We start from the raw sequence: 57,671 nt of genomic DNA, 5'->3' as shown, positions 1-57,671 counted from the left end.
TCAATATAAGCGAAATGATTTCTAAATAATCCATCGAAAGTAGGCACAAAAAATCTCACGGTATCAGAATTTATTTGCTCTGTTTTGGGGCAAAATTTTTTTAAACAGTTGACGCAGAACCTTAATGATATATCGAACTGAGAGCTTGCACTAATTTTATCAAACATGATAATCCTCTTTAATTTTTGACATATAACTGTTGGAACAGCATTACATTACAAAAACCAAATGTCAATGAGAATGATTATCAATTGCATTTAATGGGTTTTACATATCAACATCAGATAAATCTCCTTTAATCAATCTCACTTGCCCATGTATTTTAAGTAATTGGTGTTCTTTGAATTGAAAATAGGCAATCACTTCAGCTTCAATTGCTAAATCATTCAGATTGATTCCTTTAGGATAATATAGGGCAAATACTTCATTGCCTGCTTCAACAATGTGTTTGTATTCAATGTCGTATATTCTCATGTTCTGCTTTTGCTCTATGACATGAGCAATATAGTCATCATAGTTCATTAGTACCCCATTAATGCATTGCTCATATCCAGGATGAAAATAGTGTTTTACTGTTGAAGTAACATCTAAATTGGGATCGTAAACAGACTCCCAAATACGTTTCAATAGAGCAGTATAAGACATATCGGATCCCCTTTATTTAATAATGAGTTGTTACGCTTTAGACTTCAACTTTATAGCCTACATCAACATCACATCCTGCATGGCCGCCGAGAATGCCCCAGTTTTCTCGGCTGCTCTCTCTTAAAAGGATTTTTATATGATCTTGAGGTATACCGCATTGCTCTAAGTGTTCTGTTATACGGCGGTAGAGATGGCGTTTGGTTTCAATCGTTCGACCAGCAAAGCAATCGATGGTAATCAGTGTATAGAGTTCAGGATGGCTGTAAGTTTCTGATTTATTTTTTGTAGGGGGTATGGAAAATCGATGTGGTTCATGGGCAAAAAGGCGAATATTGATTGCATCATCAGAAAGTTGAAATGCTTCTTTCAAGGCAGAATAAACGGCGCTCATCAGCGCTATTTCTTTTTCTTTGGTCAATACATTGATTACCTCTATCGAGACCATTGGCATTAAATGCTCCTATTCACATTGAGTGTTAAAACTTAAAATTATTACTAATAACGTTAATTGATTTATCTTACTATTGGATAAATTCTAAGGAAATGCTGGTGGTGAGCAACTAGACTGTGGCTTAAATTTTTAAATTAAATCTATTGTTTCGTTCGATATTTTTTTGAGATTTCTCTCTAGGGCACGTTGTCTGCCATACCCACAGGAGCATATTCAATCACTTACGAAACAACCGTGTTAAACCTCTTAATAGCAATGATACCGCTATGCCGCTTGCCGCAATGATGGGAGCGTAAGTCAATGGATCACGTATGGCCTTAAAATTAGTCTTCCCATCTTTTATTTCAATATATCCAACAGGCTTTGCAAAAAAACCGCCGCCTCCGCCCTCACTATCATCATCTCTGCCACCACCAAGTCCATAAGCGACCTTAGCAACAAGTATCACAATGACGCCATCTTTTTCTATTGGGTCGGAATAAATAATTTTATCATTAAATGTGCTGGTTATTGTGTTTGCAATTTGATCTACAGCCGTTAAATTATCTTTATTTGGCATATAAGAACCTTAGCAAATTGAAGTTTATTTTATTATAGTTGTGTTTCTCAGACATCTCGTCGAATATATTAATTTATTTTATCTTGTTATCAGTAAAATTCATTAATCATATGATTTATCTACAATTAATTTTTTATAAATTATAAATAAACAAGATAATCCTTAATAGCAAATAAGCCCTTATTGGGCATTTAATTATTAATCAGAGTGCTTTTTAGATTAATAGGGTCGGGCTCCTTGCTTCGAACTGATAATATAATAACTTTAATGGAAACAGGATGATGAAAGATATACAAGAAGAACTTAAAGACTTACTCAACCATTTAGGTTTCATTCCAGAAGATTTTAAAATAAATGATACTAATTTAATACAATGGGGCACCCTATCTGTTACACCACTAAAAGATGTAACTACGATCACAAGGCTGGCAACACAGAAAAGTAAAACCTATAAATCAGACTATTCATCGGCTTGGTTAGTTGATTTTGAAAATGATTTAAAAAGTGGCTTTTTCAACTAATCAAAGACTCATAGCTGTTTATAATGAGTGATATAATTAAAGTAACCTGTCATAACGACCATTATCATAGGAGTTTGTGGTGAGTAAGGCTTTTACTAAAGAAGATGATGAGTATGTTGAACCAGAGCGTCCGGACTCAAAGTTACCAAGCATCAAAAATTATATGACCCCAACTGGTTTTGCCATGTTGCAAACTGAATTACGTCATTTAGTCAGTAATGAAAGGCCTGAAATTGTGAAAGTAGTCAGTTGGGCAGCGAGTAATGGTGATCGCTCGGAAAATGGGGACTACATTTATGGAAAAAAACGTTTACGTGAAATTGACCGACGCATTCGCTATCTGACAAAACGTTTAGAAAGCGCGCAAATAGTCGATCCGAAACTGCAAGTGGGTCTGACTCAAGTATTTTTTGGCGCCACGGTCCAATACATCAATGAAAAAGGCGAATCCCATTCTGTCAAAATTGTAGGTCTGGATGAAGCAGACATTAATGCAGGAAAAATAAGCTGGATCTCCCCCTTGGCGAAAACATTATTGAAAGCTCGCGTTGGAGACAGTAGGACCTTACGAGTTGGTGATGGGGAATCTAATTTAACGGTGACACATATTTCTTACGTCGTATAATTTTATATTTAGCCCTACTTCGCGACAACCCGACCCGCAGAATCGAAAATCTGTTTATTGAATTTATAGTTGAGATAAACTAAGATGAATGCGCACAATTTGATCACAAACAAAAACAAAGGTTGTAAAAATGAAAAAAATTTTGTGTCTTACCACCCTTTCAATTTTAATTAGCAGCTGTGCTTCTATTCCTGCTGATCCGCAAGCAGCGCGTATTATTGCTTCACCCAATCCAGTGCCCAAAGGATGCAAATACCTAGGCCAAGTTGTTGGAAATCAAGGTAACTTCTTTACCGGAGGCTTTACTTCTAACCGTAACCTAGAAGAAGGGGCAATGAATGATCTTAAGAATAAAGCAGCAAAATTAGGTGCAAACTACATTCAGCTAGTCACCAATCGTGCCGGAGTGACTGGTTCCATGAGTGGCTCTTTTAATAAGCATGGTGGTTTTATGAGTGGTGGCTCTGAACAAACTAACGTTACGAACTTAGGAAATGCATATTCCTGCCCACCAAAATCAATAGGATTAGAATAACTCCTCATACTAGGTGCCGCTAATAATTCACGGCACCTGGTGTCAATTAGAGTAGGTGGGGCATTCTGACCCACCCTGCTATTAATTGCTTTTATCAGATTGCCCCTCGCCTTGCTGAATGCCTTTCTCTAAATTATCCTTCTCAACTTGAGCAGCTTTATCAAGTTTTTGTTTTGTTTGATCGAGGATATTATTGGTTTGAGGCTTATTAGGTACACTCGAAGTATCATCACTGAAAGCGGAATTGAATATTGAAATTAAAACTAGTAAACATGCTAGTGGCAAACGTTTCATTGCCCTACTCCAAAATTAAAAACCTATTGAAAGTATAGAATTTGAACCTGGGTTTGCAACAAACGATAATGGAAACACAACCACCCTTTTCAACAGGCCGTTTCTATTCACCAGGCAAGTCTCTATAATGCCTATTTTTTTCATGGATTGATGATCATGATCGAGAATTATGAATTAACACCATACGACAAAAGTAAAATAAAAGAGATAGATGATCAGGATATCGGTTGCTTATTCAATAATTCAAAGGTGCGTGAAACACTGTTACAAAAACGTTTGTTGGGACCTTTTACTAGCACCTAAGAAAAATAGTTCGCCTAAATTAATTGAGAAACAATGGGCACACAATTTTAGTCACTGATAACGGACATGAGGTACTTACCTTAAGATCAGATGAATATTGATGATACCTATCATATTGATTACTCACGTTTAGGAAATCCTTAAATTTAATCCATTAACTCATTCAATTTTTATTATTTTAAGATTTAGCGCACCTTGTCGGGCCAAAATCTGACCTGCGCTTGCTATAATTAACCTATAAAATATGCACTATTAGGTGACAAAATGAGTAGAGCTAGGGTAGAACCAAGGGCACCTCATACGCTTATGAGAGCAATTGAAACAAATGAAAGTTTTGTTACATTTAATCCAAGTCTGGCTGTATCTGACTTAGAAAAAGGTGGTGGTAAAAATTATTCGCTGCTGGTGGAGGGGGTTCCTATGAATCCTTTTTCGCAACGAAATGTAGGGTTTTTATTTGATGGAACGCGCTCTCGACCTGTCAAAATATTCAATAAAGATGCGCAAACACTTCAAGGAGCTTTGGAGGGTCTTTCATTAATAGACCCTGACGGCAAACCTGTGATTACTCTGTCACAAGATAAATTTTTAAAAGAATTTAGTACATTAGATGAGCTGGAAGCTTGGTTATTAAAAGCAAAAGATGATCCAGACTATCCCAGGATGAATAATGATATTGTCGCCTCTGATATTGGCTCGGGTGATGTTGTAGGTATTTTTTATTCTAATACCGTTGCGGTGTCCAATGAAGAATTTTTTAGTGATACACCCGTGACAAAATCTGAGCCTGAAGATTTTCTACTTAAAGCGTTGCAACTTCAAAAGGAAGTAGCGAAGCAATATGGAAAAATGGTTCCAGTTTATGAGTGGGACTGTGAGTCCGGTTTATTAATTAATAGAACTCCCACAATTAAACTCCCTACCTCAGGAGCTGGAGCAGGGATTACTGCACCACGTATTTCTTCCGAGCCTTCAGTTACATCGTCACATTCTCTTAAAAAAGCATTGACAGAGATGAAGGAGGAGAGAAAAGATAAAGACGATAGAATTGAACCTGAAGTAATCACCCCCCCCTCCTCCTCCTGAACCTTAATGTGCGGGTCTATTGTTTTCTGCTATTTGGGTTCTAAGCAAATCCTGGTTGCAAGCTTCGTTTCAAGAACCCGGCTTTGTTACAATTGATTTCGAATAATCGGCAACTGCAATGCGGTTGCAATTAACTCACCTCGGTTATGACAGTTGAGCTTATTCTTCGCTGCATTGAGGTGATCTTCGACTGTTCTTGGTGATAGATTTAATTGTTGCGCAATTTGTTTTATTGTCATTCCTTTAACCAAATAATATAAACATCTAATTTGTTTTGGTGTGAGCTGACTATTTGAATTTTGAGTAGGATTAACGTTATCAATAGTGCTTGGAATCGCAACTGGATTCGTTTCTTGTATTGTCGTAAACAATGAAATATCACAATCAATCAAAATAGATATTCCAACGACACCAATAACCTTTCCTTGCCGCGTATGCAATGGTGCTTTACGACTAATGTAATACTGCAAAGGGCCAACATCCAACTGCACTGCTTCAATAAAAGTTTTTGCTTTATCCCGTTGTATAATCTCTGCATCATTTTTCATGAGGATGGAGGCTTGTTCTTTCCATAACAAGTCAGAATCCGTTTTTCCTTTTATATCTTCTGTAGGTATCTTGTTAACACATAACATGTTGTGATTGCAGTCTAAATAGCGCCCTTTATTATCTTTCAAATAAACGTTCGCCAAAGTAGTATCCAAAATATTGTCTACACCTGTGGTTTTAGCAAATTCCGTGTACATATAGTGGGCAAGTTTACGTGTTATCATAATACATCGATAATAAGTTATTAGCACCATTATACAATAGTGTTCAACTTATGTACAGAAATCCTTGTCCTCTAATGCCCCGTCGTAAACTCTATAAACGAACAATAAAGCCAAAAACGTTCGAATAATTGAATCCTGTAACTAAAGAACTAAGGGCTTAATCTCCTGAATTAGAAACATTAACCATGACTGACAAGGTACGTCCCATACCCCACATACAAACAAGAGAGATAAATAGAAACAGCATATGTGCAATTGAAGTATTACTGAAATAAAAAACGTGGAAAAAGATAGAAAAACACATTAAGAGTAATCCAAACAAAAAGCTATGTAATGATTTTAAACTTGCAACTGGTCTACCTGCAAAAAAGGACAATAAAAAAACATATATTAAAATAGCGAATAAGATAGGATCAAATTTCTCTTTGAGATCATACAGATATAGATGCCCAAAAAACAAAGTGCCTATGCCTAATAGCCCGAATAAAATGGCAAATCTCACTAGAGCTTTACCTTGTACTTTTTTAGGAAAAATTTGCGTCAATTCATTCATTGGGCCAACTTTAAATTTTTTATACTGTATCTTTTTATTGTGCTATTAATTTAAAATTTTGAATACCGTGTTGATCACGGTGTTTACGGGTAAGTCGGACCTTAATGATTTTCAAATGGATTAGGAAGAGCTGTTTTCTTTTCAGCTGATGGCTTAGATGAACTCATCGATGAACTACTGAGATACTCTTCAGTCTTAAAAAAAACAAAATTATCAGAATTGGTTTTTCCGGGTTCCTTTTGCTCATATTGAGACAGCAAATTGCTTATTTCAGTATACCCCAGAGCGGTTGCCAGCTCGTGCAGTGAAAAAGAAATTACTGTAGTGGAATCAATGGTTTTTTCTCGGCCAATTTTTTTCTTAACTAATTCGTCTATGGAGTGTTCATATATCTGTGCCTCACGAGCAAACTTATACAGAGAATCGACTTGTACGTTCAATGACATGGTTATTTTTTTGGGGCATGCAAGCAATTCTGCCATAACCTCGATATGGTTACAGCAAACAGCGATTAAAAACGGGGTATTTCCATTTTCATCCGCTACAAGATTGGGATTCATCCCTTCTTTTATAAGTTTTTTCACGATGATCGGATCGTTTTCCATGGCAGCAAGGAGAAGTAAATGTGAACCTGACTGTTTGACTTTTTTTGCATCGATTCGATGTATCTCTTGAAATTTTGGTTGCTTTTCCCATGCAACAATGCGTTTTTTAAATTCTTCTTCATTCGATTTATTACAATAAATATTGGTTACAAAGGAGCACTGATTGCCCATCGCAAATACATCCATAATATTTTGGGCAACTTTTTGTAAATTATCTCCTGGGATATGTTCCGGTTTACGACTGCCATTAACGAATAGCCATTCATTCTTGGTCGGATCATATCCAACGGTAATGGCGTGATCCCCACTGCCAAGAATCAGGACAATGGGTTCTTTAATTCCATCTAATTCTTTTTTGAGCGTAGAAAAATATTGAAATAATTCATCAGAATTATAGCCTCCGATGAAACTGCCTATTCTGCAGATTCCTCCACTTTGTTCCAGTTTTTTGGAAAGAGCAAGAGGAGCACTGAGCAGCGTGTCTTGTTTTATTTGCTTTCCCTTTTCAAGCAAATAACTGTGCAACCAAAGTCGTTGATATATTTCTGTTCCTTCAAAAAAAGCCAGGTAATCGCTTTCTGGGTTGGTAAGCTCCGTTTTGAGTTTTCCTAATTCATTTTTGCACTGCTCTAATTCTTGCTCTATAAAAATAGGGTATAAAAATTCATTTTCTTTCTTGTTCAGTTCTTCTTTTAACTGGCTGAAATCAATCTTTTCTACGCGTAACAGATGAGCCGTCCATGTTTTCCTCAGCTCTCGAAGTTTTTCTTCAAGTTTTAAAGTGTTTATAAGCGTTTTTTTGGGGTCATCCCGTAATTGCTTCGTCGGATTGATCGCCTCCTCTTTCAATATCTCGATAACCTTATGAATCTCATCACGCTCATCATAAATGTCGATAAGTTCTAGAAAACGTTCTTCAAATAGATTGAATTCTTCTGCGAGAATAGCCTGCATACCCATATTGGCGATGCCGAAGCACATTCCTCCAGGATCAGGATGATATTTTGCTTCGTACATCAACTCAATGAGCCAATCTTTATACTCTTCATCGCTTACTGGCACATCTGCCTCCTTATTTACATCTAAAGGCACATCTGCCTACTTTATTATTATACTCGAAGTCTAAGCATGGTCGATCCTTCTTAAAAAGGCCTATGGATAATATCGTAGTTCAATTTTATTATGTTCTGGATCCAAAATATAAATCGAAATACCATTTCCATGTGCCCCCCAACGTTCTACTGGACCCTCCTCAATTGAGATACCGCAAGATTTAATTCTTTGATATACCGTGTCCCATTCAGTTTTATTAAAGGAAAGACAAAAATGATTTAAATGATTCGACTGTTCATCATCCATGTGTGTCGATGCTTTTTTGGGAAAAAGATCAATAATCGTATCTGGGTTAATACGAACTGATGGGAACGATATTTTGCCAGCACGAAATTCTTCTACTCGCTCTGGATGTAATCCCAAAATCTCCTCATAAAATTCCAATATAATATCAATATCTTTTACATTGAGTACAAAATGATCCATTCCTACTTTAGGCATATTTCCCTCTACATTAAAAATCATCTTCTTTTATTATAGAGCCCAATAAATTTCTTATTGGTCTAATTTTTAATTTATTGCTGTAATCGTAACAACTGTCTTGGATGAACAACTCATTTCAAGACAGTTGTTGTACTAGCCGGTGCTCTTCATTAAGTTAGAATCATGTCGTTTCGCGGCATTGCGCTCGGTGCTTCTTGAGATGCTTTTTTAGGTCTAAAAAACCTACTTAAAGGATTCGTTTGTGCAGAATCTGCAGGAGATTGACTCTCTTCTTCTTTCTCTCCCGCTTCAGACTCCAAAGAGCGCTCAAATAACGATAGATCCATTGGATCGTTGCGCTTCTCGGGTTCAGAATCCTTACCGAATATTAGTAAGGAATCCAAGCTCATTAGGCTATCCAAAACAGAAATTTCATCCCCTTCTTCCCACAATCTGTTAAACTTGTCCTGTTTTAAATCTTTTACTGGCGCTTCAATATGAAGAGAATCAACGTGTTCCATTGTTTGTGTGACTTCAGGAAGTTCTATGAAAGATTCCTCTGAGCGCTGCTTAGCATCTGTACTTTCTTCTGCGCTAAAAAGATCAGTATCCTCATCATCTGAATCTTCAAATATAAGAGGCTCTATGATTTTATCTAAAGCTTCACCCTTTGAAAAACCCACAACGGATATACGGTGCCAACTGGAATCTGTTACTCCATTTATAGGAATTAATTTCGTGTTGCAATGAAAATACTTATCGAAGTTCCATAACAATAAGTCCCCTTCATTCAGATCAAAATAAATGCCTTCGAAATAAGATTGAGGATCGTTCGAGGAAAAAACACATACACCTGGGAAGAAGGTATATGCGCCCTCATAAGTTCTTTGAACATCACGTTGCCTTGACCCAGATGGATAGAGAACAAATAAGGGATTTAAACCATGAATAGGAAACTTATTGCTGTCAACATGAGTATTAGTTTGTTTATCAAAATTTGCTTCAGCAGCCAAAAGATAATGCGAACCATTTATAGTAAAACTGGATGCATACCCTATTACTCGACAACGCTTAGCATATTCAAGAGGAGCACAATCCGCATAGATTTTTTCAGCCGTATCAAATAGTGGCGCAAGTCCCTCTTCGATCCCAAATTTGGCCTCTGAAAATTTGGTGGGTCTAATCCGATTCAGTTTTTTTCCAAGTACCCCGAATGGAGCTGAGCGGATATTTCGGGGACCTGTTTCATCAGTTCGTTTTTTTTTAGAGGATTCTTCTGCAGATACAGCACCCATTCTATTCAATTGTTTTTGGGTTATTGAAGACAACCCCTTACGCAATTCATCCGATATCATATCGGGTTTCATTGCACCAATACGGTATACGCCAACCAATTTGCCTTTGGTATCATAAAAATTAGTATCCTGCTCAATTTTTAACGATCTAGGAAATGGGGTATCAAAGGTATCATTTATATTAATTTTTTTATTACGGTTTTCATGCAAGACCATTTTGGCAATAGTATCCCCATCCGACATATCTTGGGGAATCTCAACAGGAGTTTCAATCTGAGCCATAGGAGAGCGCATGACAATATCCTTAAAAGGCTTTTTCCGTTTAATGAGGTCGTAACTTGTATTAATCGCTGATCTTAATCTTTTTATTTCTGCTGAATCTAAGGCAAAACCTAATTTGTTGATATGATAAACAAGTATTTCACCGAGTTGCTCTCCTGATTTGCGTTGTAGAAAGAGACTATACATCAAATGATGTTGGTATAAATAAATTAAATTCTGAGCAGCTAAAGCAGGATTTATATTTATGTTAGGAATGACGTCTTTGGCAATGAATTCACGTCGAGATACTTCATTTTGGTAGAAAGCCGATCGTTGCAAGCTATTACTATTTTTTTTTACAGTGAATGGAAAAGTAACATGATGTGAATAGATAAATTTATTTCTAAGACTGTCAGGAAATGTGTCTTTTATTTCCTTTTTTAAATCGGCACGTTGTCCTATAGCAGATACGTGGTGCATGGAAACGTGGCTATTATAATGCTCATTCCTTTGTATCATTTCCCGTTGCACTTGGGCATATTCTTTAGGATCACCTTGAGCTTTTTGCTTAATCAATTCATTTAAATAAGGAGAAATTAATTTTCTTATAATTGGAGCTGGTGCTGAGCTTACACTCTTTGGATCTTTTGATAGAGAAGATTTCTCTAAAGGAGAATTGTTCGATTTGAGTTTTTTTGCTGGAGGAGGGGTCGCTTGTGGAGCAGAGTCGATTTGCTGTGAGAGAGGCGCATGTGTTCTTTTTTTAGTTGTATTAGTTGCACTATTTTGGACTTGGGCAACCATATCAAATTTTTGTTCCATAGGAAAACCTCATTTTATTTTTATTATTAAAAGAAAAGGCGTAATTTTAACCACGTTAGAGTATCCTCAATATGGATAAAAATGTCGACCTAATTTTGCCCTATCTGCTATAAAAATAAAAAAGGATGGGGATCGCTCAGGTATGCATACCCATGAGCTGACGAATCGCCACAAAACTACAATTTCAGTCATAGCTGAATGCCTATCGTCCTCGCACATTCTGTCATCCCTGCGCAGGGATAACAGGTGTATGAGGAGGGCAATAAGCGCAGGTTAGGTGATTACTTCTATGGGGTGTAATTGCTTGGTTGTGACTCTAATGTGGACATCAGATTATTATTATAAGCTCCAATAAGCATTGATAGACGTTGCTTTTCTTCCTGCGCAGTCTTTTGCAATATAGAGCCTTCTTTCAATTGACGTTCTACCAACTCACGTTGTGCATTTAGATTTTGAATGACTTGCTGTAAATCTTGAGGTGTAATACTGGGCTTTTCTTGTTTAAAAAACATAATAAACTCTTATCTTAGCATCATGCGCACATGTTACCTTCTGCTCTGACCGAGATCAATTTATATTTGATCGATACAACCCGATCTTAAATTGATATCACTCAGGTTTATTAAACCAGGAATAAGTCGGGCCACGGCCCGACGTCTGCTCATCAGAACGGGTTTAATGAAGCCTCAGGTCTATAAACACTAAGGGGTAAATTTAGCCGCATTATCCTCAATCACTTTTGCAGAGTCATTGATGTCTTTTAGGAATTTATCTTTACTCTGTACCACCATAATTTCATCTGGTTTTACTGAGTACACTTCATAGTCTTTCGCTGCTAACTCTTGTTTTAATTTTGATAGCTTTTCAAGATCATTTTCTTTTGAAGTGATGACACCAATTCGCTCACCATCTTTTTCCATTAAACGAACTCGAAATGCAGGGTTACTGTATGCCCGACTCCAAAACGATGAAGTCTGAAAAAACATAGGACTTCTCGATGCAAATGATTGCGTAAACTTCATCATCATAGATATATACTCCTTTGAATTAAAAAATGATAAATAAATGATCAAAAACCATCTTAATAAAATTTGACCACTTTATCAAATTAATTTTCATCACCATATCTTATCCTATTGATATTTTTGATGATTTTGAGTATAAATCCATCTATTAGATTACCTTTTTTTGAGGCCAGTATCATCTTCTTCGACATCCCTTTCTTTTTCCTGTAACTCTCTTGCTTCCTCATCAGTAATCTCTTCTATCCTTGGTGTACTTTTAGACTGTGTTTCCAATCCTTGTTCTTTTTCTTGTTCCTCAACTTCAATATGAGTATGATGCACTGGTTTTTTTTGTCCGCGCAAACTATAAAGAATTTCGAAATAGAGATTCTGCTGTTCGGTGCTCATAGCCTCCACCTCAATCATCACTTCAATATTTGCACTAATTGCTTTTTTTTGCATTTGATTCGCCTGTTCCAATGTGATATAGGGACGACCTGGTACCTCTCTTCCCGTTCTTCGTATGGCATTGGCTATCATATAACCTTGAATCGCTTGTTGTGCTAAACCTCTTACTTCTTCTGGCAACAACTTATTTTGCAGATCAATAAAATAAGGGTTAGCAGAAAATGTCAGCTTAAAACCTTGCCTATGAAATCTTCCTGGTATTGAGATTAAGGGTACATCTTGCAAGGTTACCTCATGTTCGTAAGTATGTACTTCTGGGATACCTGATGGGTCATATTTCACTACTTCATCATCAGCACCATGCGTATATTCATGATCATTCGGAAGTCCTGTTGAGTCAGCCAAAACAACACTTGATTTTCCAGAAATAAGAGCAAGAAAGTGATAGAGAGTCCATTGATGCGAAAAAGACAATGCAGAGCCTTCGAAGTCTTTACCCGTTTGCTTATGATGTCCCATAAAAGCACGTACTGACTTCTCTATATCCACGCTTCCATCTGGTGAATATTTCACTAATTGGGAAAGACCACATAATCCGGAAGGTATTTTTTTAGTTGATGTCCCAGCAATGATAAGCGGAGGGCTGTGTGCAAACTCATTAAGACTCATTGTTCTTGCATAACACTTACTTTGTGCAAGTGTTCCTAATTTCCTTATAACATTTTCTTCTGTTATGAGGGAACCACCAAACGATATGGGCAAACAAACCTTATGTTTGTGGGATTCGAATGCCCACATATTCGAGTCAAGTTTAAAAAACTGTTCAATAGACGTACCCTTTTTAAAAATACCTAAACCTTGTTTCCACATTATCGCCTCCAACAATTAGATTATATTTGCTCATATTATAGCAAATATAATCTATTTGATTTATTGTTGACCACTCGAAATGTGTCTGTAGTTCTTCGGTTATCGAGATAGAAAAGACTTTTGTCTCTCAAAATTTTATGTTTGGTTATCTGCCTCAAAAATGAGACAGATACATCAGGTATATGAAGTAGATAAATCAGAAGCAGAATAATGAGAATCTTCTCTTACTTCTTGGAGTTGTTTTTTATAATTGTGCGTCACTGTCTCTGTTGATTCAGTTTTTTCTCTAAATTGAGATTTAGGTAAAAACGTGGCCAGTTCATCATGAAGCATAATTTTTTTATCATGCATGTTTTTTCGATCAATAATCGCTATTTTTGAATCCTGTACTCGTTTGGCGTCATCCTTGTTTTCAGGCAAAATAACAGGGAATTTACTTACCGTATCCAGATAACTTTTAAGTGCTGTGGGTGGTTGTCCGTGATTAATGTACTCATCTGCGATTAAAGCATAAGCCCAGAAATCTCTAAGACTAAAACTGAGTTGGTGTTTATTCGCCTGGAGTATTTCATCCATTTTAGCAAAATCACCATGTCTGGCATAAGCAAGCATTCGCTCGGGAACTGATAATGCTTGGGAGATTTTATATAAATCGCTAGTATCGATCAGTACATCATGAATAACAGGCTCTAAGCCAAGTTTCATCGCACATGCATTGACAGCTCTAATATTTGCCGGTGAAAAATACGCATGGGTAAAATTATAAAAATCATTCAAATTAACTTCTTTTCCATTATGAAGCCTATCAAACAATTCGTTGGTGTATTTCCCAGTATCATGCTTAATCGCACTGCCTACTTTAAATTGCCAATCACCCGATTCGTCTTTATAAAATAGAATGTTTTCAAATCCCATAGCATCTAGGATGATATTGGTTTTTTGATAAAAATCGCGATAGTGATTTATAAATTCAATCATGATTTCTTTGAGTTTAGGATCACTGTCTAAACGTTGTAAAATGGCACCTATTCGTTCATCAATGAGCGCATAATCCTTAAGATCAAAAGTCGATTCAGTACTCTCTTTATGTACAAGCATTTTATTGGCTTTATCGAACATCACCTTGTTGTGTTCCATTAAGTAAGGATCGAGTTCGGCCGGTTCTATTTTAAAATCAAACTTTACCTTTGATTTGAAGCATTTTTCGTAAGGAACGATTGACAAGGCTGCAGCTTGAGGCTCCTCTTTCTCAGGAAGTTTCACGTGCATTGTAATATGCTGTTCCCGTATGCATCGATGTTTCCCATCTCGATCAAAGCACTCATATAAAACGGCATATTTCTTCTCTAATTCTTCAAGTTCTGTAGGATTGGGATTTTGTTTCATGAGCTTAATAACAAAAGGAGCATCAGGAAATCGATAAAGCACATGAGTGCCCCCTTCACCGATACGCTCAGCTTTACTTAAATCAATCGCCCCCGACTCGGTTTTGGGTGCGGAATCAAGCTGGCTATCTATCCAGGACGTTAGTTTTGGATGCGCGGCGTTTTCTCTGGTTACCGCTAATTCAATCGATTGTAGCATTTTATTTGTTCACTTAATCAGGTAAGTTTCTATTATATTTCGGCCAAAAATGAATCGCGTTAATGATCAATAAATTTACACATTATTTTCAATTGCTATCTATAAAGTAGCCTGGGTGCAGCGAAGCGGAACCCGGGGATGCTTGTGCCAACAAATCCAGGGTTCCGCTTCGCTGCACCCAGGCTACAAAAGGTTAGAATGCTTAAGTTGACTCATTACCTGAACTATAGATTGCAAATAGTGAGTAAATTTGGGTTTGTCGGGCAAAAAACGATCGTTAAATGTACAATCTTTTATCTAGGCCCTTAACCATTCGCAAAATTGCACCACAATAGTGTGGTTTTAGAGCATCGAAACGCAGTCGTCATCCCGACGTCCATCGTTACACTGTGCCACAGTGTGGAGATCCCTCGCTATGATCGGGACGAGGGGTTGAACTTCGGGATACATAAAATCACGCCATTTAGGTCAAGATAGTAGAATGGTGAACAACCTCTAAAGCTTGATGCTTAATACGTCCGTTGGGTTTTCAAGATATTGCCCTTCACAAATAACCTTTGCTCCGAGTTTTATGTACATGTTATTTAACTTGGGATTTAAAGTATCTAGATAAATTAAATCAGCGTCCAATTCAATAGCCAAAGCTTTTGCTTTTTCCAAAAGTTGTCGCGCAAAACCCAAGCCTCTTAATCTCTCTTCCACAAAAACATAATCAAAATAAACGGCTTTTAATTCTGCATCACCAAGAGATCCTATTTCATCATCAGCGGGAGGTAGAGCATCGTCATCCCCAATACGAAAAGGATCAAAACCTTTTTCGAATAAACCAAACATAGCAACAGGTTGTCCATAAAACGTTGCAACGTAAATCTGTTCCTGTTTTTTATGAATGTCTTTTTGATAAAATTTTTTATCGTCTTGATGCAAATAACCCCATGCTTTCTTTGCCCATGATGCTACAAGCTTTATAAGCTCCTCTTTATCTTCGTTATATTCAGAGAGTTTTTTAAATTGAAGCGTGTGTTTTTTTCCTGCAGCAGTAAAAAATATCATTTTAACTCCTTTTAATGTTTTTTATCTTAGTATTCGGGTCTGTTTCATTGTAAACAGACCCTATTTTTTCAAAGTATTCTCGGTGTTATTTGATGTGATATGACTCAGATGTTCTCGAGTCCAATCAAATAGTTTTTGACCAGCAGCCATTCCAACTGCAACTCGCGCAGTCCCCCAGCCAATTCTGAATTTTTGTTGAAAAAAACTCAATTGACCTAAGAGGGGTTTCTCTAGTTTTCTGGATTCACTCCATAAGTGAGCTAACACTTCATACGCAGATGGTGATTTTCGATTTGCTGGGGTTGCATATTGCATGTTGCGAACGTAATTAAATGGGCTTGATGCAATCGTAGCCAGTCCAGCAGCACTCGCATTATAAAAAAATTCTTGATAAGACGGCTTTGAGCTGGGTGCTTTACTCTCTGCTTTTTTGGCTTTAGCCCTCATCAAACTTCGCAACATTTCATACGTACTGCCAAAGACCATATCACGTGTCACGGTAGCGGTGGTTCCTTTTATAAAAGGTTTAAAACCTCCTTGAGCCCACATCTCCTGGGCACTTTTGCGAAAAGAAGCATCTTCTTTTCCCCAAGTATGGTATTTAACCGCAGAAATACTATTGGTTGATATCCCGCCAATACTTCCTGCAACCATACCTACATAAAATTGGGACAATGTTTGACTAAATCCTAAATGATTATGGAGGTAAGGAAATAGATAGGTGTTGAGCTCTCCCTGAGCAATATAGTAAATACTTCCAAGAAATGTGCGTTGTACTAATGCTTGTGAGAATCCTTGATATGGATCTTTAAAGTTTTCAATCGAAAGGAAAGGACGATTGTATTTCACAGATAAATATAAAGCCCGATCCCATGGATTAAAAATTCCAGCAGTAGATACACCAACAATTAATCCACTGGCAACATCAATATTAAACTTTTGCATAAAATTTAACTTTGGATCACCTTCACCTGCTTGCTCATTCGAGCTTTCACTACCCATATCTAACTCTCCATGCATTCTATGAAGAGTGCATTGAAATTTAAAATAGCGATTAGTGCAAGTGGATTTTTTTCGCTACTTGACTTGTTTCGAATAGAGCATTGAATCTTGATGTTTTGATTCATCCCATATTTCATCTTCAGATAAGCTCGTTTCTATGAACTCAATTACAGCACCGTGTTCTTCAATCATAGCGACTCTAAAATTTTTTAAAGGAAAATAAGGCTCGAGAAGAACATGTTTTCCTTTTATGGCTTCGTCAATACACGCCACTTTATAGGCTATGTGTGGATGAGTTTGTATCAACCGATGGAGCGGGCAATTAGGACCAAATCGATGATATTGAATGCGGCCAGGTAATTCCCCTCCAGAGGTATACATATCCATAACAGCGCTATAACGCTCACCAGTGCGAGGTTCTGTTACTGGGATTCCAACATGATGATATTGATAGTTCATAATAAACCTCAGAATACGTTGATTTATTTACATTTTACCTCATGACTGTTCCGAGATTAATCAATATTATTTTCTGGGTTATCAACTTTTGGTTTATAATTAAAGATGTTTTTGATGAATAAAATTTTATTATGCTGAATTTTTCTCAATTAAGATGTTTTATAAAAGTTGCCGAACTTCTCAATTACAATCGTGCTGCAGAAGAACTAAGTATTACGGCAACTGCCGTGAGCAAACAAATTAAAAATCTGGAACATCAATTGGGTGAACAACTCTTTGTTCGAGACACACGCAAGGTTCAACTGACTGCATTTGGTTTCATGCTGCTCGAAAAATGTCAGCAATTATTCCATGAGACACAACGCATCGAGCAATTTATTGAGTCAAGACAAACCCATCCTCAAGGTCAAATCACTATTTTGGTTTCAAACATTCTTGCTCGAGAATTAATTTTGAATAGGCTTGCTGATTTTGTTGATCAATATCCATTGATTGATTGTGAGTTCCTATTCTCAGAACACGATAATGATTTAGCGCGAAAAGACATTGATGTGATGGTGGGCTTTCCTGAAATTCCCCCGTTTACCGATCAACTAAAATATCGAAAGATGCCCGCTGTGACCAACATTCTTTGTGGGGCACCTGGCTTAATAAAACACTATGGGATGCCAACACAAGCATCCGATCTCATGTCATTTCCTTTTATTTCCCATAGCCTAAGAAAGCCTGCTACAGAACTCCCGTTAGAAAATGGAACCTATCTACCCTGCCCTAAGCCCATACTTTTTATGGATGATTTTAATGCGTTAAATCAAGCGTGTAAAAATGGAATAGGTCTCTTTTTAACGGGTGACAGCCTGGTTAAACAGGCGCTTAAGGACAAAACATTAATACAAGTGCTTCCAGAAATACAATTTAAGCGATATGAAATTTTTACTTTTTATCAGCCTTATGGCTCTAAGCTACCAAAAATCAGGGCATTTCTAGATTTTTATGCGCCAAACCCACTAGTGAAATGAAAACAGAACCTATAACCCTGTAAGCAATTTCACTTCAAATTTTTATCTATGATTCATTTAATTAGAGCATTATATTTTGCAACGAAACTGGAAATGAGCAGGTTGCATCTTACTGATGATTTGTATGAGGGAATGACGAGTAAATCACCTGACGATAAATACGAAGTCCAACCAGGATTTAATATAGGACTTGGTTACGGCTCCGATAACAAACTATAAAAAGATGAGAAAACATAACCCATATGAGGGTATAACTTGGGTTATGCTCGCCTGTTGTCTCAATCTGCATCCCTATTAATAATACATTAAGGTTATCAGATTATAATATAAACTCTCTTATTCCGTTTTATCTTTTTATGCTATCCAAAATATTTGACATAAACTACAAAAGAACAAACATTCCTATGTGTGGTACAGTTAAGAAAATCACTAACCCATCTCCACTTATAGTACCACCTGATAAAATACTTCAATTATTGCAAGACAAAGAATGTACAAAAGTAAAAATTGACGATGAAACTTATAAAGTTCTTCGATTTTTAGTAAGAACAAACGGTGAACTTGTTTTTGCCCGCGAGGGATATCCTGGTGGTTCTATTCCAGCCCACTGGCAGATGGCCGGGGAAGACTCAATATTAGCAGCATTTTGTCTCACTGCAGGCAATGTTTTTTTTGATGAAAAGAATAATACATTAAAATTCATTAATAATAAAAGTGGTGATTTTCGTCCCCCATTTGACTCGCTGCAATTTGTTTTCCCTGAGTTAATTAAGGCTAAGATTCAACTGGCCGATACACTGAATATTCAGAAATTAAACGACTCGGGCTACTTAGAACAAAGTTATACAGTTACAAAGGAAAAAGTACTAGCCCATTTTAGTTCAGCTAAGTACACCCCTATTCCAAGTAACAAATATCTGGGTGAAGATCTAAACAGGTTAAAGCAATTCCGTGACGAAAAATTAGCGCTTAATAAAGAGAATAAGTTTGGTTTAGAGTACAATCAGTCTATCAGGCGTTTTTATATTTCGGCTGTCGCTCTTCGTAATTCTGAGTTATCGATTAAAGAGATATCCCAACGGTTGAAAAAACTAGCACATAATGAATTTCATCATCGTCACAGCACGAGACGTTTTATTGCAGATATAGTACTTATTATAAGTTGTTTTGGTGGTATAGGGCTATTCGTGGGATTTGGTCGAATGGCTATGGGCACTACATTCTTGTTTAGTGATGCAAAAACAGCTCGAGAAAAAGATCTTACTAAAAATTGGATGAATGAAAATGCTGAAAGCAATGGACAGGAAGCTCGAGTATTTAACAGTTGTCAACCAAGATAAATGGAGTTTTAATCCCGTTATCCTTGATAACGGCATGAAAACTTCTTTGTTTTCAAAAATATACCCTCTTCACCTGGGCAGTGGGGAAATTTGTGTAAAATGACGGTATTCAAACAAGATACTCAATCAACTTGTGCACTAAGAATATTTTTTACTCCTTGAATCTTTTTTTCTAAAGGGCCCGAAATAGTTTGATGCTCTGTATGTAACGCAATTTGTCTTAAATCCAATCGAGAAATAATTTTCATCATGGTCGTATTGTTAATTTTTCTTGCTTTCCTCAACGTGCGCAATTCCTGATGGGCTCCCTCTAAAGCGGCATATCGAAGCTGTCGTTCAAATGTTAAAGCTAATATACTCTCTAATTTTTCATTTTCAGTACCATGGTTTGATACGATAAATTGATTAAAGGAGTCCATTAATTTATTGGCAACCTCAATGCACAAGGCTTTCTCTCGCTCATTGACTTCTTCACATAAGCTCTGCATCTTTATTTTGATTGCTTCAATAGCAGCTTTAGATAATGCAAGCACCGCTTCATTTTCTTCATCTTGGTTAGGCTTATGCAGTAAGTTTTTCAAACCCGGTGTAATTAAAGGTAAAAGTAGACTGCTAATCAATAGCGAACAGAGGACAACCCCAATAACAAGGATAATTAAAAGCTTACGCTCAGGAAAAGGGCCACCATCGGCCATATGCGGTAAAGATAAAATCGCAGCCAGTGCAATTGCCCCACGTACGCCTCCGAGAGAAAAGGTACTGATTATTTTAAAATTAGGAAACCGCCAGGAACTTTTATTACGTCGGGATATCAATGCCTCAAAAGGCAAGGTTAAATAAATCCATACGGTACGCAGGAGAATTAGGGTCACCGTAATCAGAACAACAATCATTGCATATTCGGATAAACTATAGCCTGTTGCATTAAGAAATTTAATCGAATGGGGCAAATATAATCCTAAAAGGATAAAGATAATTCCATTTAAAGTAATATCGAGAACCTCCCAAACAAAATGACCTTCCAAACGCATTTTGGCCATTGTTCTATCTAAAAATCCAGCACGATCTACAGTAAACCCTGCTGCAACAGTAGCCAATATGCCTGAAAAGCCTAATTTTTCAGCAACAAGATATACGGTAAAAGGTAAAAGCAGCAATAATAAATTTTCAGTGGTAGTCTCATGAACATTATGCTTGGTTAACTTTCCTAAAAGTGAAATAAAAATATAGGTAAGAACAACCCCAACCCCAATCCCACCGAGACTGATAAATAATAGACTCCATAATGCACCCGTCAATGAAAACATACCCGTTAACATTGCAGCAACAGCTAATTTAAATGAAACCAAGCCAGATGCATCATTTAACAGTGCTTCTCCTTGTAAGATATGCATAATCCGATCGGGTATTCGCGCTCCAGCAGTCATGGACCTGAGTGATACAGCATCTGTCGGCGAAAGCGCTGCCGCTAATGCAAAAGCAGCAGGCAAAGGAATAACTGGGATTAGCCAATGCACTAAATAACCAATTCCTGCCACAGTAAAAAATACCAAACCAATTGATAACATAATAATGGGTCTGGTGTAGAGTAGAAACTCACGTTTAGGAAAATGCCAGCTGTCATTAAATAATAAGGGGGGAACAAACAACAGCATAAAAAGTTCCGGATTAAACCCTACTTCAAAAAAAGCGGGAAATAGATCGGCCAAAAGTGTTCCTATGGCAATTTGTATTAATGGTGTTGGCAGGAACGGAACAAAGCGTGTAATCACTCCAGAAATTACCATTAAAAAAAGAAGAATCAAACAAATTAACACGCCTTCCATTGTTTTTATTACTCCTAAACTTATTTGAGATGAATCAATCGATGCCTATAGAAATTTATTTCCCCTGCATGACTTTAGCTTGAAAACTCATCAAATTTGCTGCGTTAAAATGAGCTCTCATTGAGTGTTACTTCTGTTGATTGTAAATCACTTCCATGTACAAGAATAGAGCTAATTCAGCTCTCGAACACAATTCGACTTTATTAAGCTTCTAGTAATAAATCTTTAGTACTTGTAGCCTGGGTGAAACGAAGTGAAACCCGGGTTTCGGTCCTTCAGACCTTCACCCAGGCTACCTTTAAATTGACGCCATTACGTGAATTCTTATTCAAAAAAAGCCGCGACAGAATCATGTACTGCCATCGTATCGTCAAAACCTAGTTTTATTAATTCGCGGGTGAATTTTTTCTCAAACAAAAGAAAACTGAGTAAATCACCGGAATGACGTTTCGCACCAAGAAAATTAAGCATCATACGTAGTAACATGGGCATGTTGTTATACTGAGATTGAGCCAAAGTAGCTATATCCGTACTTGGACGTAAATGTAAGGTTTGAATGGGTCGCCAAGGGGCATGATCTTTTTTCTCCATGGGTAACATATGAGCCATGGTGTTCATGTGGTCAACCATTTCAAGATCACGTTCGAGATTATCTAAAAATAATCCGTTGACCATATTACCCAAAACACGTGTGAAATCCATATCGCTTCCCTGTAATTTCACTGGGTTTTCTACATCGGGTAGTTTCCGAGTGCCAATCACTAAAATTTTATCCACTTGGCAACGAATGGCGCCACGTAGAGGGGCTGCTAAACCTACATGGCCATCTCCATAATGAAACCCATCTATTTTTGCAGGTGGAAAGAACAAGGGTAAGGAAGTTGAGGCGAGGAAATATTCCATTTGCAGATTCACTCTTTGGCTACTATGCAGCGGATCATTCCAATCCTCAAAATCGTCTGCATGATGCTGATAAAACGAGATGGTTTTCTGAGTTTCATAACAACTGCTGATCACCTCCATCATTTCTAAGTGTTTATTCTTGATGACACGTTCTAAGACCTCAAAATTAATAATGTTATTAATAAATTTTTGTAACGGTGATGTATCAAGAACATGCCCCAATAGACGCTGCCTCATCAACATACTGCTCATGTTATACATGGCAGATTTGCTTAGAGCGTAATTACTGGCCTTAAAAATGTGATTACAGGTAATATTACGCCATAACTCATCTAACTTGTTCGCTCCAGCAGAAAAATCCAGTGCATTCTCAGCTAACACCCCTGCATTAATACTGCCAACACTGGCACCAGTGAGCATGTCAAAAGGAATTTGTTTTGAGTCAAGAATTGTACTGATCGCTTTGAGCACCCCAGCCTGATACGCTCCGCGTGCTCCGCCACCAGCCAGGTAAAGCGCTATTTTGGCCATTTCTTACTCTTTTGGAAAGTGAGTTAAAAATATAGCTTTGTTATAAGTCGCTGGCAAGAGCATCAACATAGTAACGTAGCCGTATTCGCGTAAGTGTAATAAGAACCGCACAACGGCTTGCTATTTTAATTTACACTCATTTTGAGCAAAATATATTCTAAGTGATTGACATTTAGCCCATGAAATTATATCATGAGAAATGTTCATTTTTTATACAGATCATGCAAGAACCTATAGAAATTAAACATCCTTTTCTTAGACGAGTTAAAGAAAGCGATTATCAACGAGTTTGGGAAATATGGATGCAAGATCATATTATCCAATGGATGTCATTTACCAAAAAAGATTTAGAATCTTTTAAAGCAACATTTGATCGCCTCAATAAACAAAGTGATGTCTATGTCCTGGTCGATTTAATCGATGATAAAGAAACCATTGTTGGCGTTCGCCGTATTAAATATCTCTCTGGCCCTTATGAACATGTTGCTGAATTTTGTTCGATGGGAGTGGATGGTCAGTACCTCAATAAGGGCTATGGTAAAGTTTTTTGGAAAGAATTTGAAGACATTGTAAAACAAAATCCCAAAGTTAAATGCATTCGTTTCACCCAAAGTGGAGGAAACAACAAAGCGTTCCACCTTTCCGATTCAATAGGTTATAAAACAGAGGCAGTATTCCCAGATTGGTTGCAGCGCTCTGGAGAAGCTCAAAAAAGTCTTTATTATCTTATTGAACGTTTTAGTTATAAGATAATTGATTCTGCATTGCTTGAGCAGTCAAAATCTCTTGCCTCCAAAAAATATGAACCGAAACTTCCACCACTAGTAGATCAAACACCAAGTCATCTAACCGTACAACGTGTAAACAATAAGATTCAAGTGTTGCATGATAAGAATCTAGTCCTTGATTTTGATTATTATCCTGATGAAAGTGTGATTCAACATATTGGATTTCTTGAGGATCTTAAAATTTATCAAAATGATAAAAAACTTTGTACTGCCGCATTAAGACTTGCTTTAAACTCCATATTGACAGAGAACAGGGTAAAAAAACTTGAACTATTTACTCATGATGACAAAGCAATTGAACTGTGTGCCGAATTAGGATTTTGGATTCGCGGTGAAAGACCTGCGTCTTACTGTCAAGACGGTAAGTACTTCAACGAATTAGGTGTTGAATACAGCTTTTTTGGTATCGAAGAGGCGCTCTCTTTATTTAATAGTTTTAAAGAAAGTCAATTGATTACCGCAAAATTAAATGAGTTGCAGCAAATTATCAATCATCTTGAAGAAAAAGGTGTTTGTGATTCATTAGGCAAAAATTATCTGGCGAATATCGTCTATCAAATTGTTCGTGACGAGCTTTTAGAGCAAAAATTATTTGTGTCTTTAGAGGACAAGCCTTGGGAAAAAGTACTGCCTCAATGCCCTGAGGTCTTTGCACAAGCAGCAAAACAATTACAGTCTGCTTTATGTGCTTTACACAAACCCCAAAAGGAAGAAACTAAAGCCAGCCAAATAGGCATATTCAGTGGATTTCAGTCTCCCTCTTCCGCTCACCCGCCTGATGCTCAAAAAACTTATGACCTCAAATAAAGCACATTACTCAAGATGATACGCTTACGCAAACAGATCAACTGTCTTGAATTTTATTTCAAGACAGTTGCTACTCTTCAAACTTAAGGCCTGACCCATTGTTTTAAATTTTCGATTTTGCGCTAGATATTTAATGAGGACCGCTGATTAAATCTTTTGGAAAATGTCGTCCTTTATAACTAATCATCCCATGGCCTTATCTGCTGTTCTTTGGCAGGCATTATAACGTGGACCAACTGTATTCGACAAAACCCAACAGAGCATGGTTTATATTAGTGGAGTCCATAGCTCCTAACCTCTTGTTTTTCATCCGATTTTTTTTGTCCGAGTTGACTTAACTCTTTCAAAATAGATGCATCTTTGTCAAAAGAAAGGTATGTACCTTCTCGTTTATAGTCTTTCTTCATCTGTGACTCGAGTTTTCTACCCAGTTCTTCTGAGCCCGTCTTTCTGCTAAGGTTAGTTTGCATCTGCTCTATAAACATTTTAGGTGTAGTGTCTTTACTATTGCTATTGAGCTTTTGGTATGCAGTGGGGCCAGTGCACATTAATGCGTCATTTTCTACTATCCAGCGGGTTTGAATTGATTTCCCATCCTTCATATAAGGGGGCGAAATAGAATTTAAAAAAATAGCAGTCCTTTCAAGCTCTGATAAGGCCTTGCTATTCTTGATACCAGTTAGACTCACTAAAACTCGAAACTTGCCTGCCTCTTTTGACGCCACAACACTATATGCTGCTTTATTCTCCTCCCGCTCTTTCTCCAACAGTTGGTTTAATGCTTTTTGCGCATCTGCCTTCGAACTAAATGTCGGAGACACCAATTGTTCAACTGCAACTGTCAGAGTTTTGGTATCGACTCGGCCTCGGGGTTCCCATTTTATATTGTTATGAGTTCCGGATACGTAATCGCGTTGTGCAGCAGAATTGTTTTTTGATTTTTCTCTCATGATGGCCCTTAATAATCTAAAAATAAACGTTACTAGAGTAAAACTTTACAAACTCATAAACTCTTACAACATTAAAAAATAAATAACTTTCATGCTCTGGTTATTGTTTTCTCTAATTTAAGTTATAGACCTAGAACAGGGAATTGTCGAAAATGAAAACCTTGATTACGCTACGATTTATCAAGGCTTGCTAAGCGTGTAGTTGATATATCAAAGGTTAACCCAATATTTATTTATCATTTGTGGTCTTTGGTGTTCATTGAAATAAGTTTTTAAAAACTATTTCTAAGCGGGTTCGTAACCCTCAGCTGGGACGATCTGCCGCATCTCTTTGCTGTCAAATCGCTTCAAAATGACTACAGGTATTGACATGAGCGTCACAAAACTGTATAGTAATAATACAAATATTTTTTACAGAATTTTTATGTCTCTTTCTACCGTACACCACAAGTTAAATAAAGAAGCAGGTTTCACAAAAGCCTTTGCTTGCTTTTATTTTAGCTTTTTTAGCCAGGAGCTGGGTGGTCGGTAGAATTAACTAACACTCCAACCCCCAGCATAGTCTGGGGGTTTTTGGTACCCGAATTCCCAGACGATAAAAAGCATGGGGGTTGGACAAACCAAAAGAGGAGTGTCCATCATGCACCATCAAACGCGAACACCTTGTTCCCCGGATCTATCCAAAATACTTACTGCGTGTAGGAGGGGATGATGAGCTATTCAATCTTAAAAAAACTACCTCCTGTAGAAGAAATTATTCGAGAAATCCCATTATCTCCTTCGGCACGTCAGCAAATTGCCCGTGACCGGAGAGAAGTCAAAGCAATTTTAGAAGGTCGTGATAATCGTCTTTTAATGATCGTAGGACCTTGCTCTGCTTGGCCGAAAAAAGCGGTTCTAGAATATGCGCGTCGTTTAGTGCAATTAAACGAGAAAGTAAAACATGAATTAAAACTCATCATGCGGGTTTACATTCAAAAACCTCGAACAACTAAGGGATGGACTGGTCCTGTAAACCAACCCGATTTATTTTCTGCTCCAGATATTGCATCAGGAATAAAATACACCAGAGATATGATGGTGAAAGTCATCGAAATGGGACTGCCTATTGCTGATGAAGCTTTGTTTACCCATAATGCCAAAGGATTTCTTGAGCTTCTGTCTTGGGTTGCGATTGGTGCCCGCAGTTCCGAAGATCAGGAACATCGAATTTTTGCCTCCTCCCTAGATTGTGCCGTAGGATTAAAAAACCCCACTCATGGATCATTGGCTATTGGGGTCAATAGTATTGTTGCATCGCAACATGATCACGTTGCGGTATTCGATGGCTACGAAGTACAAACACATGGCAACCCACATGCACATATGGTTTTACGCGGCTCCAATCATGCCCCTAATTATTCCATTGCCCATCTTCAAGAAGTAAAACACCATATGGACATGCATCAGATCATCAACCCGTCCATCATTGTTGATGTCAGCCATGATAATTGCCTGGTCGATGGCAAAAAAAATCATCACCTGCAACCCTCCATCGCTTTAAACGTTTTAGAAAGTATTCGAAATCACGCGGATTTAAAACAATTGGTCAAAGGATTTATGGTTGAAAGTTTTATCAAAGAAGGAAATCAAAAAGTTGATGCGATGAATCCAGAAGACCTTGATTTAAGTGGGCTATCGATTACCGATCCATGCCTTAGTTGGGAAAAAACAGAGGCTTTTCTATTAGAGCTCGCTGAGTTGCGCTCTTTAGAAAAAAATGAGTTGGAAATGGAGGTGGCGATATGAGTACTTTATTTGGTATTTCTGGTGATGCAGGTTCATTTTCCGAAGAAGCGGCCTTGGTTTATGCCAAACAAAATGGAATCGAACCGACTCTTGTTCACTTACTGGATATGGAAGGTGTTCTGCATGCGATTGAAAATGAAACCATAGCTCTGGGTATAGTGCCGGTAGTAAATCTTATAGGTGGATTGGTCAAACCCGCATTTCAAGCAATGGGCAGACATTTATTTACCCCCATTGATGAACTATGGCATGAAATCAATCAATGTCTCCTTGTAAAACCAGGCATTCAGCCTCATCAAATTACGCACATCGTGTCACATCCGCAAGGGTTTGCCCAATGCCGTCAATTTCTACAACAATTCAAAAACACGGAACACATCGAATGGATTGATACTGCAAAAGCAGCCAAGGATTTAGCGGAAGGAATATTGCCACCTCATTCAGCAATCATTGCATCGGCACGTTGTGCAGAACTGTATGGTTTAGAAATAAAAGCGGCAAAGATCCAAGACAGTCAGCCGAATCGAACCGCTTTTATCTTGGTAAAAAAGCATCACAATACAAATCTTCTCAGGTAAGGAGAATATCATGACTACACTCGAAGAATTGAGAACACAAATTGAACAGACTGATGCATGCATCATTGAAATATTAGCAAAGCGCCAAGAACTATCGAAACAAATCGGTGCTTTAAAATCGAAAGAAGGAAAAAAAATACTGGACCGCTCGCGCGAAAAACAATTATTTGAGTATTATGATCATTTGTCCAAGCAGTACCACTTGCAAGAGGAATTTATTAATCGTTTGTTCAAAATAATCCTATCCAACTCTAGAAAGGTACAAAAATAATGAATCATTTTATAAAAAAGACGTTACCTGGAGATTCTGCGACTGTTGTGATTAATTCATTAGCTCAGCAAAAAATAAATGAAGGGATTAAAATTTATAATCTCAGCGCCGGTGAGCCCAAACTACTCCCTCATCCCTCAATTGTTAATGCGACCACACGTGCTCTGGAGCAAGGGCAAACTCTTTATCCTCCAGTAGCAGGTATTCCAGAACTACGACATCTGGCAAGTGCTTGGATGAACAAAACTTATGGTTGTTCGTTTAAAAAAGAAAGCTGCCTCGTCGTTAATGGCGGAAAATTTGGAATCTATTTGCTGATGCAGTTATTAGTACAACAAAACGATGAAGTGATTATCCCCGCCCCCTACTGGGTATCTTATCCAGCCATGGCTAAGTTGTTTGGCGGGAATCCTGTCATCGTTGACACTAAAGAAACAGAAGGATGGAAATTAACACCCCAATCACTTAAAAAAGCATGTACTTCGCAAAGTAAACTTCTAATTTTGAATAACGCCACCAATCCAACAGGGGCCTTATATACTGAAGACGAGCTTCTCGAACTAATGCAAGTAGCTCACGAACATGATCTACTCGTTATTGCGGATGAAGTATACAGTGCCCTCACCTACGATGGGCATCCCTATATATCGTGTGGTTCTTTTCCCCAATTTCAGGATAGGGTTATTGTTATTCAAAGTTGTTCCAAAAATTTTGCCATGACGGGTTGGCGAATTGGCTTTGTTTTCGCACCCCAATCCATTATCCAACCATTAACCACGTTAGTGAGCCAAAGCACCAGTGGCGTGACTACCTTAAGTCAATGGGCAGCCATAGCGGCCTTAAACGAATTAAATCATATAAGTATCTGGGTGCAACAATGCATGCAAAAAAGAAGGGATACGATGATTCATGCCTTACAGACCGCTTTTGGCATAACCATAGAGCTTCCGCGTTCGTCTCTCTATGCATTTCTTTCCTTAAAAAGTTTAGGTTTTGAAAAAGAAAACTCCGAAGAGTTTTGTAAACAAGCTTTGGAAAAAGCGCATGTTGCCCTAGTGCCAGGAATTGCATTTGGCAAGGAAGGTTATGTGCGTATGTCGTTTGGAGGAAATGAAGAGGATTTAAAAGCTGGAATCCAAGCATTAGCCCAATGGCTGCATTCACAAAAGTAGACTTACACTTGCTGATTCCATTCTGCGATCATCTTGTCTACTGCCGCTTCAGGTGATAGGCTAACAATGACTGGAGAATAATCAATCTTACCCAGATTCAGTTTCTCTCGCATCAGTCAAAACAAAATAACCTACTGCGAATAACTCCTGAAGATAAGCAGTTTATAAAACAACAACACGTGCAGTTAAATAATAAAAATGAGCCTTAAAGTAGCAATCATTGGCGCTGGTGCATCCGGCCTTACTTCCGCTGCTGCAGCCCTTGCAGAAGAAATTATCCCCTGCATTTTTGAAATGTCAAACCGAATTGGCGGGGTCTGGGGCCCCGATCTTCGTGAGCCATCAGACCAAGGTTCTGCTTGGCCAAATATGAAAGTAAATATCTCACGCCATACCGGAACTTTTTCTAACTTTAACTGGCCACCAAAAACACCAGACTTTCCCACAACACAACAGGTATATGATTATTTACATGACTATGCAAAGCATTTTGAACTGTTCCCCTATATCCGATTTGGCTGTCGCGTTATTGAAGTCTTAGAACGGGATGGAAAATGGCTCATTCGTTGGCAAGAAAACAAGACAACACTTAAAGAGGAATTGTTTGACGCGATTCTTATTGCAACCAGTAAATTCACGAATCCTTATATCCCTAATTTTAGCGGATTGGAACAATTTAAAGGCAAGATGCTTCATAGTGCACAATATAAATCTGCCGAAGATTTTATTAACAAGAGGGTCTTAATCGTAGGGGGTTCATTAAGTGGTACATCAATTGCTGAAGAGGTTGCCAAAAAGACTGAGGTCATCCATTTATTTAGAAAGGAGCGTTGGGTAATCAAAAGATATCGCTCCTCTGATCCCCCAAATAATGGCCCTTTTTTGCCAAGAGATCTATTAAAAACCTATGAAAGCGCTCAAATTTCTCTTTCTAAAGAAGAGCAATATCAATTTATGCTGCAGCACTGCTCTGAGCAAAATGAATTTCCTGAATGGTACATGTCCCCTTCTTCCTCTGTAGGCTTTGTTGTCGCAGATGAGTACTTTCAAGCGGTTCGCAGTGGTAAATTAAAACTCGCTCGCGGAGAAATTGATCATTTCCTCGAATCCAGCGTTGTTTTAACAAATGGCCATTCTATTGATAATTTCGATGTAATAATATTTTGTACCGGCTATGAAAGAGATTTATCATTTCTTCCCGAACACTTACGTTTAAAACCCAACACCTCTCTTTATGAAGATACTTTTCCAATTGATGCTAAGAACCTAGCATATATTGGTATGTATCCTGGAGCACGTGGCGCGGTATTTCCTCTTGTCGAATTACAAGCACGGTATGCTTGCGGCGTATTCAAAGGCAGGCTGAAGCTCCCTTCTCTAGAAACAATGAAAGAAGAAATCGCAAATACTCCCAAAGACCGCGATGAAATCAAATTCTCCACCTCTCTAGCCCAGAAATTAGAAGTAATTCCCCAGTTAGGTTCATATCATTGGGGCTTACGTCGCATGCTATTAGGTGCATACACTCCAGCGCGATTCCGACTTGAAGGATTCCATAGTGATGTAAATGCAGCCGTAAAATCAATCGAAGAAACAGAATGCTATAGACGTATGTTACTTAGAGCAAACGATAAAATCCCCTCTCTTGCAGCTATGTGTCTGTTTAAGACTCATCAGCACCAACAAAAACAAGAAGCACCCCTTGAAAATAAAGATAAATTTTCTTTACTGTAGATACTGTCTTTAAAAGTAACTAAATATGTTAAACGCTTGCCTCACCTTTCCCTCGACGTCCCGCGGACAAGCCGGGGACGTCAACAAAGGGTGCCCATTCTTTAACTGAATTATTACATTCACTTTTTCATCACCGTAAGAAACAATTCCGAATGCAAAAACAACTGCAGCCATGCATGCAAGTATGGATATCCGCTGTGTTCAAACCATTGTGGATCAACCATGTAAAACTGTCTGATAAAGGGAAATAAAGCAACATCGGCTAGAGTGATTCGATCTGCTAAAAGAAAGCGTTGTTTCGTTAATAATGAATTTAATTTATCGAGGTAATCGCCCGCCTCTTCTCTATAATAAAGCGGATCTTTTTTCTCTGTGCGTTGTGGGTATTTATAGTTATCCAGAATAGGTTTGAATTTTTTATCATTCAAGTGAATTAATTCATTACATTGCTCTTTGAGTTTGCTACATAACCATCCATCTGGATCAGATTGTGTTAAAGCCCATATCATAATATCAATGCTTTCATCAATCACACGACCATCTTCTAAAATTAGCACCGGCACAGTACCTTTGGGTGAGGCTAAAAGCATCTCCTGAGGTTTATTTTTAAGCTCAACCTCACGTTGTTCGACTTTAATTTTGGAATACGCAAGTGCCATTCTTGCTCTAATCGCAAAAGGGCAGCGCCTAAAGGTATAGAGTATCGGATATTTCACTGTATTTAGACCATTTTATTTGTTCGTAAGAAAACGCGCAATTCATGAATCAATTGAAGCAGATCATAAATAAAAGACTGGTAATAAACAACTCATTCCCCCTTGTCTCAAATAAGTTCCTTAGTCTAGTTATTAATTCACCATAAATTCATATTTTTGCCACTATGACTGTTTATTTTACAAATAAAACACCCAATGTGTATAATAAAGTATCAATCAGTTAAAAAGGCAAATATCATGGTAAAAATAGTTGCGACTGAACAAGATAAGGAAATAGTTCTTCTGGATACAGAAAACATCAAGTTAGGTGGAACATCAGAATATTATAAAAAACTTTCATCCTACGACAAATTGGATGAGGCTTTGCAAACCATGTCGAGCATGGACCTGACCGACAAAGAAAATTGGCGAATCGCAATACTGCTCCAAAACTTAAAGAAGAAAAAAGCAGATTCTGAAGAACCAGAAATCAACTCACTCATACAACAATGTAAAGATTTTTCACTAATTAATACCCCCAATTCAGAGCAACTTGCCAGCATGAAAAAGCTGAGCTGTTATCGGGTTGGAGCAGATGCAGGAGCAGGATTTAAAGAAGGCGATTTAGATGTGCTCGGTACTGAAGGTTTTTTACACTGCACCGGTGTTTTAATCGCTACAGAAGATGAAAACGGAACGCCTTGTTATTATATCGCCCATGTATTCGGTGACCGAACAACAAAAAGTACAGTTGAAGAGGAATTGAATCGAATTCTTTCTGACGTAAAAAAACTTACGGGTAGAAAACTCTCTTGGTCCGACTTGAAAGATCAAGTAACCCTGGTAGGTCCTGGAAGCGACGTAGAAGAACCGAGTCTAGGCTATAAGCAAATATTCAAAATATTAACTCAAGCAAAAGCAAACCCGCTGCCTTTATTCGCTGATAGTGTTGCATTTAACTTAACAGGGCTAGGCGACGATTTAATCATATTAGATCCTAAAGGACAATTAAATGAGGGGACTCAATCTCAAATCCCAAGGGTAGGGCATGGAGTTTATTCTCCTGTTGATAATATAAGTGATGCAGAATCAATAACAACTATTGAAAAACAAATTTCAGATGCAATTTTAGCTGGTGAGTTTCCTTATAAAAGTTCTTCTGTGGTTAGTAAACTATAAATTGGCATCCTTTGTAGGTTGGTCATTTTGACCCAACACGACACAGCTCTCCCAATGTCGTGCAAATTGAGGCGAGAAATTGTAAATTTCTGAATAATTTATTTGATTTTTAACGGCAGCTTGTTCTCATATTGGGCCATTCTGCGGGAATAACACAATTTTAAAACAAAATGTATTATTTCCTTAGGGGTCCGTCCCGGACCGTCCCCTGCCACTTCACTAAAAAGGTGCAATGTCCCAAAGGCAAATGCAGGGTGGAGATTAATGGCATCCCTGTATTTCGTGATTCTGGACCTATCAGGGATTATGCTTCGTATCACTTGGTAACTCGTTATTTACACCGTTATAAAAATCCTTTGATATAAAAGATGACAACCTAAGCTCTTCATTTCATTCAGTTAGTTGACGACAACAGTCCGTATAAGCCTAGTATATATCAGCCCATGTAAGATGATGTTGAGCTCCTAATGAATTGTAAAGAAATCGCAATGAATTGCAGTTTAATTGATGTCACCTTTTATTATTGAGTTATATTATTACAAGTTGCATTAATTTTTTTATAAATACAGTATTTTGGAGATACATTATGTCAATGTCTAAAGAAGAGCGAGAAAAAAAGAAACAGCAAGAATTAGAAATTGAAGAGCAAAATAGAAAAAAAACAACAATCAAACCGACAAACATAAATAAGGATTGGTCAAAAATAGTTGATGACTACAAAAAACAGTATGGCAGAGAACCTGATGAAAAAAATGGCGCGTTGGTTTTTGATTCACCCGAAGAAGTAACCAAATTTTTCATGGCGCAAGCAACTGCGAAACCACCTCGCGAATTCCATTGCGTTTACTTAGGTGAGGATGGCAAGCCCATGGATAAACACGTATTTTCCTGCGGCAGTGGTCATCTTTTTCAGGGCAGCTTAAAAGAAATTCAAGATCAGATAAAAAATGCTTTAAAGGATGACCCTGAAAATCAAAATCTCAAAAATGGCAAGGCTTATATTAAAAGTTTGATAAATCCTACTAAAGATATGCGCCAAAGCTTAAGTGACATGCAATCAACATCTGATGAAACCCACTCAGAATCGCACAGAAATTCTATGGGAAGTTTTTGATCCGAAAATGTAGCCTATCGATTAGCTCAGCTTAATAAGGTTACTTCTTATATGCATTTAGCACTTATCGTTCCAGTCTAAAGAATTTTTTAATACTTCTTATTAAAGTCACTTCAGCACATTGAAGTGACTTGAGACACACTCTATAATTTCATTTAATTAAAAAATCACAGGACAGAGCATGAAAATAGATGAAAACACGCAGCCAGTCGAAAATTTAACCCATGAAGACTATTCCAAAGCGATGAATTTTATCGGACAAAATTTATTGTCTTCTCTAATTCAATCCGTGGAAAAATTACCACCACATTGTCGCAACAACAATATCATATCCCAGGCTCTCTCTGCATTTTTGGCGAATATTATTTACAAACAATCTCCAGGAAATCCTGAATCACACCAACAAATGCTTGAGTCAATTACCAACCTTGTAAGAATGCAACTTAACAACATCCCACAACCATCAAAATAAGAGTAGCAAATAATGCAGTGATCCCGTATTACGCTACGCTAATACGGGATCAAATATATTCCGCCGTAAATTCTGCTTCACTCATAAACAATCGTTTTTCTTTAAAATTGCCTCGATGAATGTTTTTTTCACGGTACTTGTTAAAAAACTCTGGTGGCTTGTAAATTACTTGCGGTGGCTGGTACGTATTATTTGCACGATATTCATTATAGTTTGGATTTAGTTTACGAAGACTGTCATCTAAAAGTTGAATTGCATTTTCTACATTGGATATAGGCGTCGATAAGATAAAAAAGAGTCTATTGCCTGTTTTACAATCAAGATAAACAGCAAAATCGTTAATAGGTTGAATTGTGGAGTTGGCAAGGCACTCCACTACCTGTTTTATTTCAGAAACAAGAATTTTTTCAGAAATTAGGGAAATTTGCTCTTTAGCCCGTGCAAAAAATTTGAATGTAAGTGGTTTCACTGAAGTGATTTCAATAATATCTTCCATTTCATAATTGATTAACCCTGCAAGGGTTGTGACATAAATGAGGTAACGTTCCCCTTCTTCAAGCTCATGCAATTGCACGAATTCGGCATCATTTCGATTTTTTTTAAATTGATAAAATACATCAAAGGGATTAAAAACAAGACCAGGCCAATCACGATGCAAGGTATGCCCAAAAAAACCTTCTGCCGCAGAATAATGCTCTAAAAATAGGAGCGTTTTCTTTGTGTTTACCTCACCTAGCCAACTTTTTTTAAGGTAATCAATTTGCGAAAGGGATAAAAAATTTCCCCCATAAACACAAACAGACAAATTACTCCATAGCTGTTGCAGATGATTCACATTAAAATAGGACAACGCTTTTGTCGTAACTAATTGAATAATCGCAGGGAAACCTAAAATGGTGCGAATATCTTGATCTTTGGTTTCTTCGAAGATGCATGTCATTCGTGTTTGTGCATCAGTAATAGACAATGTTTCTTTTGAAGGATAAATCAAGTCTTTATAAAGCCAATGCCGATTTGAATTCATATAACCGGATATAAATCCTACTGGCAATGCAGTAGGAGAATCATAGATGTGGGGTTGCGCACTCAAATACAGCGCCTTGCCATCAAATAGCTCATAAGGATTGTTTAATTCATTGGACAAACCAGCAAATAAACTAAACCCAATTCTCATAAGATTGTTGATTAAATTTCGGGTTATTGGAATGTACTTGGGACCACCAGTAGTCCCTGAGGTTAAAGAAATTGCTTTGATAGGTTCCCAGCTAAAGAATCCTTTTTTACCCTCCCTATAGATTTTTTCAAACTCTGGTCTGAGCATTTCATAATTGAAGGAAGGAAGTTTTCGTGCATTATCCATCGTCTTTAATTGAGATAATCCGCATTGGATCCCCAACTCTGTTCTTCTGCATGTGCTGATAATTTTTTTAAGTGCTGCGTTCTGATAAGGATAAGGATCATAAGCACTTTTTTCGATTTTTTTGGCGTAATTGCGAATAATGGGTACACCACAATTTTTTAGAATCAAATGATGAAGCATATTCTCGCCTGCTATTAAGATAAAAATGTCTCACTCAATTAAGTTTAGATTATAGAGAATGAACTGTCTTATAGAGATTCGACTAGCAGGTAAATACAGTATTTTTCTTCGACTACTTGGGAGATGGCTCCCTTTTTTGTTATGCTGATTTTTAAAAGGATTTCAATTATAAATCGGAATTAAAGATGATTATTTCTTCTATTGCAGATTACCGTGAAGCCGCCCGACGGAAACTTCCTCGATTTTTATTTGATTATATTGATGGCGGCGCTTTTGCGGAACAAACTCTAAAAGCCAACATCGAAGATCTTGCCAAAGTAACATTACGGCAACGTATTTTAAAAAATGTAGGACAGCTCCATTTTGAGACGGAACTCTTGGGACAAAAACTGGCAATGCCCGTCATCTTAAGTCCTATAGGCCTTACCGGCATGTATGCTCGACGTGGTGAGATCCAAGTCGCCAAAGCGGCTGCAGCAAAAGGGATACCCTTTGCCTTATCTACCGTTTCAGTATGCTCCTTGGAAGAAGTATCCGCTCACAGTTCCCAGCCTGTGTGGTTTCAACTGTACGTACTTAAAGATCGTGGTTTTATGCAGAATATGCTTGAACGAGCTCAAAATTGTGGTGTGACTCATCTCGTATTCACAGTAGATATGTCCACACCAAGTGCCCGCTATCGAGATGCACGATCAGGAATGTCTGGTCCATTTGCCCGTGAACGTCGATTTCTCCAAGCCATAATGAAGCCCTCCTGGGCTTATCAGGTTGGGATTATGGGACGTCCGCATGAGTTAGGAAATATTTCCACCTATTTAAAAAAAACAATAGGGCTGGAAGATTACGTGGGATGGTTAAATAACAATTTTGATCCCTCAATCAGTTGGAAAGACCTCGAGTGGATACGTCATTTTTGGAAAGGACCTTTGCTCATTAAAGGAATACTTGATCCAGAAGATGCAAAAGATGCAGTCGCCTTCGGCGCCGATGGAATTATCGTCTCGAATCACGGCGGACGGCAACTTGATGGCGTATTATCTACCGCCAAAGCCCTGCCTATGATTGCGGATAAGGTCCATTCTGACCTCGCAATTCTAGTTGATTCGGGAATTCGTTCAGGACTCGATGTGGTTCGAATGCTTGCTCTTGGTGCTCAAGCAGTGCTCCTAGGGAGGCCTACTGTATATGCTTTAGCAGCAAGGGGACAAGCAGGAGTAGAGCATATGCTCGATCTTATTCATAACGAAATAGGAATTGCCATGACTTTGATGGGAGTTCATACATCTACAGAAATTAATCGAACTCATCTTTGCACTTTGTCCTGAAAAAAATGAGCCCTCACCCCCGCCCCTCTCCCACAAGTGGGAGAGGGGATTTCTCAAAGCTCCCTTCTCCCCTCAGGGGAGAAGGTGCCCGATAGGGCGGATGAGGGCAACATCTAATTAACTCAATAATTTGGGGGACCAAAATTTCTATAGAAAATAAAAAACACGAAGATCACATCCATTTTTTTCTTTTAAAAAGAATATAAAGAAAAAAAGCACAGAAAACGATTAAACCCAGCGCGCCAAAATATCCGTATTTCCAGTGTAATTCGGGAATCCATACAAAATTCATTCCGTAGATTCCTGTAATTAAATTGAGTGGCAGAAAAATGGAGGCAAATGCAGTGAGTATGGCCATTGTTTCGCTCATTTTTTGCATCAATTCATTATTAATTTGCCCTAATAAACTATTTAATAACTCGCGGATTGAATCAACCTCATTAATAATGAGATGACTATGATTCGATAAGTTATACAAAGAAGAACGGCATTTTTCTGAGATGACAGATATATTTCGGGTGGTAATCCGCATTAAAATTTCTCTTATTGCCATCATATAGCGTTTGATTTGCAAGGTCTGGTGCTTGACTTCAGCAACATCCTTATAGATATTCTCATGTGCAGTTTGTAATGTAGACTCAAACTGTTCTGCTAGCTCTTCATAATTAAAGAGAACCCTCGCATAATCATTAATAATCCCTTCAAGAAATAAAAATAACATAAAACAAGAGGTTTTTGCATAATGAATCGATTTTGAGCAGTTATTGAGAAACTCAGATAATACAGGCAGCGGTTTTGTCGATGCGGTAAAACAGTAATTCGCAGTAAGATGAAGAACTAAGTTATCTAAATTAATTTCATTATTATCATTTAACTCAAGTGAAGCCAGACATTTAATTTGCAATGTTAGGGCATTATCATTATCTATAAGATTGGTTAAGCTATTTTCCTCACATAATTTAATTACTTCTTCAGGTAATTTGAGCTTGTCTGCTATTTGATTAAAAGCATCTGCTTGAGTTAAGTTACTGTGAACCCAATAAACTTTGCTTTTCTCTTGGGTATTGATCTGCAACTCCTCAAGAGCAACTTGTTGAATGCGGTGATGGGTTAAATCAAATTCAATTGCAATGGTATCAAAAGTATTCATTTTAACTTACATCCATGTGGTGCCTTTAATTAATTATGACGCGTTTTTCCTGATAATCAATTTCAGTCACACAGCCTTGAAAATTCAGTTTAATAAACTATTTAGCCTGAGGGTCAATCACATAATCCCAAAGATTATTAAATATTTGCACGATTTGAAAAGGGCTAAGGACTACCGAAACATTCGCCAATGCAACAGATAAGTCACTGCTGTCACCCACTAAAATATTGGCGACAATGGGGGCAATTGCACCACTTTGTTTTATATAATCAATAATTCGCTTATCCAGGTCTTCGATACTATTGAGATAGGGAATTAACATCAGCGGGTGCACCGTCGTATTCATTAAAATTTTCAAAAACTGTTCCCAAGATGCAATGATTGAATCGGGGGACATTGTTTTACTGGCAAACTCTTTCCATATTTCCAGCCTCAGTCTTTTAGCAAATGTATCTTTAAAAACACTGGATTTATCATCATCAAAAATGACAATCGATGTTTCGCTATCATGGGTAAAAGAACGTTGGTTCACATTAGCAGAACCTATAATGGCTATATCATCATCCGCAATAATTATTTTAGAATGCATTGCAGGATGATAATTTCCATTAGGCGCATTTTTTCGATCGATTAAAACAAGCGCTACCTTATCCTTTACCTCTTGGGTCACCCCGTTAAGTAAAGCATCCCAAAATTCACCTCTTTTTCTATCGGGAATCAGGATGTCTGTAGTTTCTTGTGAATCCTGAATGGCTAAAATGAGACAGGCAAAGTTGGACTCTTGAATTTTCTTATTGAGTTCCTTTGCTACGTCAACATTTACTAAGTATTGATCTTCAATATAAATATACTTTTGTGAATTAGCGATGATTGCAAAATAGGCATCCCTGAAACTTCGATCTTTATCATTGCTGTTGGGATCATTATACGTACCTACTACTTTTCCGTAATAAAAATTACCCATAGTGATTTCATTGGGTTTGGTTTCATTTTCTCCTTTGAGCTGTATGTTTTTAGTGCTTGGATGATTATGCCATCTTTTTTTAAATTTTTGCAGGATTTGATAGGCAGCCGGCCCTTGTACTTTGCAATGGACATCATGAACATTGGAATAGTCTTTATGATAGGCATCAAAACGATTTTTATTAATATCCATTCCCCCACAAAAAGAAATAAGTCCCTCTTCCCCTTTAACAATAATCACTTTTTCATGCTGACTGCCTACATTCTTGCTTATACAGTATCGAAGAAGTGCGTAAAATGGATCCAATTCTTTGAAAATCGATTGATATTGATTAAATTTTTGCATAATAAAAGGGACAAATTGAGCAACGAATTGCTTCGACTCCGCGGTGGAATAAGTATTATCGTCTAACGCAGCGTATGCAGTGGAAAGCTTGTTTAATCTTGGAATATTATTCAAACTCATACGTTGTATCTCTTGGCTTGGATTATTCCAAATTAAGATTCGCAACTCGACCCCATTTGTCGAAGCAGTATTTAATAAATTAAATAAAGTCGATTTTGGATCCGTCTCAATGAGAGGGAAATCAATATCCAGCATCCACCCAAGAATATAAATATAATGATCCTGGGTTTTTGCCGTCTTTAGGGCATTCACAATTTCTTTAAACGCATTTGCCCCATCGACCATATATTCAATTTGGTTCCGTGTTGCATCAGGAAATATTTTTAACCATTTATTCGCCATGGTTAAATCTGCCTACCCGTTTTGGGATCGTATTTTACCTCTACCGGAACAATCTGATCAGTTGGCAGAATTTCTATCCATTGATCAAAAATTTCATAATTTTTCCCTACATTTGCTCTAAAACCGCCTTGTAAGGGGAAAAATCCATGCTCGTAAACGCGATCAATTGGTGTTGCTGTTACCGTATTGGTGTCATCAACCAATGCGGGATCAGATACTTCACTGGGTTTAGGATATTTTCCAGTCTTGATGCCTTCTTCATATTTCTGTTGTATTTTTTTAGCTAAATCCATAATGACATCAATCATCTTTTGGCCATCTAATGGATGGCCATTAATGTCTTTTTCATCCGGATTATTGGTGTGATAAATGACATCGTCGGTAATCCCATTCATGCCTTCAACGCCTTTTAACCAATTAATGGCAGCCTCTTCTTTCCCGGGCCGGATAGGAATTACGGCTTTAACCCAGGGAGCATTTAAAAACGCATTGCGCATGTTGTCGCCATCCAATTGTAACAACCAGCCTAAACTGCTCCCCAACTTGGCTGGATCTGAATCTTCGGTAATATAGTAGTTATCTCTTTGTTGCTCATTAATGCCTCCCCATCCTACGGTACTGGAACTCATGATGTTATTTTCAGAATTTAAGTCAGCGATGCTTATTTTATTCATCAAGCCCTTTTGTAAGACTTTATTGACACCACTCACTACCGGTCCTGATGGATTAAAAACGGGCGTGGGTGATTCTTGCAGCTGCTGTTTGCTACGATGCAATCTTGGCCTCCACCATTCAGGGGAAACAAAATAAAGCATTTTATCAATATCAAAAATAGAATTTATGAGTTCTGCGACCACATGTCTGGTTCGATCATCTGGCAAGGGAACATTGTTTAAAAGCATACCCTGAACCAGCTGACGGTATACGACAATCCGTTCTTCCTCCCTTAAGTCATCACTATCGCGCGTTTGAATTTTACTCGCTTTGGTTACTCTATCTTTAACCGTTTCTACATATGCTTTTTCATATTCTGCTTTTTCTTTCGCTTTAAAATTGGCAAGATTTGCATTATTTTGTTGAATAATTGCATCATTGGCACCCGCTTTGGGAGTCCAATGCAAAATAAGCGCTATATCCAGACTATTTTCTCCTTGAAAATCAGCGTAGTCCAAATGTAAGGTGAACGTTGCTTTATCCGATAAATTTTGAATGGAATCTTTTCTTGACACCTTTACGGGTTTACCCTGAGGGTCGAACTCCACATCAGTCAGATCATAATTCGCTTTGGAGCATACAAATTCCTGCGCAAAATCCACTTGAATTTTTTCCACATCATCAAACACAACCCATTCCGTACCTGAATAAACACCATCGACATAAACCTTTTTATTATCGGCGTCCGTACCATCTATAGAAACAAAAGGAATGGTAATGTTTTTTTCTTCTTGAAAGGGTTGAAAGGTAGGAATTTCTTCCGGATGCGGAATACTATCCAAATCAGCGGGTATGGCAATATGAACCAGCTCCGCTATCCCTAGTTCTTTGCCTGGATCATCCACATAGGTTTGCCAACACAAATAAGAGCCTACATCTTGAACTTGCACCCCAACTTGACGCATTTTTCGGCGTAATTCGTAGTTTATGAGTTCTTCCGTTGTGTTCGTTAAAGTATGTTTTATGCTCGAAACATCTGTTGTTTCGGTTACCGTTTTAAACGTTGATTTATAATTCTTCCTTATTTCAGAAGATAACTGTTCTGTTTGTTGACGCATTTGTTTGTGTGTTGTTTCGCGTGCTGTTTGCTGCGAAGTTTTGTCATCAAAACTGGAAGTTGCCTCAACTGACGCATAAGATGCTTTAACACTCGCACCGAAATTGACATCTTGTTGATTGTCATCTTTAACTGCATCGGACAGCTCATCTTGAGTTGTTGTCGTTGTTGAAGACTTGGTGATCATATCCAGTGTGGTTTCTAATGTACGTTCAATCGTTGTGCTGCGCGTATGGACTTCGATGAGCTCAACGGTAGAGCCTGGGCTAAGCCAAACATGATCGACCGGCGTTCCAAGAAAGGTATCTAATTCAAAGAAATATTGTCGAAATAAATGAACAATACTGATTGGTGATAAAGCAACACAATCAAGATACTCTTTATTGGTTGGGTCTAGATCATTAATATTGAGAAATGCATCGGCACTGTTATCGGCTGAAAGCATCTTAATTAAGTTAGTCGCTTCTTCAGTCTGATTTACCGTAACATAAAAAATTTCGGATAAGATATCGTAGGCACGTTGTTTCACGAGGAACAACAAGGAACCTGCTACGGATGATTCATATTCCAATTGATGTTCATACACACCAATATCGATTCTTTTTGTATTAATTGCCGATCCAATAATATTCCCTGCACGCATAAGCATACCTGAACTGGGATTTAAAGTGCTTCTGTTATTAAGTTGCGAATAGGCATCGGTATATATTTTAATTATATTTTTATTAAGAATTGCATTCAGGGTATCATTTGTAATCACTTTACCCCATATATCGGGTTGATAATTTTGATAGTTAGGCAGTTGTAATGAAATCTGTTGTAATACAACACTATCAAAGGTTCGTATTTTCCCTCCTTCCAAAACACCAGGCTTAATTTGGATATTAATTTGGCCATCCTGGTTGTAGTTAATATCAACCAAACCCGCAAATTCTTTTTTCAATTTCTCTAAAATCGAGGCTTTGTCATTTTGAAACCCCGTCTGAAAGCGTTCTTGAATTCGCTTTGATTTCCATCCAAGTAAAGGCTGGTATATACCAAACAACTCACTATCATAAGGAAGTACGGTGGTATAATTCGAAAGATCGGTTATTCGTTTCACTATCGTCATTTTCACAACCTCCTGTATTCATCCATGAATTCCTTGAGTTTGTTTTTTTTGATAGTAATTAAATCTTTTTTAAGAATAAGGAATCCAACAACCTTGTTAATCCCCAATTGTGTAAATTTAGCACAAATAATCCATAAAAAAAATAACTTAATATTTCCTTAATAATTCAACTATAAAATACCGTCATTGTTAAAACTATTCATGCAGAAAAAAGACAATCAAAATCTGGATGAGCGGAGGACTGATACAACTTAGGCAATCTTAATCAATAAGCTCGATTTTGTTGAAATAGATTTTTTAAGTTTTATCAGTGATGTTTAACAAATGAAACCCAATCAAAAAGAAAAATAAGGGTTAGTACTATTCCATATTTTTGTTTGCACCCTACCTTAAATCATCTAATCACTCAATATCTAACGCAAATTGACACGATTTCTTAGGACTAAAAATTAATTCGCACTTAACTATTCTTTTTCATTTTAAAAAACGAATTAACTGTATAAGGTTCAAAAATGACAATACGCTATTTATCTTTTGATTTTGATGGGTGTTTATTTAACAGTGCTTATGTTGCATTACCCCATAACAATTTTACCAAGGATCAAACCGACGCTGTTCTTGTTAAAAATAGAGAATTCCTGGAAAAACTGAAGACACAAAACGCTGGCTTTTCAGCAGCTTACGGTCTCATTGGTTCAACACGACAAGATTATATTACAGACCTAATGAACTGTGGTATTCAAACACGATTCAAAGGGTCTTGTTGCCCAGCAATTGCGACTGTGTGTGATTATCTAGGAATAACTTTTGAACCACTCATGCTCGCAGACATTGAAGGAGAGTTAGAAAGCGGTACCTCATACCAACGCATCATGGATGAGATAAAAAATGGAACATGGTCTGAGCCAGGTAAAACGATTCATGAGCATGCAGGCTTGGTAAACGTGGATGAGTGTAAAAGAACGATTCTATTTGCGCAAATGCAAAAAGCCGCTGCGGACCATCCAGGAGAAGAAATAATATTTGATTTTTTTGATGATCGGCCGGAAATATTGGGGGCTCTAGAAGAATATTTTACCAAATATCCACACATGATTCCTAAAAATGTAGGATTGCGCTTGCATAGTTATGCTGGAGAAACAGCGTTATTAGTGGCAGCTATACCTGGTACAGGAAACCCTATATCTAATTATCAACTCTGTGTACGCACGATGCACAAAAATCTCAATGCCATGAATGAAGTTGCAGAGGCGCTTAAAGATTTTGCTTTAACAACTCGTCCCGAAGAGAAAATATTTTCTATTGTGAAGGAGCTTGCTGAAAAAGGGCTTTTTCTCGAAAGCTCTGAAGAAGCAAAAGCCTTTTTTGTTCAAAATCCTAATGCACCCTTTGTTGCACACCCGAGCAGACGTAAGGTTGACGATCTATTTCTGTTCACTGTTTCCTATCCAACTTCCAAGGGTATTGTTGCATCAAGATATGGTCTGGATTTTGCGGGCAAATTATTTCTAGTTGATGATGAGACTAAACGATTTGAAATAGAAATGGATCCCCAAGGATTAGCTGCCACACTCGCAATCTATGTGGAACACGCAAAAAATATCGTAGAAACCACTGAAGATTGGGATAAACCTGTTATGCAAACTCCTGAGTCAAAACCTGAGGAAGTGTCAAAAGGCGAGGCTCTTTACCAGGAACTCACGATGAGTCCTTATTTTGTCGCCGATGCAAATAAGGCTAAAGCAGTTCTGGCAGCCAATCCTGAGTTCCCCTTTGTGATACGTAAAAGCGGCACCCCAAAGGAAGGGATGATTACTTTTACTACCGTCTTTGATACATCAAAAGGGCTTGTTTCTACACGCTTTGGGCTCAATAACCAGGGAGATCTTTTTGTTCTGGATAACAAGGGCGCACATAAGATTACGGACGTTTCTGAAGATTTGCTAGGTATTTTGACAAAACAAACTCTTACTACGAAAGTACGGGTCAATCGAGCCGAGAATCTTGGGGATGTCACCTTTAGAGATCAAAACACCACTGATTCTAAGGAAGAAACGAATCAAACAGGCGGAGTTTTGGCTGCAGAAAAGGGATTCTTTGCCCCTAAACTGAAACAACCTACAGGAGAACATCCTCTTGGTCATGATATGCAACCCTAAATGATACATAGTAGCAAGCATAAGCTCTAATTTATGCTTGCTTTTAACTCTCAAAAATACTCGTGCTTCTATTTAAAAACGAATTAACTTTTTAAGGTTCAAAATGGCAATACGTTATATATCTTTAGATTTTGATGGATGTTTATTCAATAAGACGTTCATGGAATTATGGGATAATGAATATAAAGGACGGCAGGCTAATGCCCTTATTCTTGCGAATCAAGATCTTCTATTCCAACTGAAAAGAGAAAATAATCAATTTTCAGCAACCTATGCATTCATTGGCTCTACCAGACAGGACCTTAGTATTGACGAATTGAATGGGAAAGGATCATGTTGCCCAGCCATACTCACTGTTTGTAATGCTCTGGGCATGGTACATGACCCCTTACTGCTGGCCGATATAGAGGGAGATTTGGAAAACGGCACTTCGTTCAATTTAATCATGAGCGAAATCACTAAGAACACATGGGGTATGTTCCATAGGAATACTCATCATCATGTTGATTGCAAACAAACTGATGAATATAAGAGGCCGCTGCTTTTTGCACAAATGCAAAAAGCAGCGGCGGATCATCCCGGAGAAGAAATAGTTTTTGATTTTTTTGATGATCGAATGGATATATTGAACGCGCTGAATCACTATTTTAGCGAATATCCCTACATGATTCCTCAAAATGTAACCCTGCGTTTACATCGTTACGACGGAGAAAAAGAGCAATTAATAGAGTCTCTTCAGGGTGAAGGAAAACCCATATCAAACTATCCATTCTGGGTACGTGCGATGCATCAAAATATCGATGATCTGGGTAAAGTTGCAGAGACACTGATGGATAGTGTAATGAGCCGCAAAGAGAAAATATTTTATATTATGGGTGATGTGTTTAAATATGGCCGATTTATCAAAAGTATTGATGAGGTTAAGGATTACTTCGCTAAAGATCCTAAGGCTCCCTATGTTGTGCATCCCAGCAGGCAACATGGTGATGAACGTGCGCTGTTCTCTATTTCCTTTAAAACGGCTAAGGGTATCATTTCATTTCCCTTTGACTTTGATTTTAATGATAAAAAAATCTTTCTGATTGATGAAGATGAGCGATTCGAGGTAGAAATGCATCCGCGAGGAATAGTGACCACACTGTTTTTGCTTACTGAACAAGCAAAGTTCATAATAAATTACGATGACACATGGAAGCCTGGCACTCATAAGGCTCAATCAAACCTTAAAGGCGAAATTCTTTATCAAGAGCTTGTAGAAGGTCCTTATTTTGTTGCAGATGCACAACAAGGTAAAACCGTTCTGGCAGATAATCCCGAACTCCCCTTTGTAATACGTAAAAGCAGCTCCTCAAGGAAAGGGATGATCACTTTTGCTACTGACTTTAATACTGCTAAGGGAATTTTTTCTATACGTTATGGCCTGAATAATCAAGGAGATCTTTTTGTTCTGGATAACAAGGGCGCATGTAAGCTCAAAAACGTTTCAAAAAACTTATTGGATATTTTGAACGAACAAACCCTTGTTGCAGAAATACTTGTAAATCAAACCAAGAATATTGAAGACATCCGCTTTGCTAATAATCAAAATAAAGCGGGTTCTAACACTCAAACGGCAGGAGTTTTGGCTTCACAAAAAGGACTCTTTGCCCACACAGCCCCACAACCTGCAGGAGCTCATGTTCTTCCTCATGATATGCGACTTTAAATAATACTGAGTAGCAAACATAGGTCTGGCCTGTGTTTGCTTTTACCTATCAAAAACCATTTCAAAGCCATTTTATAATTATTTTTTATCAAATCCTCTTGAACCTTTAATGGAGATAAGTTAATTATCAAGATGGGCCCTAAATATCCAATGGGATTATTGGCATGCAAAAAGGATTTAGACATGAAGACAAAAATACCTACTTCCCCAAAATCGCAAAACAAAAATCCTAAAAACAGCAGAGCCTTACCCCTTCAATTGATACAACACGCCGAACCCGATAGAACATACTATTTAAAAAGTACCGCAGCACAAATAAACAATTTTTTTTCCTTGCGCGTCAAAGAGCTGTACCACACTCTGGCATGGACCTTTTCTTTAGACTCTGTGGATTGGAGTACTTTCAATAGATACATCTGGCCTACAATTTCTTCTGGGGCAGCATTACTTCTTGGTCATTATCTAACACCGCTTCTAAGTGAATACCTAATGGGGAGTTCCGAATATGATTTTGTTGTCAAATTTCTTTTTGGCGCCATCATATTAGGCTGTTGTGCTTTAAATCGGATTACAGACAATAAACTAGAGTCCGGAGTAGCGCTCTCTGCTGCTGTAGCCAGTGAGGTTATGGCAATAACTTACATGTACAGTTCAGTTTTTAAAGGCACTACCTTTTTACTCCCTATAGCTGATGAATATTCATTAATTGCCGGACTGGGAACCAGTGCCTTGGTTGTTCCAAGCGGAATTTCTTATCTCACGCAAAAAGCACAAGAATTACTCGTCCGCTTCCAATACAGTCGAGGCGCGCAGCGTTCAGATACTGCAGTGATTTCGAGTGGGTTGACGCCAATATCCAATTTGTATTTCCAAATCAATCACTTTATCGCCAGTGAGCTTATGGTAAGTTCCCGTGCCTTTCAATTGGGACTTATTTCTCACAATATTCGTTATGCGGACCGAATCGTACAAAAATTCCGTAACTTACCCGCATTAATTGCTGATTTAGCACCATCGACTATAAAAAAAATGCGTGTGCAGCAGGAAAAACTGGACCATGATTTTGAGTACAATCATCAATTACATCGTGTTTTAAAATTTACTGCGAATGGTCCCAGATTCGTTAGTGTTCCTCGATACCAGCTCCGTACTGGGGATTTAGTTCTTTGCGATGAGCGCATCAATTTGGATTGTGTGCCAATATCTGGAGAGCTCGTTGCGCTACAACGTAACTTAGAAGGTGAGTTCACGCAAACATTGGAGCGAAAAAAATTCAGCGTGAATCTTAAAGCGCAAAATGGTGAGGATGTTTGGATAGAACATAACACCAAAGCTAATTTGAATTCAAATTACAAGAAAGTGGACTTATATGCAGTTAGGGATGGCAAACAAGCAGGCGTACTTGTAGGTGATAAATTAAACCTATACGGTAATGACAACATTTTTATTCAAATTAAACCTGAGAAGGAACTTTTATTAAGCAGTAACTACGAGAAGAAAGCGGTTATTAATGACATTATTGCCGAACGAAAACAAAGAAGCGTTTTATATTCTATTTTAGGCTCCATTATTATGGCTGCTTTTCTGCAGAGAGACATTACCCTAATGCCTGCAGAAACACTCCGACTTATGTTCACCCTCTTCCAAACGATGATTCCCTTTTCTGAGGCTTTTTTACGTGAAACAGTAAATAGCCGTTTAATGAAAAGCCTGAATAGCAATTTGGGAGATCAACCTTTTGAAACCATTGATGCGCTTCGTCTAGTGGATTTATGTAATGCATTGGGAGGATATTATCGTGACAAATTTCCCAATGGGGTGGCCATTATTTCAGATAAAACGGGCACCCTGACAACAACACAAATGAATGTATTAGGATTGTGGACTACCGATATGCAATCTGAGGTACAGCATCTAATTAAAGAAAACAATGGAAATTTACTTCTTCCCAAAGAAACACAATGGCGCAAATCCTTTGAGGTATTTTGTTATGCCTTCACCAACAATATAAAAGAATTAGAACCTGAGGAACATGCCATTTTGGGATTATTCAAATCTTTATTGGATAATTCTCAGTGTTTGGAAGTAACCACCCTGGGAAACAATCACTTTAAAAAAATAATTGCTTCTAAAAAAGAAGTTGAGACGTTTCATCTGGGTTTATATCGTACCTTTGGCGGTCGTTTCACCCTCGTTCACGATGGTGAAAAATCCTCTCTTGTCTTTTGTGGGGTGCCTAAAGCGGATGCATTTCAAGAAACTCCTTTGTTGCAGGCTTATGCTTCGATGCAAAGTCGTACCGCAGTTTTATCCCGTGATTGGTGCATCGCCCACACGCCAATTAATGAATTTGAGTTTACAACCTTAAAAGAATTATTTGATAAAGATGATAAAAAAACGATTGAAGATTTTATTTTAAAAAATCCATCATTGCTCAAAAAACTGGGTTATTACGGCACGTTTATTATTGATAACCCAGTAAAAAAAGGAGCTGAAAAATTTATCGCTCAATGCCGAGAAATATCAGTTCCAGTATTTGTAGCAACTGGCGATACAACTAAAGCAGCGGTAAATATTGCTAAAGTATTATGTCCGGAAAACGCGAAAAACATCATTATCATTCGCGCCAATCAGGCTGAAGACCAGGCTTTTGACGGTTTAAGTGAAAAAAATTGCCCACCCGATGCCACAGTCATATTTGCAGGCGTCAATGAAACCGTATTAGGCCAGTTTCAAAAATTGATGGATAGAGATAAAACAAAACGTCCAGCCATTATTTTTGCGGAAATGAGTACTGAAGGAAAGGGTATTCTGGCCCGTTATCTCAAGGACCATCATTATTTTATCGTCGCAAATGGCGATGGGACGAATGATGTCATGATGATGAAAAACTCCAATGTGGTTATCGCGCATCATTCCGATGATGGTACGTTTGCGCCTGGAGTAGGTGCTCTATCAAATATCAGTGAAGAACAACTAAGAAGATTATTTGGTTCTGATAAAACCTTTTATGAGCTTTTTGACATTAATCTTCCAAAGAGCCTGTTTGTACAGCAATTCGCTCCTTTAGCAAATTCACAAGAAAAGCCGACTATGGCTTTAGCACTTAAAAGCGGAAACATGACCTTTTATTTAGCGAAAGCGGTCGGCGCAAATGTCAAAGAAATGAATCAGCAACATTGGTATAGCGTTGCATTCGACCTATTATGGTTGTGGATTGCGTTTTATGAAATTAATCAAAGCGCTGATTTACCCATGGATAACCGAAATATCAATGCGTCAAGACTAATTTCCAATACCATGGGCATTGCGCTACTCATCGCTGTTTTTCAATCCTTGGCCAATTATCTCCTGTTCAACGAGTCAACGAATTTAAGCAGTATGCTGATGATGTTAACCTTACTGCCCTTCGTTCTAAAGAGTATCTTTGCAGGCTTTCAAATGGTTCAAGAGAATTTGTATCCCGAGCCAGAAATCATCGAAGTTGAAGAGAGCACAGAGACAAACTCGAATCGTTCCCTCTTGAGTTATGTAGGCTCTTTTTTCTCACGTAAACCTACAAAGCAATTGGAGAATGTATCCAGTACTCCTAAGTTACAGTAACAAATAAAGAATTTGAGAGAAAAGTCAGATTTGTTGATAAAAGCGAATCGCGCGGTCAACTGCTGTGGGAAAATAATAACGAATCCCTGGATTCGTTTTGCGCGCCTCCAGCCAAGCTATAGTTACCAGCTTTCTTGCCAACATAAAATAGGGAAGCAATCGAATATCTTCCTCTAAAATTGGCATTTGTTCACTGTAACCATGCAATAAAGCCTCTTTTAACCGATGAAATGACTGCTGCGAATTCCCCTCGGCTACATGTTCGAAGGCACACAAAGCAACCGCCAAATCATCATGATAAAATCCAAGTCCACAGTCATCAAAATCAATAATTGCAAACCGTCCCTGATGCACCAAAATATTATTAGGCTGGGTATCGGAGTGAATCACGCCAGTTTTATCTGGATGTTTGCATTCGAATTCTTTTAAGATTTCATAAACCATTCTTCTCGCTGCAGTGAGCACCTGTTGTTCTTGAATGGACACCTCCGAAAGCATTTCAATATTGTAAAATTTTGCTGTTTCAGCACCAATTAACCCATCTGCGAGCCAATAGTTTCTGTGCGGCATGGATATCCCACGCCCGCTCTGATGTAAAATGCCAATCAACTGCCCTAGTTTATTGGCATAGTGTTCATTGATGCTGTTCCATTTTTTCTTACCCGCTAACCATTCAGAAACAAAACAATATCGATTTGTTTGGACCAGCGGATGACGAACTTCGATAAAGTATTGTCCGGAACTAGTTTTTATTGGCACAGGCACATTAAGATTGGTCGTAGTAAGTATGTGCTGTATCCATTGCATTTCTTCCTGAAGCGCCGCCTGTTGATGATGTCCATAAGGATTAATTCTCAATGCATAACGTTTGTTTTGATGGTCTGTGACTCTGAAAATCGCATTGGCACTGTATTTAATAAATTCAATCTTTCGGGTAATAAATGGGTACTGTTTAAGCGCTTCAATAGCCAAAGCCCTTAATCTTCTGACTTGTGTCAGATAAGAAGCCTGTTCAAAAAGTTGTTTGGTATTCATAGGTCATGGCTTTTTAAAATGAGATAGCACGTATCAATTATTTTTCAATAAAAGCAGCGCCGAAACGAGCAGGAGCACTCCTCCGATAACAATTAAACCGGCACTGGAAATAATGGATAATAAATTGGACCCAAATCCCGTAACCATCCAGGCAAAGGCCATCACTGCACCAGATATACCCATCACCCATCCTTGTGATTGAGCATCAACAGCATTGGAGAATAAAGTTAATAAACAAGCAAATGCCATAATATCAAAAATTGCGATGAGCACTGCCAAGGGCCATTGCAACAAAGGATTGGGAATAATATAAACCAACAATTGGCCCAATCCCGTAAGCACCAGTGTGTATAAAGCGATGTGCTGTACTTTGTACCGGTTCACACAAAAAGGCATGCCAATCAGGATACCAATAGCAAAACCTAAACCAATCATGCCTTGTACTGCACCCAGTTGCCAGTTAGTGTAATGGTAAACGAGCTTCATCTCTACGATAATGAATTGAAAATAAAGGCTAAATCCCATTTGCATCAATAAAAAAACCAATGCCAGTATGCGAACTGATTTATGTTCAAATGCTTCTATGAAAATTTGTACTGGCCGAAAAAAAGATATTTTTTTATGCGACAAAACTAAAACAGTATCTTGATAACCAAGTTCTATCCACACCCAAGCAATAAACGCAAGAAATGCTGCCATCAAAAATGGGGTAGTAAAAGTGAACCATGGCAATAATTGTTGATCCGACATAACCCCGCCAAGTAAGGGACCAAGAACAGAGCCGAAACTAAAACTCATGGAAATCAGACTCATGTTCAAGGCTTTGGTTTCAGGGGTACTCAAATCGGCAATAGAGGCCTGCGCTATGGGTTGGCTACCCGCCATTAAACCAGAAAGAGCTCGGCCAATAAGTAATAAACTCAAACATGAAAAAGCAACTCCTATCCCCATGAGTAGGAAACTGATAGTTATTCCCAACATGCACAGCAGTAATACTTTTTTCCGTCCCCAAACATCAGATAAATCCCCCATAAAGGACGTTCCGAAAAACATGCATAAAGGATAGAGCATATAACTTAATCCCAAATAAAAATGTTTTACTGCCACACTAGCATCGGCACTTAATACAGGACTATGCTCTGCTGTAAATAGAGCGGTCATGACTGGATAAACAAGTCCAAAACCTAAAGCATCAATAACAACTGCAAAAAAACAAGGCGCGGTTTTTCGAAACATAAGATACCCTTGGGTTAAGAATATAATCTAATTATACTAATACATTCTAAGGGATTGTGTAGCCTGGGTGAAGCATAGCGAAACCCGGGTTACGGCTTCGCCTGCGCCCAGGCTACGATTAAAATAAATCGTTAATGATATTATCTAATAAGTGAAAGTGATGAACCTCTCTCAGACTCTTTCCCTATTTATGAGAAGAAAATTCAATACTCAAGTGGCAATTTATTTTTTTCTATAAGTTTTAATGCAGCATCTACAACTTCCTCATCATATAGAATACCTCTTCCACGTTTAATTTCCGCTACAGCAGCATCCAAACCTAAAGCAGGCCTGTAGGGTCTATGGGATGACATGGCTTCCAATACATCAGCTACAATAATCACCAATGTCTCAGGCAAAATCTCTTTTCCTTGCAATCCTCGAGGATAGCCACTCCCATCAAGACGTTCATGATGTTGCAAGATAACCTCCGCCACAGGTTCTTTAAGTGGAACCTCTTTTAAAATATCATAACCTGCCTGTGGATGCCCCCTAACGAGCGCCATTTCAGCCTCGGTTAATCGAGTTGGCTTGGAAAGAATTTCAGCAGGTATCGAGATTTTTCCTATATCATGAACCAAGCCCATAAGCTCAAGTGATGCACACCGCTCAGCTGACCAACCTATCTCTTCGCCAATCGCTTTTGCGATTAAGCCTACCCGACGCTCATGACCTGCTGTGTAGGGGTCGCGAAGCTCAACCATAGATGACACAGCGAGAAAAGTCCCCTTTATAGCAGCTTCTAATTGAGCTACATATTGATCTATTTGTTCTTTTGCATGCTGAATTTCAGTCACGTCATCGGCTATAGTCAGAAATTCAGAATTACCCTTCCAAGATATGACCGTCGTATCAACTCTTAAAATGAACGAAACACCGTCACTTTTTCTTGTTAAAGGCAAGTTATACGTAATGCTTGATTCGCCTCGATCTAAGTGTTCCCACTGTTCAAGAACTAATTTCTTTATAGATTCACTCTCTATCAAATCCAGTAATCCTATAGAAAGCAAATCCTGTTCTTTTCTTCCTACAAGTTCACAAAAGCGTGGATTTACGTACAAAAACTGCTTTTTATTACGTATATATACTCCAAAATGTGCTTGCTCAATAAATGCTTGGAAATGTTTTTCACTTTCTTGAAATCGTTTTTCTGCTTCTGTTGCTTTTTGTTCTGAGTAAAACCGCGTCAGCGCATTCTGTAAAAGAGTAGCTACCGAGTCTAAAAAGGCAACTTCCTCAGGTAAAAAAACCGCCGATTTTGAAGAGGAAACACGATGAAATACATTTATTTTTACTACGGTTCCCCCATTAGATTTAAATTCTTTTTTCAATTGATGATGTAATTGTTTCGCTTTGGGGTCTGAACTGAATTCCCCCCAATTACTTTCTATTTTTACAACCACGTTTTCAGGAAATTGAAAAGCGAATGGTAACTCATTAACTGTTTTTATAAATAGTTCTTCAATATTCAAGCCTTGGAGCACAATTAAATTTGAAATGGTATAAAGACATTGAAGTTCTTTAACCCGCTCACCCAAGTCGTACGTCAATTTTTTCCGCTCTTCTTCGAGTGCCTTACGGAACGTGATATTTCTTACTATTTGTACCCAAGAGCTGGGAAATAAATCAGAATCTATAGGTGATAAGTTACATTCCACCCAATTCTCTTTTTCAGTCTTGATTTCCACTATAAATTTGTTTCTCGCGATTGATAATTGCGAGCATATGGGGCATTGCTCGATCGCTACAAACTTATTATGAAAAAGCATATGGGAGGATAGACCTACTAATTCCTCAGGTTTAATACGGGTAATTTTTCCTGCGGCAGTGTTCGCTTGGCTGATGGTCCCTTCAGATTGAACAATAAAAGTGGGATCTGGAATATTATCGTACGTTGTTGCAGCACGTGCCAACATAGCAAAAGGTCGACGTAAGGTTTGTACCACCAGCGCGATATAAATAAACCAAAATGAGAATATTTTGAATATATGCCCGACTATATTCTCGAAACCAAATAAATTTTTATAATCCGAAAATGCCAAATCGGAAAGTATCATAGATATCATACTCAGGCTTATATAAAACAGCAGTTCTTTTGATATCATTGCCTTCTCATACCAAAGCAATATGAGCGCCATAGTTAAGATGAGGACTACCCCCCACTCACAATAGAGCTTAAACCAGGTTACCCCATAATTATCAATATACGTTGTAGGGAAATAACCTGAGAAAATGGCAACAAAAATAGCGCAGATTATTAAAAAGAAAACCAAATTAACCACCCAAATCTTCATGGAATGCCTGAAAAAATAAATGGAAAAAAGAAAAGATAAGGCCTGGAGAGTGCGCGCAGAAACCCAAAGTTGAGTGCTTAAATTACCTCCACCATGAGGCAACAAATTCATTCCTTCGTACGATAAAATATGGGCGATATCAATGATGCTACACCAACCCACAGCAAAAGAAATAAATACCACAAACTGATTTTGTGTGAATTGCGTGGTCGTGACTACGACCGTCATTACAGTTAACCCGATAAACACTGAAATTAACTCAGTCAGAGTATGGAACACAAGAAAGTTCGTTTTATACTCAATAAGAATACAGATTAGCGATAGAAATATAGGCGGTATGAACACTCTCCAGAGAGGGGGTTGCATAGAGACATAAGGAGTATAGGTTACCCTACGATATTCATAAATGTCCTCCCTATTATCTCCCTTGTTCATCTGCATTCGTCCTTTGAATGAAATTGACCAATCCCATAAAAAGTTTTACTTCCCTAAGTATAGTTGAATTAAGCAATTGGGCTTGATTTTGATAGTACGAACAGCGAACAGAACATTATTGAACAAAATGAATACAAAAAGATCTAGTTCATATTTCCTTAATTATTTATTGTTAAAATTGTTTTCATTTTAGTGACAGTACAGAGGTTTTTCATGAGAAAGAAATACGAATCCACGACAATGGGAGCGCCCAAGAGGGAGAAAAAAAATGTATCCTGGAATGACAAGAAGACAGAAGGAAAAATAGATCAAGAACATCTTAAGCTTGGGGAAGCTGCTTCTCCCACCAAAAAAATATTAGATGACCAGATTGCAGAATTACAAAAAACTGGTTATTCAGAACTTGAAGCAACTGCGATAGTAGGAAAAGCGCAAACACCCAGCGGAACAGTGATTATAACAGAACCCATATTTTATGATTCTAAAGAAAAAATAGCGGAGCGCAGATTTTTAGCGGCACAAACCCATACCCGTATAGGTAAAGAAGAATCGTCAGAGAGTGAAGTGATTGCACCATCTTCATCTTCGCGAGGGAAAATGCAATGGACTCAAGCTATTACTCCTAAAGAAAAATCACCAACCCCAGGAAGTGAACAGCAGGGCGCACAAAAAGAGTCATCTTCGCAAGAGAATGGGCAGGAAAAAGAGAGCGAAGTAAATCCTTATAGCTTTTTCTCTCCAACTTCGATTGGAGTAGGAGTGGCTTTAGCCGTTGTTGCAACACTAGGAATTGCTGCGTTCAAAAAATAGAAAGAATCTAAATGCCTGGTTGCAAGCAACCAGGCTATAGTAATCACTAAGCTGCACTAGTTAAAATAGCCATTTTTTAAGTCTGTTTCAAAATCTTCTGGCCAATTACTTCGATATAACCCATATTGTTTTTTTATGGAATTCCTCTCAATCGTTATCCATACTTGCGCACTAACTATTTGGTTGGGATCATAGCTTGAGCCACTCTTTATTGTTATTTTGAATTCATGAGCAGAAAACCCATTCCTGAATAGAATGTTTTGAAAATCTTCTTTTATTACATCCTCTCCGTTATGCATTGTCTGTTCCTTAAACTGACACCTAAGATAATTATAGTATCAGCGTGTAATTTGCGCTCATTTACATCCCCATAAGCGTGTCCGAAAAAATCTTGTCTTACCTAGGGGTCGTGCATATCGTGCGGCTTAACTTATCTGCCCTGGGTGAAACGAAGTGAAACCCGGGTTTCGGTCCTTCGGACCTTCACCCAGGCTACCCTTTTTCTGGCACGTACTTTCACGTAAATAAGCGAATTATTCAAATTTTGTGAGGAGCTCACTACTTCTCATTAAATTCAGTGATCCAAAATTTTTGTGATGAATTTATATTTTTAGGCACAGGTGCTACAACTATGGTTTGCACCAAAGGAGGATTAAATGGACCATCAGCAGTTGCCCATTGATACGTTATTTCAAATTTCCAAGAGTTCTTCCCTTGCGCCATTTTTTTAATCTTATATGAAGTAATCCATGGGCTGGAAACTCCTGAAACCCAGTAAGGCCAACGATCTTTAAATTTCTTTTTTAATTGATCCGAAAATAACATGAATTGGACGGCACCATTACGTTGTTTATTGGCTTTTGCGAACAAATTCGCGACTCCGTCCAGCTTCTGTGGCGCCAGTGCTTTCTCCAACATGGAAATTCGAGCAGCATCTGAATCAGCCTGTGACACATTTTCAGTCATACTCTGTGCGGTAACAGAAAATAACATCATCAACCCACTGAGCATAAAGCTTATTTTTGACCTGTTCATAGAGTTCTCTTTATTAAGGGTGGCTTTAATTTATTATTTATAGGCCAATATATCCCTTCAGTCCAGATCGGCTCTCCGACGTTTAGCTAATTGGAAACAGCCCCTGGTGCACGAGCATTTTTTGGAGAGTTCAATTAAATGTTTTGCTGCTGTTTTAGGGATCATTCTCCCTCATCTGCCCTATGGGCACCTTCTCTCCGTTGGGGAGAAGGGATCCAATTTGTGCAACCGGTTTGATAGGTAACATTTCAAACCGGGCTGATAGGTAACAGATTTAAGATGCTAGGGTCTAAAAATTTTA

The 57,671-nt window shown here is 38.0% G+C and carries 51 protein-coding genes (1 of these 51 running past the window's edge); 21 read left to right on the top strand and 30 right to left on the bottom strand.

What is annotated here, in order from left to right; translation table 11 throughout:
- The 4 genes from Lstg_RS06450 to Lstg_RS06435 form a co-directional block, all read right to left on the bottom strand.
- Positions 1–167: the 5' portion of a hypothetical protein gene (locus Lstg_RS06450; protein WP_238585385.1), read on the bottom strand. Its footprint begins 181 nt before the window's first position; 167 of the gene's 348 nt are visible here — the first part of the coding sequence; the start codon lies at positions 165–167; its stop codon lies off the left edge, out of view.
- A 100-nt stretch (positions 168–267) separates the two neighbouring features.
- A complete protein-coding gene (locus tag Lstg_RS06445) occupies positions 268–645 on the bottom strand; it encodes a hypothetical protein (RefSeq protein ID WP_058476847.1) in 378 nt (125 codons plus the stop codon).
- A gap of 37 nt (positions 646–682) precedes the next feature.
- On the bottom strand, positions 683–1,096 hold the full coding sequence (locus Lstg_RS06440; protein ID WP_058476846.1) for a tautomerase family protein: 414 nt from the start codon (positions 1,094–1,096) through the stop codon (positions 683–685).
- 217 nt (positions 1,097–1,313) lie between these two features.
- On the bottom strand, positions 1,314–1,655 hold the full coding sequence (locus Lstg_RS06435) for a hypothetical protein (RefSeq protein ID WP_058476845.1): 342 nt from the start codon (positions 1,653–1,655) through the stop codon (positions 1,314–1,316).
- A gap of 278 nt (positions 1,656–1,933) precedes the next feature.
- Here Lstg_RS06435 and Lstg_RS06430 point away from each other — a divergent pair, with 278 nt between their 5' ends.
- The 3 genes from Lstg_RS06430 to Lstg_RS06420 all read left to right on the top strand — a co-directional run bounded on the left by Lstg_RS06430 (position 1,934) and on the right by Lstg_RS06420 (position 3,336).
- Entirely contained in the window at positions 1,934–2,176 is a 243-nt protein-coding gene (locus tag Lstg_RS06430) for a hypothetical protein (protein WP_058476844.1), read from the top strand.
- 79 nt (positions 2,177–2,255) lie between these two features.
- Positions 2,256–2,801 (top strand): transcription elongation factor GreB, encoded by a 546-nt coding sequence (greB, locus tag Lstg_RS06425; protein WP_058476843.1) that lies wholly within the window; start codon positions 2,256–2,258, stop codon positions 2,799–2,801.
- Positions 2,802–2,931: 130 nt separating this feature from the next.
- Positions 2,932–3,336 (top strand): DUF4156 domain-containing protein, encoded by a 405-nt coding sequence (locus Lstg_RS06420; RefSeq protein ID WP_058476842.1) that lies wholly within the window; start codon positions 2,932–2,934, stop codon positions 3,334–3,336.
- Between the two features lie 81 nt (positions 3,337–3,417).
- Here the strand turns inward: Lstg_RS06420 and Lstg_RS06415 are convergent, their stop codons facing one another.
- A complete protein-coding gene (locus tag Lstg_RS06415; RefSeq protein WP_058476841.1) occupies positions 3,418–3,630 on the bottom strand; it encodes a hypothetical protein in 213 nt (70 codons plus the stop codon).
- A 567-nt stretch (positions 3,631–4,197) separates the two neighbouring features.
- Here Lstg_RS06415 and Lstg_RS06410 point away from each other — a divergent pair.
- Positions 4,198–5,019: a hypothetical protein gene (locus Lstg_RS06410; protein ID WP_058476840.1), complete on the top strand. Its 822-nt coding sequence runs from the start codon at positions 4,198–4,200 to the stop codon at positions 5,017–5,019.
- Positions 5,020–5,105: 86 nt separating this feature from the next.
- Here Lstg_RS06410 and Lstg_RS06405 read toward each other — a convergent pair whose 3' ends face one another.
- From Lstg_RS06405 to Lstg_RS06350, 12 genes are all read right to left on the bottom strand, one after another.
- On the bottom strand, positions 5,106–5,792 hold the full coding sequence (locus Lstg_RS06405) for a helix-turn-helix transcriptional regulator (protein ID WP_058476880.1): 687 nt from the start codon (positions 5,790–5,792) through the stop codon (positions 5,106–5,108).
- 157 nt (positions 5,793–5,949) lie between these two features.
- Positions 5,950–6,345, bottom strand: coding sequence for a hypothetical protein (locus Lstg_RS06400; RefSeq protein WP_058476839.1), 396 nt, complete (start codon positions 6,343–6,345; stop codon positions 5,950–5,952).
- A gap of 101 nt (positions 6,346–6,446) precedes the next feature.
- Complete coding sequence (locus tag Lstg_RS06395; RefSeq protein WP_058476838.1) at positions 6,447–8,012, bottom strand: ankyrin repeat domain-containing protein; 1,566 nt, start codon at positions 8,010–8,012, stop codon at positions 6,447–6,449.
- A gap of 90 nt (positions 8,013–8,102) precedes the next feature.
- Entirely contained in the window at positions 8,103–8,504 is a 402-nt protein-coding gene (locus tag Lstg_RS06390; RefSeq protein ID WP_065235607.1) for a VOC family protein, read from the bottom strand.
- Between the two features lie 152 nt (positions 8,505–8,656).
- A complete protein-coding gene (locus tag Lstg_RS06385) occupies positions 8,657–10,864 on the bottom strand; it encodes a hypothetical protein (RefSeq protein ID WP_058476836.1) in 2,208 nt (735 codons plus the stop codon).
- 287 nt (positions 10,865–11,151) lie between these two features.
- Positions 11,152–11,376, bottom strand: a complete 225-nt coding sequence (locus Lstg_RS06380; RefSeq protein WP_058476835.1) for a hypothetical protein — start codon at positions 11,374–11,376, stop codon at positions 11,152–11,154.
- A gap of 189 nt (positions 11,377–11,565) precedes the next feature.
- A complete protein-coding gene (locus Lstg_RS06375) occupies positions 11,566–11,892 on the bottom strand; it encodes a hypothetical protein (protein WP_058476834.1) in 327 nt (108 codons plus the stop codon).
- A gap of 150 nt (positions 11,893–12,042) precedes the next feature.
- Positions 12,043–13,146: a hypothetical protein gene (locus tag Lstg_RS06370; protein ID WP_058476833.1), complete on the bottom strand. Its 1,104-nt coding sequence runs from the start codon at positions 13,144–13,146 to the stop codon at positions 12,043–12,045.
- Between the two features lie 174 nt (positions 13,147–13,320).
- Positions 13,321–14,730, bottom strand: a complete 1,410-nt coding sequence (locus tag Lstg_RS06365; RefSeq protein WP_238585384.1) for a hypothetical protein — start codon at positions 14,728–14,730, stop codon at positions 13,321–13,323.
- Positions 14,731–15,225: 495 nt separating this feature from the next.
- Complete coding sequence (locus Lstg_RS06360) at positions 15,226–15,783, bottom strand: GNAT family N-acetyltransferase (RefSeq protein ID WP_058476832.1); 558 nt, start codon at positions 15,781–15,783, stop codon at positions 15,226–15,228.
- A gap of 60 nt (positions 15,784–15,843) precedes the next feature.
- Positions 15,844–16,785, bottom strand: coding sequence for a hypothetical protein (locus Lstg_RS06355; protein ID WP_058476831.1), 942 nt, complete (start codon positions 16,783–16,785; stop codon positions 15,844–15,846).
- A 75-nt stretch (positions 16,786–16,860) separates the two neighbouring features.
- On the bottom strand, positions 16,861–17,244 hold the full coding sequence (locus Lstg_RS06350; protein WP_058476830.1) for a hypothetical protein: 384 nt from the start codon (positions 17,242–17,244) through the stop codon (positions 16,861–16,863).
- A gap of 131 nt (positions 17,245–17,375) precedes the next feature.
- On the opposite strand from Lstg_RS06350, the gene Lstg_RS06345 reads away from it, so the two are divergent.
- The 3 genes from Lstg_RS06345 (at position 17,376) to Lstg_RS06340 (ending at position 19,603) form a co-directional block, all read left to right on the top strand.
- Positions 17,376–18,263: a LysR family transcriptional regulator gene (locus tag Lstg_RS06345; protein ID WP_058476829.1), complete on the top strand. Its 888-nt coding sequence runs from the start codon at positions 17,376–17,378 to the stop codon at positions 18,261–18,263.
- Positions 18,264–18,356: 93 nt separating this feature from the next.
- Positions 18,357–18,482: a hypothetical protein gene (locus Lstg_RS18100; protein WP_274519320.1), complete on the top strand. Its 126-nt coding sequence runs from the start codon at positions 18,357–18,359 to the stop codon at positions 18,480–18,482.
- Positions 18,483–18,667: 185 nt separating this feature from the next.
- Positions 18,668–19,603 carry a hypothetical protein gene (locus tag Lstg_RS06340; protein WP_058476828.1) on the top strand — a complete coding sequence of 312 codons (936 nt, stop codon included), beginning with the start codon at positions 18,668–18,670 and terminating at the stop codon, positions 19,601–19,603.
- Between the two features lie 122 nt (positions 19,604–19,725).
- Here the strand turns inward: Lstg_RS06340 and Lstg_RS06335 are convergent, their stop codons facing one another.
- Both Lstg_RS06335 and Lstg_RS06330 read right to left on the bottom strand, forming a co-directional pair.
- Positions 19,726–21,429, bottom strand: a complete 1,704-nt coding sequence (locus Lstg_RS06335) for a Na+/H+ antiporter (RefSeq protein ID WP_058476827.1) — start codon at positions 21,427–21,429, stop codon at positions 19,726–19,728.
- Positions 21,430–21,753: 324 nt separating this feature from the next.
- Entirely contained in the window at positions 21,754–22,863 is a 1,110-nt protein-coding gene (locus tag Lstg_RS06330; RefSeq protein WP_058476826.1) for a patatin-like phospholipase family protein, read from the bottom strand.
- 179 nt (positions 22,864–23,042) lie between these two features.
- On the opposite strand from Lstg_RS06330, the gene Lstg_RS06325 reads away from it, so the two are divergent.
- Positions 23,043–24,458, top strand: coding sequence for a GNAT family N-acetyltransferase (locus tag Lstg_RS06325; protein ID WP_082650804.1), 1,416 nt, complete (start codon positions 23,043–23,045; stop codon positions 24,456–24,458).
- 272 nt (positions 24,459–24,730) lie between these two features.
- Here Lstg_RS06325 and Lstg_RS06320 read toward each other — a convergent pair whose 3' ends face one another.
- A complete protein-coding gene (locus Lstg_RS06320; RefSeq protein ID WP_058476824.1) occupies positions 24,731–25,408 on the bottom strand; it encodes a hypothetical protein in 678 nt (225 codons plus the stop codon).
- A gap of 711 nt (positions 25,409–26,119) precedes the next feature.
- Here Lstg_RS06320 and Lstg_RS06315 point away from each other — a divergent pair.
- From Lstg_RS06315 to Lstg_RS06295, 5 genes are all read left to right on the top strand, one after another.
- On the top strand, positions 26,120–27,196 hold the full coding sequence (locus Lstg_RS06315) for a 3-deoxy-7-phosphoheptulonate synthase (RefSeq protein ID WP_058476823.1): 1,077 nt from the start codon (positions 26,120–26,122) through the stop codon (positions 27,194–27,196).
- Positions 27,193–27,774, top strand: coding sequence for a prephenate dehydratase domain-containing protein (locus Lstg_RS06310; protein ID WP_058476822.1), 582 nt, complete (start codon positions 27,193–27,195; stop codon positions 27,772–27,774). Before Lstg_RS06315 ends, Lstg_RS06310 begins: the two co-directional genes overlap by 4 nt.
- A gap of 10 nt (positions 27,775–27,784) precedes the next feature.
- The gene (locus Lstg_RS06305) at positions 27,785–28,045 is read left to right on the top strand and encodes a chorismate mutase (protein ID WP_058476821.1); all 261 of its coding nucleotides are present in this window, start codon (positions 27,785–27,787) and stop codon (positions 28,043–28,045) included.
- On the top strand, positions 28,045–29,217 hold the full coding sequence (locus tag Lstg_RS06300) for a pyridoxal phosphate-dependent aminotransferase (protein WP_058476820.1): 1,173 nt from the start codon (positions 28,045–28,047) through the stop codon (positions 29,215–29,217). Before Lstg_RS06305 ends, Lstg_RS06300 begins: the two co-directional genes overlap by 1 nt.
- A 198-nt stretch (positions 29,218–29,415) precedes the next feature.
- Positions 29,416–30,951 (top strand): flavin-containing monooxygenase, encoded by a 1,536-nt coding sequence (locus tag Lstg_RS06295; protein ID WP_058476819.1) that lies wholly within the window; start codon positions 29,416–29,418, stop codon positions 30,949–30,951.
- Positions 30,952–31,070: 119 nt separating this feature from the next.
- Here the strand turns inward: Lstg_RS06295 and Lstg_RS06290 are convergent, their stop codons facing one another.
- On the bottom strand, positions 31,071–31,667 hold the full coding sequence (locus Lstg_RS06290) for a glutathione S-transferase (RefSeq protein WP_082650803.1): 597 nt from the start codon (positions 31,665–31,667) through the stop codon (positions 31,071–31,073).
- A 237-nt stretch (positions 31,668–31,904) separates the two neighbouring features.
- Between Lstg_RS06290 and Lstg_RS06285 the strand changes: the two genes are divergently transcribed.
- The 3 genes from Lstg_RS06285 to Lstg_RS06275 all read left to right on the top strand — a co-directional run bounded on the left by Lstg_RS06285 (position 31,905) and on the right by Lstg_RS06275 (position 34,411).
- Positions 31,905–32,825: a hypothetical protein gene (locus Lstg_RS06285; protein ID WP_058476817.1), complete on the top strand. Its 921-nt coding sequence runs from the start codon at positions 31,905–31,907 to the stop codon at positions 32,823–32,825.
- Positions 32,826–33,411: 586 nt separating this feature from the next.
- A complete protein-coding gene (locus Lstg_RS06280; RefSeq protein WP_058476816.1) occupies positions 33,412–33,939 on the top strand; it encodes a hypothetical protein in 528 nt (175 codons plus the stop codon).
- 181 nt (positions 33,940–34,120) lie between these two features.
- Entirely contained in the window at positions 34,121–34,411 is a 291-nt protein-coding gene (locus tag Lstg_RS06275) for a hypothetical protein (protein ID WP_058476815.1), read from the top strand.
- Between the two features lie 49 nt (positions 34,412–34,460).
- On the opposite strand, the gene Lstg_RS06270 is transcribed toward Lstg_RS06275, so the two are convergent.
- Positions 34,461–35,951 (bottom strand): GH3 family acyl-acid amido synthetase, encoded by a 1,491-nt coding sequence (locus tag Lstg_RS06270; protein WP_058476814.1) that lies wholly within the window; start codon positions 35,949–35,951, stop codon positions 34,461–34,463.
- A 185-nt stretch (positions 35,952–36,136) separates the two neighbouring features.
- On the opposite strand from Lstg_RS06270, the gene lldD reads away from it, so the two are divergent.
- Positions 36,137–37,276, top strand: coding sequence for an FMN-dependent L-lactate dehydrogenase LldD (lldD, locus tag Lstg_RS06265; protein ID WP_058476813.1), 1,140 nt, complete (start codon positions 36,137–36,139; stop codon positions 37,274–37,276).
- A gap of 172 nt (positions 37,277–37,448) precedes the next feature.
- Here lldD and Lstg_RS06260 read toward each other — a convergent pair whose 3' ends face one another.
- The 3 genes from Lstg_RS06260 to Lstg_RS06250 form a co-directional block, all read right to left on the bottom strand.
- Positions 37,449–38,426 carry a magnesium transporter CorA family protein gene (locus Lstg_RS06260; RefSeq protein WP_058476812.1) on the bottom strand — a complete coding sequence of 326 codons (978 nt, stop codon included), beginning with the start codon at positions 38,424–38,426 and terminating at the stop codon, positions 37,449–37,451.
- Between the two features lie 97 nt (positions 38,427–38,523).
- The gene (locus tag Lstg_RS06255; RefSeq protein WP_058476811.1) at positions 38,524–40,137 is read right to left on the bottom strand and encodes a phospholipase D-like domain-containing protein; all 1,614 of its coding nucleotides are present in this window, start codon (positions 40,135–40,137) and stop codon (positions 38,524–38,526) included.
- A gap of 2 nt (positions 40,138–40,139) precedes the next feature.
- Complete coding sequence (locus Lstg_RS06250; protein ID WP_058476810.1) at positions 40,140–43,019, bottom strand: hypothetical protein; 2,880 nt, start codon at positions 43,017–43,019, stop codon at positions 40,140–40,142.
- 512 nt (positions 43,020–43,531) lie between these two features.
- On the opposite strand from Lstg_RS06250, the gene Lstg_RS06245 reads away from it, so the two are divergent.
- The 3 genes from Lstg_RS06245 to Lstg_RS06230 all read left to right on the top strand — a co-directional run bounded on the left by Lstg_RS06245 (position 43,532) and on the right by Lstg_RS06230 (position 50,486).
- Entirely contained in the window at positions 43,532–45,178 is a 1,647-nt protein-coding gene (locus Lstg_RS06245) for a hypothetical protein (RefSeq protein WP_058476809.1), read from the top strand.
- Positions 45,179–45,281: 103 nt separating this feature from the next.
- Positions 45,282–46,883: a hypothetical protein gene (locus Lstg_RS06240; protein WP_058476808.1), complete on the top strand. Its 1,602-nt coding sequence runs from the start codon at positions 45,282–45,284 to the stop codon at positions 46,881–46,883.
- A gap of 183 nt (positions 46,884–47,066) precedes the next feature.
- Positions 47,067–50,486, top strand: coding sequence for a hypothetical protein (locus Lstg_RS06230; RefSeq protein ID WP_058476806.1), 3,420 nt, complete (start codon positions 47,067–47,069; stop codon positions 50,484–50,486).
- A 24-nt stretch (positions 50,487–50,510) separates the two neighbouring features.
- Here the strand turns inward: Lstg_RS06230 and Lstg_RS06225 are convergent, their stop codons facing one another.
- From Lstg_RS06225 to Lstg_RS06215, 3 genes are all read right to left on the bottom strand, one after another.
- Positions 50,511–51,521 carry a phosphotransferase enzyme family protein gene (locus tag Lstg_RS06225; RefSeq protein ID WP_058476805.1) on the bottom strand — a complete coding sequence of 337 codons (1,011 nt, stop codon included), beginning with the start codon at positions 51,519–51,521 and terminating at the stop codon, positions 50,511–50,513.
- Between the two features lie 33 nt (positions 51,522–51,554).
- Positions 51,555–52,757 carry an MFS transporter gene (locus Lstg_RS06220; RefSeq protein WP_058476804.1) on the bottom strand — a complete coding sequence of 401 codons (1,203 nt, stop codon included), beginning with the start codon at positions 52,755–52,757 and terminating at the stop codon, positions 51,555–51,557.
- A gap of 203 nt (positions 52,758–52,960) precedes the next feature.
- Entirely contained in the window at positions 52,961–55,525 is a 2,565-nt protein-coding gene (locus tag Lstg_RS06215) for an MASE3 domain-containing protein (protein ID WP_058476803.1), read from the bottom strand.
- 213 nt (positions 55,526–55,738) lie between these two features.
- Between Lstg_RS06215 and Lstg_RS06210 the strand changes: the two genes are divergently transcribed.
- Positions 55,739–56,335, top strand: coding sequence for a hypothetical protein (locus tag Lstg_RS06210; RefSeq protein WP_133129201.1), 597 nt, complete (start codon positions 55,739–55,741; stop codon positions 56,333–56,335).
- Positions 56,336–56,391: 56 nt separating this feature from the next.
- On the opposite strand, the gene Lstg_RS06205 is transcribed toward Lstg_RS06210, so the two are convergent.
- Together Lstg_RS06205 and Lstg_RS06200 are read right to left on the bottom strand one after the other, a co-directional pair.
- Positions 56,392–56,634, bottom strand: coding sequence for a hypothetical protein (locus tag Lstg_RS06205; protein ID WP_058476801.1), 243 nt, complete (start codon positions 56,632–56,634; stop codon positions 56,392–56,394).
- A 259-nt stretch (positions 56,635–56,893) separates the two neighbouring features.
- Positions 56,894–57,370, bottom strand: a complete 477-nt coding sequence (locus Lstg_RS06200) for a hypothetical protein (protein ID WP_058476800.1) — start codon at positions 57,368–57,370, stop codon at positions 56,894–56,896.
- Positions 57,371–57,671: the final 301 nt, after the last annotated feature.

The sequence above is a fragment of the Legionella steigerwaltii genome, assembly GCF_001468065.1.
Lineage (GTDB): Bacteria > Pseudomonadota > Gammaproteobacteria > Legionellales > Legionellaceae > Legionella > Legionella steigerwaltii.
Note: the sequence above shows the minus strand (reverse complement) of the source record. Positions and strands in the feature narration are given on the sequence as shown.

Bases quoted from the DNA above. Each gene is read 5' to 3' on its own strand.
- Lstg_RS06445 (WP_058476847.1), bottom strand. From the start codon at position 645: ATGTCTTATACTGCTCTATTGAAACGTATTTGGGAGTCTGTTTACGAT.
- Lstg_RS06440 (WP_058476846.1), bottom strand. From the start codon at position 1,096: ATGCCAATGGTCTCGATAGAGGTAATCAATGTATTGACCAAAGAAAAA.
- Lstg_RS06435 (WP_058476845.1), bottom strand. From the start codon at position 1,655: ATGCCAAATAAAGATAATTTAACGGCTGTAGATCAAATTGCAAACACA.
- Lstg_RS06430 (WP_058476844.1), top strand. From the start codon at position 1,934: ATGATGAAAGATATACAAGAAGAACTTAAAGACTTACTCAACCATTTA.
- Lstg_RS06420 (WP_058476842.1), top strand. From the start codon at position 2,932: ATGAAAAAAATTTTGTGTCTTACCACCCTTTCAATTTTAATTAGCAGC.
- Lstg_RS06415 (WP_058476841.1), bottom strand. From the start codon at position 3,630: ATGAAACGTTTGCCACTAGCATGTTTACTAGTTTTAATTTCAATATTC.
- Lstg_RS06410 (WP_058476840.1), top strand. From the start codon at position 4,198: ATGAGTAGAGCTAGGGTAGAACCAAGGGCACCTCATACGCTTATGAGA.
- Lstg_RS06405 (WP_058476880.1), bottom strand. From the start codon at position 5,792: ATGATAACACGTAAACTTGCCCACTATATGTACACGGAATTTGCTAAA.
- Lstg_RS06400 (WP_058476839.1), bottom strand. From the start codon at position 6,345: ATGAATGAATTGACGCAAATTTTTCCTAAAAAAGTACAAGGTAAAGCT.
- Lstg_RS06390 (WP_065235607.1), bottom strand. From the start codon at position 8,504: ATGCCTAAAGTAGGAATGGATCATTTTGTACTCAATGTAAAAGATATT.
- Lstg_RS06385 (WP_058476836.1), bottom strand. From the start codon at position 10,864: ATGGAACAAAAATTTGATATGGTTGCCCAAGTCCAAAATAGTGCAACT.
- Lstg_RS06380 (WP_058476835.1), bottom strand. From the start codon at position 11,376: ATGTTTTTTAAACAAGAAAAGCCCAGTATTACACCTCAAGATTTACAG.
- Lstg_RS06375 (WP_058476834.1), bottom strand. From the start codon at position 11,892: ATGATGATGAAGTTTACGCAATCATTTGCATCGAGAAGTCCTATGTTT.
- Lstg_RS06370 (WP_058476833.1), bottom strand. From the start codon at position 13,146: ATGTGGAAACAAGGTTTAGGTATTTTTAAAAAGGGTACGTCTATTGAA.
- Lstg_RS06365 (WP_238585384.1), bottom strand. From the start codon at position 14,730: ATGCTACAATCGATTGAATTAGCGGTAACCAGAGAAAACGCCGCGCAT.
- Lstg_RS06360 (WP_058476832.1), bottom strand. From the start codon at position 15,783: ATGATATTTTTTACTGCTGCAGGAAAAAAACACACGCTTCAATTTAAA.
- Lstg_RS06355 (WP_058476831.1), bottom strand. From the start codon at position 16,785: ATGGGTAGTGAAAGCTCGAATGAGCAAGCAGGTGAAGGTGATCCAAAG.
- Lstg_RS06350 (WP_058476830.1), bottom strand. From the start codon at position 17,244: ATGAACTATCAATATCATCATGTTGGAATCCCAGTAACAGAACCTCGC.
- Lstg_RS06345 (WP_058476829.1), top strand. From the start codon at position 17,376: ATGCTGAATTTTTCTCAATTAAGATGTTTTATAAAAGTTGCCGAACTT.
- Lstg_RS18100 (WP_274519320.1), top strand. From the start codon at position 18,357: ATGAGCAGGTTGCATCTTACTGATGATTTGTATGAGGGAATGACGAGT.
- Lstg_RS06340 (WP_058476828.1), top strand. From the start codon at position 18,668: ATGTGTGGTACAGTTAAGAAAATCACTAACCCATCTCCACTTATAGTA.
- Lstg_RS06335 (WP_058476827.1), bottom strand. From the start codon at position 21,429: ATGGAAGGCGTGTTAATTTGTTTGATTCTTCTTTTTTTAATGGTAATT.
- Lstg_RS06330 (WP_058476826.1), bottom strand. From the start codon at position 22,863: ATGGCCAAAATAGCGCTTTACCTGGCTGGTGGCGGAGCACGCGGAGCG.
- Lstg_RS06325 (WP_082650804.1), top strand. From the start codon at position 23,043: ATGAAATTATATCATGAGAAATGTTCATTTTTTATACAGATCATGCAA.
- Lstg_RS06320 (WP_058476824.1), bottom strand. From the start codon at position 25,408: ATGAGAGAAAAATCAAAAAACAATTCTGCTGCACAACGCGATTACGTA.
- Lstg_RS06315 (WP_058476823.1), top strand. From the start codon at position 26,120: ATGAGCTATTCAATCTTAAAAAAACTACCTCCTGTAGAAGAAATTATT.
- Lstg_RS06310 (WP_058476822.1), top strand. From the start codon at position 27,193: ATGAGTACTTTATTTGGTATTTCTGGTGATGCAGGTTCATTTTCCGAA.
- Lstg_RS06305 (WP_058476821.1), top strand. From the start codon at position 27,785: ATGACTACACTCGAAGAATTGAGAACACAAATTGAACAGACTGATGCA.
- Lstg_RS06300 (WP_058476820.1), top strand. From the start codon at position 28,045: ATGAATCATTTTATAAAAAAGACGTTACCTGGAGATTCTGCGACTGTT.
- Lstg_RS06295 (WP_058476819.1), top strand. From the start codon at position 29,416: ATGAGCCTTAAAGTAGCAATCATTGGCGCTGGTGCATCCGGCCTTACT.
- Lstg_RS06285 (WP_058476817.1), top strand. From the start codon at position 31,905: ATGGTAAAAATAGTTGCGACTGAACAAGATAAGGAAATAGTTCTTCTG.
- Lstg_RS06280 (WP_058476816.1), top strand. From the start codon at position 33,412: ATGTCAATGTCTAAAGAAGAGCGAGAAAAAAAGAAACAGCAAGAATTA.
- Lstg_RS06275 (WP_058476815.1), top strand. From the start codon at position 34,121: ATGAAAATAGATGAAAACACGCAGCCAGTCGAAAATTTAACCCATGAA.
- Lstg_RS06270 (WP_058476814.1), bottom strand. From the start codon at position 35,951: ATGCTTCATCATTTGATTCTAAAAAATTGTGGTGTACCCATTATTCGC.
- lldD (WP_058476813.1), top strand. From the start codon at position 36,137: ATGATTATTTCTTCTATTGCAGATTACCGTGAAGCCGCCCGACGGAAA.
- Lstg_RS06260 (WP_058476812.1), bottom strand. From the start codon at position 38,426: ATGAATACTTTTGATACCATTGCAATTGAATTTGATTTAACCCATCAC.
- Lstg_RS06255 (WP_058476811.1), bottom strand. From the start codon at position 40,137: ATGGCGAATAAATGGTTAAAAATATTTCCTGATGCAACACGGAACCAA.
- Lstg_RS06250 (WP_058476810.1), bottom strand. From the start codon at position 43,019: ATGACGATAGTGAAACGAATAACCGATCTTTCGAATTATACCACCGTA.
- Lstg_RS06245 (WP_058476809.1), top strand. From the start codon at position 43,532: ATGACAATACGCTATTTATCTTTTGATTTTGATGGGTGTTTATTTAAC.
- Lstg_RS06240 (WP_058476808.1), top strand. From the start codon at position 45,282: ATGGCAATACGTTATATATCTTTAGATTTTGATGGATGTTTATTCAAT.
- Lstg_RS06230 (WP_058476806.1), top strand. From the start codon at position 47,067: ATGAAGACAAAAATACCTACTTCCCCAAAATCGCAAAACAAAAATCCT.
- Lstg_RS06225 (WP_058476805.1), bottom strand. From the start codon at position 51,521: ATGAATACCAAACAACTTTTTGAACAGGCTTCTTATCTGACACAAGTC.
- Lstg_RS06220 (WP_058476804.1), bottom strand. From the start codon at position 52,757: ATGTTTCGAAAAACCGCGCCTTGTTTTTTTGCAGTTGTTATTGATGCT.
- Lstg_RS06215 (WP_058476803.1), bottom strand. From the start codon at position 55,525: ATGAACAAGGGAGATAATAGGGAGGACATTTATGAATATCGTAGGGTA.
- Lstg_RS06210 (WP_133129201.1), top strand. From the start codon at position 55,739: ATGAGAAAGAAATACGAATCCACGACAATGGGAGCGCCCAAGAGGGAG.
- Lstg_RS06205 (WP_058476801.1), bottom strand. From the start codon at position 56,634: ATGCATAACGGAGAGGATGTAATAAAAGAAGATTTTCAAAACATTCTA.
- Lstg_RS06200 (WP_058476800.1), bottom strand. From the start codon at position 57,370: ATGAACAGGTCAAAAATAAGCTTTATGCTCAGTGGGTTGATGATGTTA.